Raw genomic sequence first — 57671 nt, 5'->3', positions numbered from 1 at the left:
GAAACGCGGAAGGAGTTGCAGTTGACTTGAAGGAACGATATACGCAGGACATGATTCGCCATATGGGCAGTGCATCCGAAGCGATGTCAAGCATATTAAGGGCGAAGAAGGAAGCGGCAGTACGACTGTCCCGGTACATCTGCTCGGATTCGGCAGGCGCGGACCATAGCACTCACAGCCGCTTAGGGGAGAAAGACAAAGTGAAGCAGCTTAACGGCAGTGTGGTTTCCTATTTAAACAGCATAGCTGGACTTACGGACACAATGGCTGAGCAGCTGGAAATCGTTATGCAGCAGCTTTCAGAGCAGGAGGATGAGGAATGAGTGCAAACATCCCCCATTTATTGAAGCTTATGGAGTCTAATGTTAATATCCATTCTCATATTGCAGAAATTCTGCATGCCAAAGCGTCTGAGGCGGAGCAATCCAAAAATTGGCTCTGCGCAAGACCGGACCACGAATTGGAGTATGAGGGAAGTCTAGAGGTTCACGAGCAGATCGTAGAAATGATTGATGGGATCACGAAGACGCAGTCGGGACTAAACCGCAGTCTTAAAGCACTGCTTGGCTCTGGTGAGCGAAGTCAATTGGATTTCAGCGATTTGTTCCAGGGTATGGGAACGGATGACTGAACAAGGCACATGGCTGGAACGGCGAAACCAGGCTCAGTCTGAGCTGCTGTCTTCGCTAGTAGATGGTCAACAGGCGCTAAACCGTATGCTGCACTGTGCGGCTGAGGTTTACAGCAGAAGATCTGATATACTCCATTCTGAACAGCTGCTGCGGGAGCTTCAGCTTATGTGCAGACTTCAGCAGCAGTGGATTGAACAGCTGACCCACACACGCCTTCGACATATTCGGAAGGCCTCCCCGGGGAGGCCGTGGTTACGGCAAGGCGTCTTAAACGCGGCCCCTCATCAAAGCGACCTGTGAAAGGCGGTTTTACCGTCTTGCAGGTTGCTTTTTTGTTTGTCTACCTATTTTTCTGCGCTTGTTCTTCTGTCTATTCCAAGCAAAGGCGAGACGCATAGACTATGAGTGTCCAAGTTAAGTCGGTTTTCCCCTTTGCTTAGGGCAATCAGTTGGAACTTACCCTCGGACTTATGGACACATCGGCAATAGCTGTAGGAGGTGTAATGTTTGAAAGTCGGATTAATTGGCTGCGGATTTATCGGCCACAAGCATGTGAACAGCTTGCTGCAAGCCAAGGGGATGGAAATAGCGGCCATATGTGATATGTCTGAGATGTCATTATCGCGAATGAAAGAGAAGCTGCAAGAACAGCAGGGAGCGAACGAAACGCTTCGAACGTACACAGACTACTCTGAACTGCTGGATGATGAAGATATCGACATCATAACCATCGCCGTCAACAGCGGATTGCATGGAAGAATCGCCAAAGAAGCACTCATCCACGGCAAGCATGTCATCGTCGAAAAGCCAATGGCGCTGTCGCTTCAGGAGGCGAGAGAAATGAATCGCCTGTCTGAAGCTTTCGGCGGAAAACTTGCGGTATGCCATCAAAAGCGTTTTTTTTCGCATTTGATCGAACTGAAGAGAATCGTCAGTAGGGGCGGCTTTGGGGAGCTGTTGTTCGGCAGCGTACAGCTGTCCTACAATCGGAACGACGCTTATTACGAGCAGGCGAAATGGCGGGGCACGTGGGAAATGGACGGCGGAGTGCTCTTAAATCAAGCGATTCATAATTTGGATCTTATGCTGTGGCTACTCGGAGAGCCGGTGGAGGCATACGGTGTCATTCAACGCCGCATGCGCAAGATCGAAGCGGAGGATAGCGCATCGGGTATCGTTCGATTGGCCAGCGGTGCCATCATGCAAATCCAGGCTACGGTATGCAGCCATCCCGATGCATCGCAGGAGAAAATCGAGCTGATCGGAAGCCAAGGGTCCGTCCAGCTTAGCGGAAAATGGATGGAAAATGTAGATCGTTGGAAGCTGCAGGAACATCTGCCGATTACCTATCAAGAAGTGGATCCTTATGTACAGCTGTACAGCGATATAAAGAAGTCTATCTCTCAAGCTGAGCAGCCATTTGTCAGCGGAGCCGAAGGGATTCGCGCACTGGAAGTCATTATGGCTCTGTATCAATCTTCGATTTCGGGCCGTCCGGTCAAATTTCCGATTCAAGACTTTTCTACATTGGAGATGAGAAGCAATGAGCCGTATTGATGTCTCCCAGGATAAGCAGTTGTCGGTGTTTTCGGGTAAAACAGTGCTGGTTACAGGCGGAGCGGGCTTTCTTGGCTCCAACGTGGCCAAGCGGCTGTTGCCTTTTGCCAAAAAAATATATGTGTATGACGATTTGTTTACAGGGAAACTCACCTCCGTTCCGACGGACGACAAAGTTGAATTTATTCAAGGAAGTGTCACAGACGGACATCTTTTAGGAGATTTGATAGAACAATCGGCCTATGTATTTCATTTTGCCGCGCGAAATATCATATTGTCCACAGAACAGCCGTTCACCGATTTTCAGGTCAATGCACAAGGAACGCTGCAGGTGTTGCTGCAGGCAATGCGAAGCAAAGGCAGGCTGGAGCGGATCATTTACGCATCAACCTCCTCTCTCTACGGCAATCCCCCTGTGCTTCCAGCTGCAGAAAATTACTACGATGTATCTACCCCATACGCCGCAAGCAAGATGTGTGGGGAGCTGCTATGCATGAGCTACGCCAAAGCGTTTCAATTGCCGGTCACGGCACTTCGATTTTCCAACGTTTTCGGTCCGGGTCAGGTCAGCACCAATCCTTATTGCGGTGTCGTTTCAAAGTTTATGGATCGCTATATTCAAGGTGAGCCTCTGACTATTTATGGAGACGGAACGCAAACCCGAGATTTTACTTATGTCGAGGATGCGATGGATGCAGTGATGGCGGCTGCCGTCAGTGAACAGACTCTAGGTCAGGTCATGAATGTAGGCACGGGCATAGAAACGCAGGTCAATGAATTGGCGGACATGATTAAGGAGGTCATTGGCGCACCCGAGCATCCTGTGACGTATGAGAAAGGGCGTGCCATCGATACCATATACCGCCGCAGTGTCGATATTTCCAAGTTGACTGCGCTGACGGGATGGCTTCCCAAGTACCCTTTGAAACAAGGGATTAAGCTAACCTGGGAATGGTTTCATGCGGACCATGGAAATGAGGTTTCGGCGATATGATGACGAATGCGGTTATTCATCCAAGCGCAAGCTTGGGGTATCAGTGTGAAATTGGACATTTCGCAGTCATTCATGAGGGTGTCGTGATCGGAGATCGTGTAGTGATTGGTGATCATGCCGTTATTTTGCCTGGAACCGTCATCGGCAGCGATGTGCAAATTGGCGCACAATCCGTCATCGGCAAAGTGCCGCAGACCAATCGAAGAATCAAACGAAAGCCGACGCCGCTTCCACCGCTTACCATTGGAAGCCATGTAACGATTGGCGCTTGTGTCGTGCTTTACAGGGGTATCGAGATCGGAGACGGTACTTTTTTGGGAGATCATGTTTCAATTCGTGAAAAGGTACAGATCGGTGCTGACTCCGTCATTGGAAGGGCCGCAGTAATTGAATTGAATACGGTGATCGGCAGCAGAGTTGTCGTTCAAACCGGTGTTTATGTGACAGGAGATTCGACGATTGAGGATGATGTGTTCATTGGGCCTCGTGTCTCGATGTCCAATGACAAGTATATGGGAACTCGGCCGTTTACGTATGCCGGACCGATCATTCGCCAAGGGGCGGCCATCGGAAACAATGCGACGCTGCTGCCCGGCATCGAGATTGGGGCAAAGGCCATTGTCGGGGGCGGTGCGGTCGTGACAAAGAATGTACCAGCAGGCACCGTTGTGGTGGGAAATCCTGCTGCACCGATTCCAACCAAGTAAAAGAGGTGCCCTATGAGAATATTATGCATGCTAAATCTTGACATATTTCGTCTTAGTATGGGCTGGGCGCTGGAAGCCTTAGGACACGACGTTTACCATATGAATATCATTGATGAGCAGCGATTAGAACAGGCCATCCGGCTTCATCGGCCGGACTTCTTCTTTGATATGGGCTGGGATGGACAGCATCTGAACTGGGACAATTTGAACATGATGCGCGAGACATTGAAAAGGCATGGAGTATACCACGTCTATTTCGCGGAAGAGGACTCCCTGCATTATGACAACTGGTCTCAAAAATATGTACAGACGACAAAACCCGATTTTGTCCTGACGCGAGGCTGGGAATGCGTAGAGAGGTACAAAGAGCAGGGCTACCGTTCGGCTTATTTAGATGTGGGATGCAATCCTGATTTTCATCGTCCCGTAGAGGCACAGCCGGATTTAATGTGCGATGTATCGGTCGTATGCAACGGGCAGTTTATATGGGATATATACCGGCGCAAAAGTATCCATGATCTTGTTGTACCGTTATTCGATGGACCGTTCCATGTCCAGATTTGGGGCAGGGATTGGGAGAATGCGGCTGAATATTACGGCAAAACGCCAAATCCAGGAGTTCATCGCGGAAAATTGGAATTTCACCGAACTCCGCAGGCTTACAGCTCCGCAAAAATCAATATCAGCGTACAGTCGATGGACGATCAGCTCAGCAATCGCACACTGGATATATTGAGTACCGGCGGATTTTTACTGACGTCAAATACGTCGGCGGTACGAACGAAGCTGCTGCCTGGCGTATGCTGTGCGGTCAGTGATTCGCCGGAGGAGACACTGGAGCAGATCCAATATTATTTGACCCATGAGGACGATCGCAGTCGTATTGCTGCTGCCGGCATGCAGCTCGCAAGAGAGCATTTGTCTTATCAAGCTACTTTGCCATTTGTTTTGGAGCAAGTGCAGCAAGCGATTAATGAAAGAGGTGGAGTGAACCCATGAACCATATTCCGATGGTCGATTTGAAGCCATCCTGGGATGAACAGATGGATGAAATAACCGATGCAGTAAAGCGCGTTCTGGATCAAGGAAACTTTATTCTCGGAAGTGAAGTCTCGCAGTTAGAGCGGGAAATCGCAGATTTTCATCGTGTACGCCATGGAGTTGGTGTAGCCAATGGAACCGATGCCCTCATTCTGCTGCTGCATGCAGCAGGCATTGGTGCCGGCGACGAAGTGATCACAACACCGTTTACTTTTTTTGCCACAGCCGAGTCGATTATGCAGCTCGGAGCGGTGCCGGTCTTTGCCGATATTGACCCTGTCTCCCTTAATTTGGATCCTGCGAATATTGAAGAGAAGATCACGCCGAAAACAAAGGCCATCCTGCCGGTTCACATTTTTGGCCAAATGGCTGCGATGGATGCCATCCACAAGATCGCAAATAAGCACAGCTTAATTGTTATTGAGGACGCATGTCAGGCGATTGGCGCTGCTTGGAATGGTAAGGCCCCAGGAACATATTCGGTTGGGGCGGCGTTTTCTTTCTTCCCAACGAAAAATTTAGGAACATGCGGTGACGGCGGCATGATCATCACCCAGTCGAAGGAGCTGACAGAACGTCTTCGCAGGCTGCGGCTGCACGGAAGCTCGGCCAAATATATTCATGATGAGGCGGGCTGGAACAGCCGTCTGGATGAAATTCATGCGGCGATACTGCGCGTCAAGCTGCGAAAACTGAGCGCTTGGAATGCAGAGCGCCGTAAAATTGCGGAGATATATCACCAAGAGTTGAAGGGACTGCCTCTGCAGCTGCCTATCGAGCAGCCGAGTGCACATCATGTGTATCATTTGTACACCGTACTCAGTGATGAAAGAGATGCGCTGATGAATGATTTGAAGCAGCAAGGCATTGGCTGCGGAGTCTACTACCCTGTTCCGCTGCATCTTCAGCAGGCGCTGAAAGGATACGGATATCATAAAGGTCAGCTGCCTGTGGCGGAAAATGCTTCGGAATGCTGTCTTTCTCTGCCGCTCTATCCAGGAATGACTGAGGATGCTCAGCAGTTCGTTATTGATAAGGTTAAACATTATTTTAAGAGGTGAGAAAGCTTGGGACATTTTGAGCAATTTATGTCAGCCATTGAGCAAAGGTCAGCTGTGTTAGGTGTTATTGGCTTAGGGTACGTTGGACTGCCGCTGGCTGTTGCGAAAGCCCAAGCGGGGTATCAGGTGATCGGCTTTGACGTCGATGAGCAAAAGGTAGACTCGATTATTGAAGGCAAATCATATATTTCCGATATTGATGATCAGGAGCTTTCGGAACAGGTCCATTCCGGCAAGCTGACGGCAACGACGGATTTCAGACGGCTAAGCGGCGTGGATGCCGTCAGTATATGTGTCCCGACACCGATTGATAAATATAAACAGCCGGATCTATCTTATTTAATTGCGGCGGTAGAAAGCATTTCACAGTATATGAAGAAGCCTATATTGATTATTCTCAGCAGTACGACGTTTCCCGGCACGACGACCGAGATCGCAAAGCCGATTTTGGAAAAAGCGGGTGCAAAGATAGGCGAAGATGTCTTCTTAGCCTATTCTCCGGAACGTATTGATCCGGGCAACCGCAGCTTTCAGATTAAAGGCATTCCGCGGATCGTCGGAGGAACAAGCGAGCATTGCACGAAGTTAGCCGCCAGATTGTATGAGCATGTGCTGAAGGAAAAGCTATTTCAGGTCGACCGCACGGAAATCGCGGAGATGGCAAAAATCGTTGAAAATACGTTCCGTCTAGTAAACATTGGTCTGATGAACGAGTTAGCTGTTTTGTGTCATCGGATGGGACTTGACATTTGGAAGGTTATTGAAGCAGCCAGCACGAAGCCTTACGGCTTCCTCCCTTTTTACCCGGGTCCGGGCATTGGCGGACACTGCATTCCCGTCGATCCGCATTATTTAACTTGGAAGGCAAAGGAATACCATTATACTTCACAGTTGATCGAAAGAGCAGCCGAAATTAATGAAAGCATGCCCGAATATGTCGTTTTTCGAATGACGATGATGCTGAATGAGCTGCAGAAACCGATGAAGGGTGCTAAGGTACTGCTCGTTGGTGCGGCTTACAAGAAGAATGTCCCCGACCTTCGCGAATCTCCTGTACTCGAAATTATGAGCTTGCTGGATCGCTATGGCGTCGATTGGGAGTACTATGATCCGCATGTGCCAACGATGAGTGCCGTCGGCAGGAAGAAGAGCAGCATTAGCTTAACACCGGAATCGGTAAGGGACTTCGATTTGGTTGTCATTACGACAGACCATGACCAGACGGATTATTCACTGCTTGCAGCGGAAGCGAAGGTCATTTTTGATACGAGAAACAAAATGGAAGGATTTAGCTGCAAGGGACGCTATTATAAATTGTAGGAGGTGTCCTGGGTGAGAATCATTCAAGGGCCTCTGGAAATTGCAGGCCAAATGGGGCTTCAATCCAGAGGCCTCCAAGCTTTAGGTCACAATGTTGATTCATATAACATCGAGCATAATTACCTCGGTTATTCGAAAGGCATCATGAATGTGTCGCAGAGCCAACTGAGAGCACAGCTGGCTGCTTCACAGCACAAATACGACGTCTTTCATTTTCATTACGGTAAGAGCATGAATAAAGGAATGGACTTCCGGTTCGCGAGAGACCGCAACCGTGTTCGGATCATGCAGTTTTGGGGCAATGATGTTAGAACGAGGCAGGAAGCTGCCATTTATAATCCTTATTCCAGGCTGATTGACACGTATCTGGATGAGCATCTGGTCGTATCTCAATTAGAGCAGTCCTCCCGTTATATGCAGGCATGTATCGTTCAAGACTTTGAAGTAGCGGAATATGTGCGAAGCTATTTTGACCGGATTTACGTTCTTCCCATTGCCTGTGACGTCTTGACTACCCCCGTACAGCTTCCGGATCCGAATGCAGTTCCCCGTATCATACATGCCCCCACACATGCTTATTTCAAAGGCACCGGCTATATCGAAGAAGTATTAAACCGATTGGCTGGAGAAGGTTTTGCCTTTCATTATGAACGTATTCAGAGGGTATCGAATGAGGAAGCGCTGCAGCGCTACCAGACGGCCGATATCGTCATCGATCAAGTATACAATGGCAGCTATGGATTGTTATCAGTGGAGGCTATGGCGCTCGGAAAGCCCGTTGTTGCCTACATCAGGGAAGATCTGAAGCATCGCTATCCGGCGGAGATGCCGATCGTGTCCGCGAGTCCCGCACAGCTGTATATGAAATTAAAATGGCTGCTTCAGCATCCTGCGTCTTGGCCGGAAATTGGCTCGTCCGGCCGCAGATATGCGGAATCGTACCATGATTACCGACTAAATGGGAGACATCTCGAATGGATTTATCGGAGAGAAAGAGCGATATTGGACGGTGTTATACAGGAAGAGCCTTCTCTCATTTATTTAAAGGGAAGAGAGCGCATCCGCTATTCGATAAACAGCTCCCGATATATTTCAATAGATGGTCAGCTGCTAGAAAGATTAGAAGAACCGGTAAATTCCGAGGCGCGTTGGTCCGAGCGAACGGTTATTCTCAAGCCGAACCGATATTATAAATCGAACGGGAATCGAAAACCGGCGGCATATTTTTCTTTTAATCTGGCAGCGATCCCTCAGGATGCGGTTATTCATAAGGCAGTCCTTAGGCTTCCCGTCGCAACCAAGTATAAGCAGGTGAAAGTGCACAGGGTGGCGCAGGGATGGGACACAAAGTCCATCCGAAGGAAAAAGCCGAGACGAAAGCCAAAGTCGATTGCTTCGTTTCAAAGGCCTAAGAAGCAGAAGAAAAGCCAGCGGAGCGTCTTCCAATGGGAATGCACCGAATTGGCGAAACGATGGAAGGATAGGCAGCTGACAAACCATGGGTTGGTGGTTCATAAGAAAGTATGGAGAGCGCCAGATCTAATTGTGACAGCAGTCATGTCGGAATAAGTGAAAAATACAAATATCAATGCTTTATGCGAAAGGGCATAAAGCATTTTTTGTTTTCGGTGTTTTCCCTTTAATTACCGAACTTTTTCCTCTACATACAAGGGCATATTATGGAGGCGAAAGTCGCGCCGAATAACAAAGAATAACGGGAGTGAAATGCGTTGAATTTAAAAGCGAACCAAAAATCAATCCTTGTCGTACTCTTGTGCTCTTTCTTAATGTTGAATGTCGCTGTCGGGAAAGCCGATGCGTTTGGAAGAGGAACGAGAGGTGCTGACGTATATGCTGTCCAAGGGATGTTGAAAACGTTAGGTTATTATGCCGGAAGTATTGACGGAATTTATGGCCCGGCAACGGAAAAAGGAGTGCGATATTTCCAGTACAAATACGGCCTGCCGGTGACCGGTGCTGTTGATGCCAAGACACTGGAAAATATTTTGTGGGCGTACGCCAATGCGAAAATTCCGAAGGCGCAGCCGACACCAACGCCAGTTCCGAAAGCTCCGGAACAGCCTAAAGCGCCTGAGCAGCCGAAGACACCTTCCGTCCCTGGTCTTACTGCGGCCGAGCAGGAAATGCTGGCTCTCGTAAATCAAGAACGTCAAAAGGCGGGGCTGCAGCCTCTGCAGGTTGATCTAAAGCTGACCGAAGCGGCAAGGCTCAAAAGTAAAGACATGATCGCGAAAAACTACTTCTCTCATCAATCACCGACATACGGATCTCCATTCGATATGATGAAACAGTTTGGGATTACGTATCGGACGGCCGGAGAAAATATTGCATGTAATCAAACCGCAGCGCAAGCGCACCAAGCATTGATGAAATCACCAGGACATCGCGAAAACATATTAAAAGCCGAGTATACCCACATTGGAATCGGTATTGTAAGCGGAGGACCATGCGGAATTATGGTGACACAGATGTTTATTGGAAAGTAATGCTTGTTGAAATAACATGAATTCGTTTGGTTACCAGTTGATTACTAGTTTGAAATTCCAGCTCCTACGCAATCTAAGCTTTGTAGATCATGATAGAAGCAAAACGGAGGGAAATTATGTTTAAGCGTAAAATATACCACTTGACAATAGCAGGGATGGTCGTACTGTCACTCGCTGCCTGTACCAATAACAATGGGAATCATGGCAACAATAACGGCAACACGAATGGCGCAATGGAACAAAATCGTGGAGGAAACACCAGGGTTCAACAGCTTGATCGTAACGACTTGGGGATGAACCGGGATCTGACGGGCAACCGCGGTGTAGGTACGAAACGAATTGGGAATGATCAGGTTCGAATGCAGCCAAATAACGGCTCCAGATCCGCCAATAATAATGGAACTCATATCAATGAGAAGAACGGAGCTGGAACGGGAATATTCGGACCGGCAGGAAACGGCGGCAATGTCACTCGCAGAAACGCTGAAAACAATGGCGGTATGACTCAAAGAAATGCCGGAGATGTCAATGACGGCATGACGAGAAGAAATATGGGCAATAACAATGGGGCCATGCATGAAAATACTCGCATGGAAAGAGCCGACGATGTCGCCAAAAGAATATCAGCAATGAAGGAAATAGACAGCGCGAATGTTCTGCTCACTGACAATAATGCTTATGTTGCAGTAGAACTTAGTGATCGTACCGGCAAACGAAAGCATTATTCCGAGATGAACCGGATGGATGTAAATCAAGATGAAATGACAGGTGCTCTGAAACGTCAAATTGCGAGACAAGTACAGCAATTAGAGCCGGATGTGGAAAATGTGTATGTATCTGCAAATCCGGATTTCGTAGACCGCGTTAACGGGTTTTTAGAGCAGATGGATAATGGAAATCCGGTTAGAGGGTTTATTAATGAATTCAATGAGATGATGAATCGGATCTTCCCGTGGAATGCTGCAGAAGATGATCGTGACAACGGAGCAGGCAACAATGGGAACATGGGCGGCATGAGAAACAGAATAAACGATTAATCAAATAAAATCCCCTGGTTTGAACAAGCCTCAAGGCCGAGTTCACAGGGGATTTTTCTCATTCTTTTCGCACCTGTGCAGCGGCGGTGCCCATTTTCGTAGGATAAAGAACCTTTCATTCTGGTCGTTCATACACTAATTTTGACTGTATCCCTACACCTTGTATAAAGAAAAGGCCCGAACAAGGAGGGGTGACCAATTTGCAAGGTAACGACCATAGAAGCAAGATGATTTTAACCAATCGAGAACGAGAGGTCTTTGAACTACTGGTACAGGACAAAACGACCAAAGAGATTGCAGGACAGCTGTTTATCAGTGAAAAGACCGTGCGAAATCATATTTCCAATGTGATGCAGAAACTGAATGTAAAAGGTCGTTCACAAGCAGTAGTAGAGCTGATTCGGCTTGGGGAGCTGTCCATCTAAAACTCTTCTCAACTATAACCTTCTTTTTTGCCCTAAATCGGGTGCATAAAAGAAGGTTTTTAGTTTTTTACGAATAGATATCTTGGTCACCCCAACGTATTTGACAGGATGATCATTGTCAGCAATCCAACGATAAAAGAGAACGTGGCTGAGCGGGCATGACCGTCACCGTGGCTTTCGGGAATTAATTCTTTATAGACAACGAACAGCATGGCCCCTGCGGCAAAAGCCAAACCGTACGGTACGATGCCGGCAATCGATTGTGAAAAATAAAAGCCGATAAGAAATGAAAGAAGCTCGATCAAGCCGGTAATGGCACTAAAGATAAATGCATACCAGCGTGAAACACTCCTTGAAATTAAAAAGAATGCAATGAGTGCCCCTTCAGGGATGTTTTGAAGACCGATTGCGAAGGAAACCAAGCTGCCAAGCTGATCGTCCTCACTGGCAAAACTGACTCCCACGGATAGGCCCTCCGGCAAGTTATGCAGAGCCATGGCCGTAACGAACAGCAGGGTGCTTCGTTCAATACGCTGCATCGGCCTGCCCGATGTATGTTCCAAGTCCATATGAGGAATGAAGTGCTCCAAAATCATTAACAGCAGAGTTCCCGTAATTACACCAATGGATAGAACCGCTAAATTAGACATTTCCAAGGCTGAAGGGATGAGACTGTTCGTAGAGGCTGCGACCATAATACCTGCGGTATATGCAAGCAGGATGTCCTTGATGCGATGGGACACGTTGTTGAAAAATAGTGCAGGTACTGCTCCGAGGGCGGTGCAGCCTCCAGTTGCAAGCATCCCGATCCAAATTTGATCCATAACATCCTCCAAATGTTAAATATAAAGCCAACTGTATTATGCTGCTATGTGCAGTGTATAACGTTTGTTTCCTATTTGGCAATGCCTTTTTTAACATATATGTCACGGCATAGTTGTCTGATTTCAATTCAATCCTTATCACATGAAATGTGCCGGAATCGGAAAAGCTATACTTGAGCATTTTGAATTGTAGGAGGTTATAAGGTGAGCAGATTGAGGGAAATCGTCGATAATCATCACCAGTTAGATGATTTAAGTGCAATTATACGACATTACGGGCTAAGTGCAGAATTCGTTGCTACTGCACTTCTGGAGCAATGCCAGCAGCAGCTTGGCGGTTCCGGTTCCGACGGCAAAGGTAATGGCGATAAGGATCAATCCAAGCAGCAGGATGATCAAAGTCAAGATCAAAATCAGGATCAGGAGCTTTCGGAAGAGGATAAGCAAGCAATGGAGGAATTTATAGAAGATCTTCAGCAGTTCATCGCTACGTTGTAAAAATCGTGCTGTCCGAAAGGGCAGCTTTTTTATGTTATAGTTTAAAGTCTCGTGGATGACCTCTAAGTGAAGTGATAAACTTGTAGGATAGAGGAATTTGAGCTGGAAAAGGGAAACCATGTCGAAGGCGGTTTCGAAATGAATAAGGAGGCACACCATCCATGAGACAAATCATAGAAAAACACGAAGAGATTTGGCAAATAAGAACTCCTTTGCCTTTTCCGCTTCGGTGGGTGAATAGTTATGTACTGACGGAACCGGATCAGAGGGTAACATTGATCGACCCCGGATTGAATCATGAAGAGGGCAGACAGCATTGGGGGAGCGTACTGCATCAGCTGAACATCAAATGGTCGGATATTGGAAGAGTCGTGCTTACCCACCATCATCCGGACCATTATGGAATCAGCGGCTATATTCAACAGCAGAGCGGAGCAGAGGTATGGATGTCGCAAACGGCACACGAGCAGGCCCAGTTGATGTGGTCCCAGCAGGAGACGATGAGTCGCGACATGGTGGAGATGTTTCGCAAGCAAGGTATGGACGATGAAACATGCAGCAAGATGGCTGCTCATTTGGAAAGCTTTAAGCCTTTGGTTTCGCCTGCACCGCGAGTGATTCATTTTCCTAGCGATCAGGAATTTATTTTAGGCGGTGAGTCTTATGATATGATCGAGACCGGAGGTCACGCAGCCGGACATATATCCTTTTATCAGCCGCAGCGGAAGCGGATATTCTGCGGGGATCATGTGCTTCCGAGGATTACGTCCAATGTCAGTTATTTGCCCGGAGGTGATCCCAATCCGCTGGATCGCTTTTTAGATGGCTTGAAACGGATGCAGCAGTATGAAGTGGAGAAGGCTTTCCCAGGTCACAGAGACCCTTTCATGAATTTTAAAGAAAGGACTGTGGAAATGCTCATGCATCACGAGGAGCGTCTTCAAGCGATGACGGCTCTTCTTAAGGATCGCCCTCGTACTGCTTTTGAAATATGCAGCTCCATGTTCGGAACTAGACTATCCGTTCATCAGCTTCGATTTGCGATGGCAGAAGTCATTGCACATCTGATCTATTTGCGGGATCGTCAGCGAATTGAAAGCACGGAAACGCAGCAAGGAATTGTGTACAGCGTCATAGGTTAACTTGCTCCGTTGTTTCCAGTGGGTGAAAAAAGCCGACATTGGATATCCTAAACGACAGATTGAAGCTACCAGCAGAAAGGATAGGTTGCATTGAAACCATACAGTTTGGACAGTCAAAAGGTACGGGAAGCCACGCTGAGGCTGCTGCAGGATCGAGGTGTGCAGATTCGCGAAATTGCAGAGTTAGTCATGTTTTTGCAAAAAGATTATTTTCATGATTTAACACTGGAAGAATGCGAAAGCAATGTCGCCGACGTATTGGAGAAGAGGGAGGTCCAGAACGCGGTTCTAACGGGAATTCAATTGGATCTGTTAGCCGAAAAAAATCAGCTGATCCCGGAGCTCCAGGAGATGATTGCCCATGATGAGGGCTTGTATGGCGTAGATGAAGTGCTTGCCTTATCGATTGTTAATGTCTACGGAAGCATAGGCTTCACGAACTTTGGATATATCGATAAGATGAAGCCGGGGGTGCTGGAGCGCCTGAATGATAAGAAGGATGAGCCTATACATACCTTCCTCGATGACATCGTCGGGGCGATCGCGGCAGCAGCCAGCAGCCGAATTGCGCACCGCAAGCAGGCTAAAGCAGAAAAGACGGAGGAGTTGGACAAAAAGTAGTTATAAACGAGGCCGAGGCTCGTATACATAGTACTACAAAACGATAGGGAGGAAATATTGATGAAGGCATTAAAATGGAAGTCCGCATTCATCCTTTTTCTGCTCAGTGTAGTGCTATTGGCCGGGTGTTCCTTCGGCTCTGACAATGAGGAACGATCCATAGACCCGCCTCCCGCGGAGCAAGAGGATCAGATTGGGGAATCAACGAGTGAGGATGCAGCCGTAATCGAAAATACGCAGCCGGTTACGCTGTACTTTAAGGATGAGCAGGGTTATGTGGCACCGGTAACAATGGATGTTCCTCAAACGGAGGGGATTGCCAAGCAGGCATTAAACTACATGGTTGAAGGCGGTCCAGGGGAAGGGCAGCTTCCCGAAGGCTTTACTGCCTTAATTCCAGCAGGAACCGAAGTGTTGGGCATGGATATTAGAGACGGGCTGGCCATCGTCGATTTTTCGGAATATTTTACGAATTATAATCCACACGATGAGCGAAAAATGCTTGAGGCGATCACTTGGGCATTGACGGGCTTTTCTACAGTGGATCAAGTTCAAATTCGTGTAGAAGGCGCGAAGCTTGCGGAAATGCCGATGAATGCCACTCCGCTGGATGAGCCGTTGTCTCGGGACATGGGTATTAATGTGGAGCGCGGCGAAGGCGTGAATCTAGTGAAAGCGAGCGCGGTTACACTCTACTTCCAAAATAAAACGGAAGACGATTATACATATTTGGTACCTGTAACTCGTATGATCGATTACACCGATAATACTGCAGAAGCTTCATTAAATCAGTTGATTCAGGGACCTTCCGCAGATTCGTCTTTGGCATCTGTGATTATGCCGGAGGTTCAAGTGCTGGGTGTGAAGCAGCAAGACCAGCTCGTAACGGTTAACTTTGATTCCGCTATCTTGGGAGCAGAGAGCGCGATTAGTACGGAGACGCTGCAATCCATCATCTTGTCCGTTACGGAGAGCACAGGAGCGGAGCAGGTCCAGATTATGGTGGACGGCAAAGTCGGAGTACAGAGTACGGACGCTGTAAATTACTCTGCACCGGTGAACAAGCCTGCACATGTAAACAAGCTGGAAATGTAATTCTAGCTGAAGACATAGACTCAGAATATAGCTTGAGATTTAAAATAACCTCTTAAAAAGGGGTTATTTCATTTTTTCCTTAAATTAGGATCTGACTTGTCATTGTTGACAAAAGCATGATCCCGCCATAAAATACTTCACATGCGAATTAATTTTGGAAGTGATTTTTTGGAATGAGGTGGGTGACAGCAAAATTGAGTACCAATGAACAGATCGAGAGGCTGATGGGGACGTTTCGGGAAGTAAACAAAAGCTACATGAAGATTTTGAGGAAAGACACGGAAGCTTTGGGAACGACCGTGATGCAGACACGCGTGATGCGGATCATCAAACGAAATCCGAATATCGGGGTGCTTGAGCTAGCGGAAAGGCTGCATCTAGGAAACAGTACCATTAGCAGCATGGTCGATCGCCTTGTCAAGTCTGGATTGGTGGAGCGGGAGCGTTTGTCATCAGACCGTCGTTCAAAGACTTTGCGGCTCACGGAGAAGGGTGAACAGGTTCAGAACAAAGCAGATCAATTATTCTTGGATCATTTGTCCAGTTTATTGGAGAATATACCGGAAGAGGAAATGGAGCATTTGATACGTACCTTGAATAAAATTAGCAAAATATTAGGAGAGAGGGATACAAACGATGGCGAAGACAGAGATACAGCCCCAAGAGCAACCGATTAACAAAGTGTTAATCATGTCTACCTTAATTATCGGTGCATTCGTAACATTGCTCAGCCAAACGTTAATTAACATTGCGCTGCCACAAATGATGGAAAGTCTCGATGTAAGTGCCAATACAGCACAGTGGTTAACTACAGGATTTATGCTGGTCAACGGTGTACTTATTCCGATCAGTGCCTTTCTGATTGACAAGTTCAGTACGAGGCAGCTGGTGAATACGTCCACCATTTTGTTTGCTATAGGGACATTATTTTGTATGCTTGCCCCGAATTTCACCGTTCTGCTTATTGGAAGGTTGATTCAGGCTTGCGGCGCGGGAATTTTGATGCCGCTGATGACCGTCGTGACATTGACGATTTTCCCTATTGAAAAACGCGGCCAAGCGATGGGCGTGATGGGACTCGCCATGGTATTTGCACCGGCAGTAGGTCCTACGTTGTCTGGATGGATTGTAGAGAATTATTCTTGGAGAGTGCTCTTCTATATTATCCTTCCTTTTGCTTTGTTGGCGGTCGTGATGGGTTTACTGTTTATGAAAAATGTTACTCAGCGATCTGCTCATCGCCTGGATCTGACCAGCATTATCCTTTCTACGCTTGGATTTGGAGGACTGCTGTACGGATTTAGTGATGCTGGAAACGATGGCTGGGGCAGCAGCACGGTTATTATCAGTCTTACCGTTGGGGTTATCGGGCTTCTCTTGTTTTTATTCCGCGAGCTTCGCTCCGAGAAACCGCTGCTTGAATTTAGAGTGTTCAAATACGGGATGTTTTCCTTAACGACGGTGATTAATGTCATCATTACGATGGCGATGTATGCCGGCATGATTCTGCTTCCGCTCTATGTGCAGACGCTGCGAGGCTTTTCGGCGGTGGAATCCGGGCTTCTGCTGCTTCCGGGGGCGATTATTATGGGAATTATGTCGCCGATTACTGGAATCATTTTTGACCGGGTCGGTGCAAGATGGCTCGCTGTCGTTGGTTTGATCATTACGATCATTACGACTTGGGAATTTAGCCGTTTAACGGACTCCACAAGCTACACGCATCTCATTTTAATGTATACGGCTAGGATGTTCGGGATGTCCATGCTGATGATGCCGATCATGACGGCGGGATTGAATCAGCTGCCGCAGCGTCTCAATGCTCATGGGACGGCCATGGTCAATACACTTCGGACGATTTCAGGTGCACTGGGAACCGCTCTCTTAGTAACAATCGCAACGAATTTGCAGAAGAGCCGAATGACAGAAATTGTGACCTCTCAAGGCATCGCGCAAGATGATAAAGCGCTCATGACGGGAGCTTACACGGACTCTTTTATTTATGGAATTAATGCAGCCTTTCAAGTGGCGACTTGGATTACGGTTGCAGCCCTGGTATTAGCTTTCTTTATTAAACGGACGACACCACAGAAGGAAGAAACACCAAAGCAGAACTCGGAAAAAAATACGATACAAGAAGCAGCTGAAAATTAACGCCAAAAAAGAAGCGGGGAAAGCCCTGCTTCTTTTTTGGCATAAAGGTGCTATTCAACGGCTTGTTTGCTGTGCACTGCAGGTGTTGGAAGGGGTTCGGCATGGACGCTGGATCTCGGACGATGCCTGAACTGATAGATGATTGCAATCGTCCAAAGTGTAAGAAGAACCGCATACATATATGGAATCCATGAGCTTGGGATGAATTCTGATGCTTGGATGATCGTATTCGCATTCGTAAGAATAATAAAGCCTCCAACTAAAACGCCCAGCAAATAAGAGGGAATGATTTTTACAAGCCAAGCTGCCAGCGGCGCGGCTAAAATACCGCCGCCCATGAAGGCAAAGACCCAAACCCAATGGAATTGCCCCCAGCCTAAGAAAAGGATGAAGCCTAGTGTAGCCGAAACAGCAATGACGAATTCACTTGTATCGACGGTGCCGATGACTCTTCTCGGGGTCATGCCCTTCTTAGCTAAGAGCATGGGAGTTGTGATCGGCCCCCAGCCTCCGCCGCCTACCGCATCAAAAAACCCTCCAATGAAGCCTAACGGTGTAAGAAATCGGCTTGATACGCCTGCGGGTTGTTTGCTGGACAATTTTCGCTCACGGAACATAAATCGATACACGATATATACGCCCAGCAGCAGCAGAAAGATCGAGATGAACGGTCTAATGACTTCGCCCGGCAGATGGCTTAAGAAGGCGGCTCCGATGAAGGCGCTGACCGCACCCGGGATCGTCAGTCTGAGCAGAATGGAACGGTCTACATTTTTAAAATATAAGTGGGATACTCCTGATGCGGCTGTCGTTGCGATTTCCGCTATATGAATCGAAGCCGACGCGACCGCTGGAGCGACGCCGAACATCAGCAGCAAAGACGATGATGTAGCACCATAGGCCATTCCCAGCGATCCGTCGATCAATTGAGCAAAAAAACCGATGATTGAAAAAATGATCAGCTTCCTCAAAATAATTCGCTCCTCCACCAAACGATGATATAATATAGATTGTTCGTCATATTTGTCTTTGCTTTCTCATGGCTAAAATATGTTTGCCTATCTAGGTTTGACACTAATTTATAATGAAAAAATGTTTGATTATTCAGTTTTATTTATAGATCAGCAATTGAAATAGGCATCCCGCGGGTAGCGAGATGCCTTAATAGATCGTTCGTATGTTTAAATCTTAGGAAACAATTCCGTCTTTCGGAACCGGTGCCGGCTTGCTGCACGTGGACTGCATAACATAGGATTTGTGTTCCTTCGCTGAAACGAGACAGCCTTCCATGGCTTCAAGGACATGAAAAGCCATTTCACCTGAAGCCCGATGTTCTCTCTCGTTCAATATTGCGTAGGCTAAGTCCTTCACACCGATCCCCCGGCAGTTGTCCGTATAAGCATGAGATACCGGAATGTCGGTCCATTCCTTATCTCCGGTTTTCTTTAATCGAATCGTCCCGCTGAAATTATTCGGATCTGGAACTTGAAGGGTACCCTTCGTACCGTATATCTCTATATTCGGAAGACTGTGTCCTGCCATAACATCAAAGCTCATGACCATCGTAGCAGTTGCGCCCTGGTGGAAATCCAAGGTGCTCGAAACATGGGTCGGGGTTTCCACCTGAATGATCTCGCCCTTCTTCGGTTCGCTTAAGATCGTTCTTTGCGGGAAGGTGATTTTGGCCGAAGCGCTGATCGATTGGATCGGACCCAGCAGCTGTACAAGTGCCGTCAAGTAATACGGGCCCATATCGAACAAAGGTCCTCCGCCGGTCTGGTAATAAAACTCAGGGTTCGGATGCCAGTGCTCGTGCCCACGCCCCATCATAAATGCGGCGGCCGCCACGGGCTGTCCGATGGCGTCATTGTCGATCAGCTGCAGACAGGTCTGGATTCCTCCGCCCATGAAGGTTTCCGGTGCACAGGCGACGCGGAGACCTTTTTCCTTCGCAGTGCGAATGACTTCCGACGCTTCTTCGGTAGCTATCCCAAGCGGCTTCTCCAAGTATACATGCTTTCCATGCTGAAGCGCTTGCAGCGAAACGGCTGCATGAGCCTGCGGGATCGTTAAATTGACGACGATATCAATGTCCGGGTCCGCGAGCAGCTCTGGGACAGAACATGCAGCAGGTATGCTAAATTTCTCCGCTTGTGATATTGCACGCTCTTGCTCCATATCTGCGCAGGCTTTGACGAAAATATGTTCTTCCTGCAATAAGTTCTTTAAGTATATGCTGCTGATATTCCCGCAGCCAATGAAACCAACGGTCACTTTCTTCATGAGGCGGCTCACCTTCTAACATAAAAAATAGAGTTCGTTCTATTTGCTTACTTACTGCGGGCAGCCCAAGTCATGCCGTAACGCATGAGCTGTATGACTTCCGGCATCCTTACAATTTTAGCCACATGTCCTAGAGAGCAGTAATATACTTTGCCTTGGCCCCACATTTTGCTCCATACCACAGGCATATCCACTGTTCCGTTCGCAGTATAAGGACCTTCCGCGACAGGAAAACGTGTGGTGGCATGCACTTGGACAGCGGGATCGACATGCATATAATACTGCTCCGATTTCACTTGGAAATCCTTCATGCCTTTCGTTAATGGGTGCTCAGGGTCTAATATATTTACCGTATATTCCACCCCGTCATTGCCGGGGTGAGCGACCCACTGCCCGCCGACCATGAATTGATAATCCGTTTCCATCCGGAACGAGTCGCCCATCCCGCCATGCAAGCCAGCCAGACCGGTTCCCTCAGCAATGGTATCCAGCAGGTTGCGGAGGTGCGGCCCTTCAATTTTTCCCTGCGTCCAATTCGGTACGATTAAATCAAAACTGTGTAACCGTTCCCCATCGGCCAAGCACTCCAGTGTATCGGATATTTCAACATCGAAATCTTCCTCGCGCAGAATACCGGCCAGGATGTCTGCTACCTGCTCCGGTTCATGTCCCTGCCAGCCGCCTTGGAAGATTAGCGCTTTACGCTTTGACATAGTTCAGCACACCTTTCGAGAGTTGGGTATGATGCCGCCTAAATGATCGCAATGTATATCGGTCAGGCTAGCAGCACATTATAGTTCATTAACGGAAACCCAGCGTCTTTCCGCAATCGATAAATCAACCGCCTCCAGCACCTGCTGGCACTTCACACCGTCTGCGAAATTTGGGACGGGCTGACGGTCTTCCTCAAGCGCATGCATCAGCTCCAGCACTTCATGGATGAATGTATGCTCATATCCGATGGTATGGCCTGCCGGCCACCAAGCATCCATATAGGCATGGGCTGGGTCGGTCGCAACGACGCGCCGGAAGCCTTGAACGTCTTCGGCATCATCCGTGAAATATACCTGCAGCTCGTTCATCCGCTCAAAGTCGAATTTCACACTGCCTTTACTGCCATTGATTTCGAATGAATTCGTACAGCGGTGACCCGCGGCAAACCGGGTTGCCTCGAAGCTGCCAAGCGCCCCGCATGCAAAGCGGCTCATAAACAATGTGGCATCATCGACCGTAACCGGTCCTTTAGCCGAGCTGTCTGAACTCTTCGCGCTAAGTCCTGTCATCGCAGAAGGTATCGGTCTCTCCTTGACGAATGTCTCGTTCATTCCGATCACTTCTGTCATATCTCCGATGAGGAAATGAGCCAAATCGATAATATGGGCGCCTAAGTCCCCATGGGAACCGGAACCGGCCACTTCCTTTTGAAGCCTCCATACGAGAGGGAAAGAAGGGTCCAGGATCCAATCCTGCAGAAACCATGCGCGGAAATGATAGATTTTTCCGAGTCGTCCTTCATCGACCAGCTTTTTGGCCAGCTGAACGGCAGGGGCGAAGCGGTAATTGAAGCCGACCATATGCTTCACGCCATGCTTCTCTGCCGCATCGAGCATTTCACGCGCATCGGCCAGGCTTAAAGCAAGCGGTTTTTCGCAGAACAGATGCTTTTTGCTGGCTGCAGCAGCCAGCGCGATCTCTTTGTGGGCGTCACTGGGTGCATTAATATCGATGAGATCAATATCGTCCCTATCCAGCAGCTGCCTCCAGTCCGTAGCATAATTATCCCAGCCAAATTGACGTTGAGCCTGTCGCACGCCTTCTTCGTTTCTTCCGCAAATCACGTTCATTTTCGGAACAGGCGCGTCGGGGAAAAACATATTTAAATCCTTATAAGCGTGGCTGTGTGCCTTGCCCATAAATTTATAACCAATCATCCCGATGCCGATTTCTTTCATTCGAGGTACCTCCCTTTAATGAAATATGAAATGGTAAGATCGCAAGAGAGCAGCTATTCCAAAAATACCGCCCATTCCAGTTTTATTCTAATTTTTCGTAGTCGATGCTCGAATGATGAGCTTCGTGTCCAGTTTCAGTTGAATGATTTCAGGCTGTTCCTTGCATCCAAATTGGCGAAGCAAATATTTAGCAGCTTCTCTGCCCATAAGGTGGAACGGCACATGAACCGTCGTGAGAGGCGGATCAGAGACAGACGAAGCATCCGAATTGTCGTAGCCTGCAACTAACAGGTCGTGTCCCGGCCGGATGCCCGCTTGTTTAAGCGTTTGCATGACACCGATCGCCATTCGATCGTTGGCTGCATAGACGGCATCCAGCTTCGGAAGCAGCTTCAGAATCAATTCTGCTTGCTGCGCTCCGCTTTTCCTGCTGTAATTGCCGTAAAATAGGTACTGATCGTTCCATTCGATGCCATGCTCCTCCAAAGCTTGCCGATAGCCTAATAACCGGTCACGGCTGTTCGAATAAGCCAATGGACCATTCAAAAAAGCGATCCGGCGGCATCCTTGCTGTATCAAATAAGCGGTCATTTCACGGCTGCCGGACACATGCTCTCCGTCTACGTAGGACAGCTTCTCCTCGTCGTACCGCTGATTAACGAGACAGAAGGGAACATGATGGTCTGCAAGCTGGAGCAGTGCGTTCCGTTCTTCCTGACTGTCGGAGCTGCCCAAAATAATGAGTCCATCGACCTTTCCGGTTTTGAACCATCGAGAATAATCCTTTGGACCGTCGGCATCACGAAACAACAGAAGCAAGTCGTATTCAGATTCGTGCAGCATCTCTCCAATGCCGCTTAATATTTCAGAGAAGTAAAAGGTGGAAAATAAATTCACTTTCGGTACGAAAGGCAATACAACGCCGATGTTACCACTCTGCTTCTTGGCGAAGCGCCTTGCTACATCGTTGGGATAATAGTCCAGCTGCTTGGCCGCATCAAGCACTTTTTGTCTGGTGCTTTCCTTAATGGGGCCGATCCCATTCATAACCCGTGATACGGTCGCCTCCGAAACCCCTGCCAGCTGGGCGACCTGCTTTCGATTGCTGATATTCTGACCTCCTTTAGCGGGAAAATGTACACGCGTACATTATGCCAAACCATTCCACTGGGCGTCAATATGAATTTTGCAGCATTTTGGAAAAGATGAGCCTTCTCCGGGGTATACTACGGTTGATGAAGGATTGGGAACAGGCTCCTAAATGGAGATGATAATGATTTTCTGATGGATGTTTGTTAAAATAAGGTAGACTTATGTACTTTGCGCTGATACAGCGGACGTTAGGAGGAAGCATTTTTGCGTGCAGACGGCAGAAAACCGGACGATTTAAGAAATATAGTGATCACTCCCCATGTGAATAAATATGCGGAGGGCTCTGTGTTGATCGAGGCAGGCGAAACGAAGGTGATTTGTACTGCTTCGGTGGAGGAAAGAGTGCCTCCTTTTATGAAAGGACAAGGTAAAGGCTGGATTACGGCGGAGTATTCGATGCTTCCTAGAGCGACACAGGTTCGAAATCAAAGGGAAGCCGCGCGGGGAAAGCTGGGCGGAAGAACGATGGAGATTCAGCGCCTCATTGGGAGAGCGCTTCGGTCTGTCGTTAATTTAGAAGCGCTGGGCGAGCGGACCATTACACTTGACTGCGATGTTATTCAAGCGGACGGCGGAACACGCACGACCTCGATCACGGGCGCTTTCGTTGCGATGACGATGGCCGTAGATAAACTAGCTCAACAGCATAATCTAAGCAAGTTTCCGATTACCGATTATTTAGCATCGGTCAGTGTTGGTGTGGTGCAGGGTGAACCTGTTCTCGATCTTAACTATGCCGAGGATTCGAATGCTAAAGTGGATATGAATGTAGTGATGACAGGCGAAGGGGCCTTCGTTGAGGTGCAGGGGACGGGTGAAGAAGCGCCGTTTACGAAGCAGGAGATGGAAGCACTGCTGCAGCTGGCGGAGTCCGGAATTCAAGAGTTAATTGGGAAGCAAAAGGCTATTCTCGGATCCGCTGCGGAGAAAATAGGGAAATAAGTGCAAAATGGATCGATGAAGGTAAGGCGGAAAGGCGGTTTATAGATGGAGAGGAAAGAAAGACCAATCATTGTTGTCGCTTCGAGAAATAAAGGAAAAATCACGGAATTCGCAGCGATGTTTGATCGTATTGGTTATGAAGTGAAGGGATTGCATGACTATCCGGAGGTCCCTGATGTGATTGAGGACGGGGACACGTTTAGGGACAACGCTTATAAGAAGGCATCAGAGGTAGCAGAAGCGTTGAACGTTCCAGTATTGGCGGATGATTCGGGGGTATGTATCGATGCTTTGGACGGAGCACCGGGAGTCTACTCCGCAAGATATGCTGGGGAGCCGTCATCGGATGAGAACAACAATGCGAAAATGCTGAAAGAGCTGCAAGCGCGAGGAAGCCGGGTGGAAGGAACCTCCTTCCTCAGCAGGGCTGAATATGTGTGTGTGCTGGCTTATGTGGATCCTATTCGTGAATTAAAGCTGGATACAGAAGGAAGATGTGAAGGATGGATCACACCTGAACCGAAAGGGGAAGGCGGATTTGGCTACGATCCTTACTTTTACTTAGAGTCCTTCGGAAAAACAATGGCCGAACTGACAATGGAACAGAAAAACGAGATCAGTCATCGCGCGATTGCTCTGCGGGACATGGTAAAGCTGATACGGAAGGCGTATGATTAGTCGTCCAATGAATAAGAAATAGTATCGGGGACAGCGGACTAGCTGTCCCCTTTCTTTCGGAACCACTAAATAAAATGGGTGCCAAGAATGAAAAAAGACCTAACTTCAGCGTTGCCAAACGCAAAAGCTAGGTGATGGGAAAGATAGGATTGCGAAAATGATTCCATTATTCACCCTTCAACTTAGGTGACTACTTTTACGTTGTACTCCTTCATCCAGTAGTTGACCTGCGCCAAGTAGGCGAACATTTGCGGACCGGTCATCAATTGTCCGAACCACGGAATATTGAATTGGTCGTCTTTAGAACGAGCCCATTTCTTAAGCTGCTCTACATTAATATAAGGGAAAATCGGTGACGAAGAGTCTTCCAAAATTTCACTCATCCACTGTTTGACCTGGGCCGCATATTGCGGATTGTGCGTTTTTGGATAGGGACTTTTTTTGCGTTTCAGCACTTCATCCGGCAGAATGCCCTGCAGTGCTTTACGCAAAATGCCTTTCTCCCGATCTCCTGATGTTTTAATTTCCCAGGGAATGTTAAATACATAATCAATAAGACGGTGATCACAGAACGGCACCCGTACTTCAAGCCCTACTCTCATGCTCATGCGGTCTTTACGGTCTAAAAGTGTTGGCATAAAGCGGGTTATATTGAGATAGGACATCTCCCGCATACGCTGCTGCTGCTCATCTTCCCCTTCCAACCGAGGCACTTCGCTAAGCGCCTCCTCGTATCTGCCTGCAACGTACTGTTCCGGCTTGATCCAATCGGCCGTTTCTGATGACAGCACGGAAACTCTTTCTTTCAGCTTGAGCGACCAAGGAAACGTATGAGCGCTCAGCGCATCATCGCGATGAAACCAAGGATATCCTCCGAATACCTCGTCTGCAGCCTCACCGGAGATGGCTACGGTCGCACCTTTCTTTATTTCTCGGCAGAACAGCAGCAGTGACGCATCGACATCCGCCATGCCTGGAAGGTCTCTGGCCAACACGACTTCTTCCAAAGCGGTCACGAGCTCCGGTGTGTCAAATTGAATGTAATGGTGCTGCGTCCCTAAGAATTGATTCATCTTCTCGATCCAAGGTTTATCGGAATTGGGTGTGAACGCGCTCGATTTGAAATGCTTGTCATTGTCGACGTAATCGACCGAATACGTATGCAGCTTTTCTTTGCCATGCTGGTCATAGAATCTTGATGCAATTGAGGTTAGCGCGCTGGAATCCAGTCCGCCCGAAAGAAGCGTGCATACCGGAACATCGGAAACGAGTTGGCGATGCACGGTATCCTCCAGTAAGCCTTGCACAATCGCGGCAGTCTTCTCTAAATCATCTCCATGCTCGCGGCTTTCCAGCTGCCAATACGTATGGATTCGGTGGCTGGAAGGTGTAAATTCCATAAAGCAGCCGGGCCTAAGCTCATGAAGCCCTTTAAACACCCCGTGCCCGGGTGTTCTTGCCGGTCCGACCGCGAAGATTTCCGCTAAGCCCTCCCGATCAATTTCTGCCGGAAAAGACGGATGCGCCAAAATCGCTTTCGGTTCGGAGGCAAATAGCAGCGTCTCATTTTGAATCGTATAGAAAAGCGGTTTTACGCCAACTCTATCGCGGGCGAGGAAGCATTTATTCTCACGTTCGTCCCATACGGCAAAAGCAAAAATGCCGTTAAATTTGTCCAAGCACGCAGAACCCCATTCCATATAAGCTACGAGCAGAACTTCCGTATCGCAGTGCGTCGTGAATGAATAGCCTCTGCAGCGCAGCTCTTGTCTTAATTCCGGTGCGTTGTACAGTTCCCCGTTGTAGGCAACCGTATATTTCCAATTTCCGATCGATCGGGTCATCGGCTGAGCACCTTTTTCTGGATCGATGACGCTGAGCCTCCGGTGTCCAAGCGCAGCATGCTCAGATAAAAAAATGCCTTCGGCATCAGGGCCGCGGGGCGCTAAGGTTTGGGTCATTTGTTCCACGATTTTAGGGTAGTGCCGCAAGTCTTTGTTCCAGTCCACCCATCCGGTAAAACCGCACATGTGTCTTCATTCCTCTCTCTTGTAGACTGAGTATAGGCCATCGTGAGTGGCAGTGCTGTTAATGATTCGTATGCAGGCATAAGTCATATTATGTCTGTCCATCGCGAATCCTGTTTTATGACCATTGGCTGCGGCACTATTTTTCATTGACACACAAAAAAGCCTCTCAGAGGAGAGGCGGCTTTCCGGGGAGATGATGCAGCCGGAATATTTATCGAGTGGTAGAACGATTTCGATACTTCGCTGCAAGGTAGTCCAGTCCCCAGCCGACTCCAAACCAAGAGGCAATTGTCAAAAAGTAAAAGAAATAGGCATTGATCTGCTCCAAATCCACGAAGACCGGAAGAATCCATGCCGGAATACTGAATAAATATAATACGATATGGTCATGGTCCAGCCCCATGGCATGGTACAGACACAACGCAATAGAAAAAATGGTGAGCAGCACCGTAAATTTTCGAGACATTGATATCACTCCCTGTTGGCTTTCATGCTCTTCGTATTATGAACTCGCAGCGATCAGCCTATGCGAATTGCCTGTGAGGTTTACGGAAATAATGGAGAAAAGTAAAATGGAGGGAGCGCAAGGCCAATGGAAGTGAAACAAGTAGTATTTCAACAGATGGCGGAGTGCCGTGGAGAGATTTGTGCTATGCTGGATGTACAGTTCGATGGCGAAAGCGCAGCGTTTAAGGTAGGTGTAGAGCGTATGCTGAATGGAGGGTACCAAATTCGCAGCGTGCTTCGCAATGATTCGGAATATGCGATCGATTGGTATGACAATGATATGCATCAAGCAGTTCAGGATGTGACGAATCAATTTATATCCTCGAAGAAAGGGTTGGGCATGACGGCTGCCGATCAAGGAGTCAATCAAGGAATTCAGCAGGTGAACGGAAGAAATTACACTTCAGAACAGCTGCTCGACCAGATATTATCGTTCCCAGGCATACGAGAACAGCTGGATGAGCAATCTTTTAATCTATGAGATCCATTGAGGAGAGGAGATCAAATCATTTTGAATGTACCATGGAAAGGTTGGATATGTTGTCTTAGCCTGTGCTTTATTGTTTTCAGCACCGGATGTGCTTCTCATACCGATTCAGGAAATCCCGCTTCGCCGCCATCCCAACAGCAGGTTCCTAACCCTGCCGAGAATGATTCGGAAGATGCGGTTCAAACACCGGCGGAGCCATCGGAGCCGGATATTTCCAAAGAGATTGAGCGGATGTCGCTGGATGAGAAGCTGGGACAAATGGTGCTCATTGGAAAAGAAGGTACAAGCATAAATGACACGGATATCGAAATGATGGATCAATATAAGGTAGGCGGATTTATTTTTTATCAAGATAATATCGAAACATTGACGCAAACCGTGAGCTTGATGGATCAATTGAAAGCGCATCATTCTGATAACGATCCTCCTTTGCTTCTCAGTGTGGATCAAGAAGGTGGAATGGTAAGCCGAATGCCTTCCGAACTGAAGGCCTTGCCGGGCAATGGCGAGGTTGGACCATTGAACAATCCGGAGCTTTCTTTTGAGATGGGCCGTATGCTGGCAAAGCAGCTTCAGCTTGCAGGGATGAATATGAATTTTGCCCCCGTGATGGATGTGAACAGCAATCTGAACAATCCAATTATTGGTGAACGGTCCTTCAGCTCAGATCCGATGGTAGTTTCCAAATTGGGAATTGAAACGATGAAGGGAATGCAGCAGGAGGGAACGATTTCTGTCATCAAGCACTTTCCTGGGCATGGAGATACGTCTGTGGATTCTCACCTTGAGCTGCCCCGATTGGATAAAACGAAGGAGCAGCTGGAACAAACCGAGCTGGTTCCTTTTCAGGAAGCAGTGAAGGCCAACGCGGATGTGATTATGATGGCTCACATATTGGTGCCGGCATTGGATCAGCAGCGGCCCTCTTCGCTATCCAGCAAGATCGTTCGTGGACTGCTGCGTGATGAACTGGAATACGATCATGTAGTGATGACGGATGATTTGACAATGAAAGGAATTACGAATCATTACAGCATTGAAGATGCGGCTGTGCTGGCTGTCCAGGCCGATGTAGATCTGCTGCTGATCGCGCATGATGCCGACTTGGCGAAGCAGGTGCTGCGCAGGCTGAAGAGCGAGGTGGAGCAAGGGACGATTCCGATGGATGAAATTAATGATAGTGTATATCGGATATTAGATTTAAAATCTAAATATTTGCTGATCGATGAAGAGGATGAGCAGCTCGATCTCCAGCAGGTGAATCAAGAAATAAATTCATTATTAGAAGAGTACGGACTATAGAGAATACAAAGGGCTAACCTCCGCGGAATGTTGAAGCGGGGGTTTTTTGTGTTTACAGCGTTGAAATATTCTTAGTGAAGGACCGTGTGTAAAATTTTAGGTAATTTCATAATATCTTTAAAAACAATTTACAATCCGCTGATGATTCTTTTGTTCGATTTCAATACGCTGAAGTAAAAGCTGCGTGCAAATCGAAAGGGAGGTGCTCTATGGTCTTGCTAGTCATGATAAAAGGAATGGATAGAGTTGTTACGCTGGACAAGCTGCGTATTTAATTTTGTCGGTATTTTGATTGGCATGGTTGGCATCTGAAGAATTCATTTTTTTCTTTTTATAAAAAGGAGGTTCACGTGGAGAATGAAGATATTTAAAATATGGCTGCATTCGCTTATTGCACTCCTTATTGTTATTTCCGCGGTGATTCCATCCCCTAATGCTTTGTTAGCTCAGAAGGATACCACATCATTGATAACCGTATTGGACTCTCGGGAGATGGAGCTGTCGCCAGGGGCGCACTATACTTGGCTTAACTTGGAATTGGAGCGGGGATTAGAAAAAGTACATGCCCTGGAAATCGATTTGAAGGGGTCGCCTCTAGAGCTTCAACCCGGCATGACGAACGGGAAAGTTTATGGCATGACGGGCGTTTCTAAAATGGCCGGGAATGCGGATCAAGCAGGAAACCGCGTCATCGCCGCCGTCAACGCTGACTTCTATGACATGAGTACAGGTATTCCGCTCGGATTATTCATTGGCGACGGGATAATATTGAATACGCCGTCGGGGACAAGAAACGCATTCGGTGTAAAAGCAGACGGTACTGCGGTTTTCGGCCAGCCGAAAATGAAAAACACCCTCCTCGTGAACGGACAATCGGTGCCGATCAGCGCGATGAACCGGACGCGAGGCGATAATGATCTTATTTTGTATTCGCCGGATTTTTATACGTCCACGAAAAGCAATACGCTTGGGGATGAGATTGTTCTGGACGTGACGGATGGAGAAGTGCGAAGCGGCGGTACTCTTAAAATGAAGGTCGTGGAAGTTCGGAGAGGGCAGGGAGATACGCCGCTGATGGAGGGACAAGTCGTCTTATCCGCATCGGGAACTGCTAAAAGCCATCTTCAAACTGTGGACGTAGGAGATGAGTTGGAAGCTCAGTTCTCCTTGGAAGGAGAATGGCATGATGTTCAAATGGCTGTCGGTGCTAGCCAATGGCTCGTAAAAGACGGCCAAGTGGCGGTACACAGTGACACATCCGTTCACCCGCGAACCGCTGTCGGTGTCAAAGAGGATGGCAAGCTCGTACTGCTGACCGTTGACGGCAGGGCGCCGGGATTTAGTGAAGGGATGACGTTGGAGGAGCTTGGACATTTGCTCCAAGGGATGGGCGTGACGGATGCGCTCAATTTGGACGGCGGCGGATCGACGACGTTCATCGCACGCTTGCCAGGTGATTCAAACAGAACGTTGTTAAACAGGCCGTCTGACGGCGGCGAACGTTCTACGGCAAACGGGATTTTGGTCGTAAACAAGGCTCCAGAGGGGGCTGCTCAGAAGCTGGTTATTGAACCGGGCTTCGAGCGTGTTTTGGCCGGGTCGTCTATTCCGCTCCAGGTCGCTGCAGTGGATGCGAACGGGCACCCCGCGCAGGTTCAGGATGAAATCACATGGAGTGTTCAGCCAGAGCTCGCTGCAATCGAAGCGAACGGCACGTTCATTGCTGGGGATACGGCTGGGGTCACGGAGGTGAAGGCTGCAGCCGGAGGCTTGACAGGAACGGCCCAGATCGAAGTGGTCGATACGTTGACCGAGCTGAAATTTCCGGATGTGATCCGCTCTGTTGAAACAGGATCCACTGTGCAATTTTCTGTAACGGCTCTTCGAAACGGTCAGGTTATTCAAGCAAATCATGAGCAGCTGGAGTGGCGCGTTGAAGGGCCAATCGGAACGATTGAAAAAGACGGTACGTTTAAGGCAACCGATCAGACGCAGCAGGAAGGAAAAGTGATTGTCAGCTATAAAGGCGTGGAGACTGAAGTCACGGTCAAAGTCGGATTGCCGCCGGTCGTAATAGAAGACTTTGAACAGGATTTAAATCGCTATCATGAAAGCTCTGGTGCGAGATATGTGAAATCCAGCGTCAGCATCACGACCGACGAAGAATATGTGAGATTCGGAAATCAAGCGATGAAGCTCGAATATGACTTTACTGGTCAAGTCGGCACATCAGGGGCTTACTTGACAGCAAACGGTACGAGTAACCGGCTGGAGCTGCCGGGATATCCTGAAAAGCTGAGCATGTGGGTGTACGGAGATGGGAAGGGCTACTGGCTTCGTGCGCAGCTCCGCGACGGCAACAATGCTGCGGTTCCGGTAGATTTCACATCTCAGACCGAAGGTGTGAATTGGGTCGGCTGGAAGTACGTTGAAGGTACGATTCCGCAGGGCAGGCCGCTTCCGCTTACGGTTGAAATGCCCGTACGGTATATGGCGGTGAGCAATGACAATAAAGGGGCAGGCGCCATCTACGTCGATCAAATCCGGGCCTTGTACGGGCCCGTCGATGAGGATATTGTGCCGCCGCTCATCTCCGGCATGGAGCCGCTTGACGGAAGCACGGTGAACGATTCTACACCAGCTATCCTTGCCTACGCGGTGGACGACCTGTTCGATCCGAATCATCATGGGGGTACAACGCTGATCGATCCGGATTCGATTCGGATGTATATCAACGGTGAACCTGTAGACAGCTATGCTTTGTATCCACCGGAAGGCCGTATTTCATACACGCCAAACGAGCCTCTGCCGGAAGGCGTTAATACTGTGCTGCTTCAGGTGAAGGACTCTTCTGGGAACCGTGCCGAGCAGCAGTGGAGCTTCTTTGTAGACAGCGGTGGTCCGAAGTGGGCATATCAAACGGAGGAACGCATCTTTGCTGGTCATACGCACACGTTGGATATCCAGGCTGTGAAGCCGTCCTTGATTCAATCCGGACATATCGCCTTTGACTTTGATGTAGAGAAAGTGGATGTGCTGCAGGTAGCTGCAGGCGAGAAGCTGGACAACTCTCATTTGCAGGCAGAGGTAGATGAAATCGAAGGGACGGTACGATTGTCGTTTGATGGGCTGAATACCTTATCGCTGACCGAAGAGGATGTGCTCGCTGAGGTGCAATATCGCGTGAAATCGGATGCAGAGGGACAGAACGTCATCGGCTTTGTCTCGTCAGATATGTACATTGCGGGTAAAGGTCAAAGCCGCTTTGTCGGTTATCCTGTTTCATCCGTGATCGACTATCATCTTCAGCTGGAGTGGGATGAAGAGGGCGTTGCCCAAGGCTTTACGACGACATTAGCCGTGACGGACCGCAGCGGGACACCGGTACCGGGGGCAGAGGTCAAAATTGTGGGCGGATCCGTAATTGGCGTGACTGATTCGTTGGGAATATTGAAAACGGATCTTCTGACAAAAGAATTGACGGAACATCGTATTCAAGCTGTGAAGCAGGATCAGTTCAGTCCTGTTCTCACGTTCAAGGTATCCGAGCTTGCTGGGACTCCGGAGCCATACAACATCAGCGTAACGATGGGACAAGACCCATCCGTCTCCCGCATGTTTACTTGGCATACGGATCCGAATACACTTGGAACGGTAGTTGAATATGCGAAGCAGCAGGACTTTACTGGATTTGACGCTGCAAACGTTCATACGAGCAAGGGAGAAAGCTCTTTATTCAATACGCTTGATATCGGTACGGTTCGCGTCCATAAAGCGGAGGTGCACGGTCTTGAGCCGGGGACAACGTATGTCTACCGCGTAGGAGATGGTTCGGGCCATTACAGCGGGCAGGGCAGCTTTACGACAGCGAAGGGAACGGATGATCCGTTCAAGTTTATTTTCATTGGCGATTCACAGGCGGGGAACGAGGCAGGCTTCCAGCTTTGGGGCGATACGATCAAGAAGGCAGTCAGCGATCATCCCGATGCAGCGTTTGTCGTTCACGCTGGAGATATCGTGGATAGCGGATATAAGGAAACGGAATGGAACATGTGGTTTGCTGCGGCCCAGGAACAGCTGCTTCATACGACACTCGTTGCCGCTGTAGGCAACCACGAAGTGATGGGCACAAAGCAAAACGGCGATTTCCTCGCGCACTTTCATCAGCCGCAGAACGGAATCGACAGCTTGAAAGGCACTCATTTTTCATTCGATTATCAAGATGTGCATTTCGTCGTGCTTAATAGTGAGTATGATTACGAGGAACAGGCAGAATGGCTGAAGCAGGATTTAGCGGCAACGAACAAATCGTGGACGATTGTTCTGTTTCACCGCGGGCCGTATGGAAGCCAGTACGACACGGAAGTGGTGCGGGAGCTGTGGGTTCCGGTATTGGACCAGTACGGTGTCGATCTCGTATTGAATGGACATGATCATATTTATTTAAGAACTTATCCGATGAAAGGGAACAGTCCTACTACTCCAGAAGAAGGCACAACCTATGTGGTAGGAGGATCATCAGGACCGAAGTTTTACGGATTGACAGAAAGGCCTTGGCAGCAGGTGACATTCGCGGAAGAAACACAAATTTATTCTGCGATTGAAATCGTTGATGAACAGTTGAAGTTCACGGCCAAGACGGTCAAGGACGACCGTATCGTAGATGAATTTGTATTGAATCAGAGGGAAAAAGCCGAGCTAAGCCATATTGAGCTGAGCGGCTTAAACGAGGAAATGTCCGTTGGCAGCGTGGCGCAGTCGGTTGTAGAAGCCGTATATACGGACGGAACTCGGCATGCCGTAACGGAAGGGATCACGTTCAGCAGCAGTGACGAGTCGGTAGTTGCGGTCAATTCCTCCGGTACGGTTCAGGCCATAGGCAGTGGGACAGCATTCATTACGGCAGAATATAAAGGATTGTATGCTGCTTATGAAATAAGTGTCGTTGCTGTCGGGCCAGGCGGACCGGATATCCAGCTGGAAACAATTATGCTGAACGGACTGCATGCAGAGATGCATATTGGCAATACGGCGTCGTCGATCGTGGAAGCTGTTTATTCCGATGGAAGCCGGTACGTATTAACCGAAGGGGTCGTGTTCCGCAGCAGCGACGAATCGATAGCGGCGATAGATTCTGCTGGAACCGTCCACGCATTGAACGTAGGGACGGCTGTCATTTATGCGCATTATGCCGGAATACAGGCGGAATATGTAATTAGCGTCGTAGATGATGTCGGCGGACCAAATATCTTGTTGGAACAAATCGAAATAAGCGGTCTTCATAAGGAAATGAGAATCGGCGACACAGCGCAGACCGTCGTGGAAGCCGTATATGCGGACGGAAGCCGAATGAGGCTAACTGAGGGCGTGACGTTTATCAGCACCAATGAACGGGTGGCCTTAGTGGATGAAGCGGGGCAAGTGAGGGCGGTCGGATCTGGCAGCACAGTTATCCAAGCAGTCTATGCTTCGTTCTCAGATTCGATTTCGATTAACGTTCGTGCGGGGCAAGTCTACATTCCATGGTATCCAGCCGAGGAATATAGGCCTGAACCTGCGCCGGAACCTGGTTATTGGACGATCACGGAAGATGAAATTCGTCAGCTGCTGCAAGGGGATTCCGCGGTCTTGACGATGGATGAGGATTTCAGAGAATTGAAGCTGCCGGTGTCGGCATCGGATGTATTGGGCTCGGCATCCTTGGTCGTTCAAGCACCGAATATGAGATTGACGGTTCCAACTGAATTGCTGGGGCAGCTGCGTGACCTTGCTTCGAATATAGGTGAAGAGAGCTTCATGACATTGTCTGCGCAGCCGTTAAGTAAGCATGATGCTTCATTGCAGCTGGCTAGGATGGAAGAAAGCACTGGTGCTGCAGTGACAGCTCGAAGTCCAATCTATGAATTCCAATGGACACTGACCGATGATGATGGAGAAATTTATTCATTAACTGAATTCAGGCAGCCCCTCGTTATAGAGCTTGCCGTTCAGAAGGGAATGGAGAGCAGGCTTGCAGGTATTTATCATTTGGACGAGGACGGTTCATTTGAGTTTATTGGCGGTGAGGAAAGCGAACTTGGATTTACCGCGTCGCTGCATCACTTCAGCAAATACGCCGTGCTGGAGTACCATAAATCGTTCAGCGATGTGAAAGAAGGATTTTGGGCAGAGCAAGCGATTCGAGAGCTCGCCGCTAAGCATCTTATTCAGGGCGCAAGCGGCCATGCCTTTGCTCCTGAACGACCTGTGACTAGAGCGGAATTTGCAGCGCTGCTTGTGCGCTTGCTGAATATCGACTCGGATACGGAAGCAGCCTTTGCTGACGTTCCAGAAGACGCTTGGTATGCAGCTGAGGTCGCGGCTGCAGCGGAAGCGGGGATTGTAAACGGAATAGGCGATGACCTGTTCGCTCCAAATGGCGAAATCAGCCGGGAAGAAATGACGCTCATGATTGTACGGGCATATGAATACAAGATAAGCCGATCCTCAAGCGAAGCTGAATATGTGTCGCCGTTTATCGATTTGAATTCCGCCGCGGAATGGGCACGCTCAGCGATTGAAAAGGCTTATGGCTTGGGCCTGGTTAGTGGAGTAAGCAAGGATCGATTTGTGCCTAAAGGCAGGGCAACGCGGGCCGAAAGTGTACAGTTGATTCACAATCTCTATGAACTAATGCGTGGTAAACACTAGCTCCTAATGCCCCAAAATATACGCAGGCCGTTCGCATATAGAACGGACCTGCTTTTTTTCTTTTTTATTCGATTCAAACGGGTTATGATACGATTAATATTTTGACAGCTAGGACGAAGCGAACACATTCCCTGTTAATATGAGGATTTAAGGAGGAAGCCAAATGAAATCGATTGAAGTTGCTCATTATGATGCGTTCAGCCTTATACCGAACAAAGGAAATCCAGCAGGCGTCGTGTTCCATGCGGATGAATTATCGGAAGAGGAGATGCTTCATGTTGCGGCGCAAGTAGGCTTTAATGAAACAGCCTTTATTGTGAAATCGAATGTGGCGGATATTCGCCTTCGTTATTTCACGCCGGGACACGAAATGAATTTATGTGGTCATGCCACGATGGCTTCGATCTATGGGATGTATGATAAAGGCATGCTGGACGGGCGTTCAGCATTGACGATCGAGACGAAGGCAGGTATTTTGCCGATCCACATTTCTCGGGGGGCAGACGAGGAAATTTTAATGACGATGAAGCAAGCGGCTCCTCAGTTTGTACCATTTGAAGGGTCGTCCGCGGACTTGGCATTGTCGATGGGATTGGCTTCAGAGGATTTAGATGACAATTTACCGATTGTATATGGAAGTACCGGCACTTGGACGCTGCTTGTCCCAATTCGAAAGCTGGAGGTATTTCAGCGGATGAAACCAAATCAGAGTCAATTTCCGATGTTGCTCAAGGAAATGCCCCGGGCTTCGGTGCATCCATTTTGTTTAGAAACGTATGATCCTAAAGCACATATGCACGCTCGCCATTTCTCGTCGCCTTATTCCGGAACGGTAGAAGATCCGGTTACGGGTACCGCTTCCGGCGTCATGGGCGCTTATTATTCGAAGTATATCCGCCAAGCTACAGACGCTGAATTAAATCTCATCGTGGAACAGGGAATGGAGATCGGACGGGACGGCAGGGTGCATGTGAAGGTTATTCAAGTGGAGGAGCAGGCCGAGGTGTATATGACCGGCACGGCCGTTTATGTGGATCAATTCGAAGTCCAAATTTAAGGGGGGGGGTTACAATGTCAAATAAACCGCATCTTATGCTGGATGTCGGAGGCGTGCTTCTTTCTAATCTATCGCCTTTGTTTTGGAAGGAGCTTCCATTGGCCGAAGAGGCAGTATCCGAGCCATTAGTGAAGCAGTTCAAAACGGACATTCGCACGCCCCTCTGGACGGGACAGATGGAAGAGCCGCACTTCTGGTCTTGGCTGATGCAGCATTTTCCAGGGACGGATCCGGCTGTCTTACGCAGTCTTTTGTTCAAGCATTTAACCCCGTTACCGGGCCTATACAAGCTAGAGGAATGGAGTCGGAGAGCGGACATTCATCTGCTCAGCAACCACCGGGCGGAATGGATTGTGCCCATACTTAAGAAGGAAGGGGTCACCAGATTCCTAAACAGTGTGACGATATCAAGCGAAGTTCGCTGCTGCAAGCCGGGTCGTGAAATTTATGAAATGGCCGCGGTTCATTTGAACGGGGACGGGAGAATCGTCTTTGTAGATGATCAGGAAAAGAACTTCCCCCAGGCTAAGCGGATTGGATGGAAAACCATTTTAGCAGACCCGCAAGGCCGCTGGATGGAGGAAATCGATCGTCTGTTATAGAGTTTTAAGTGAAAATGCATCGATTCATACAGTCTGCAAAAAAATACAATAAACTCTTCTGCAGCAACTCGACCTTTCGCTTGTCCGCTCTATGGATTATAGATTTATGGTGCCGGGAAGCCCTTTTACGGCAAGCTTTTACGAAATATCAAAGAAAATGATTGTATACGTAATCATCCGGCGAGGCATACAATAGTGGCTGAATTCCAAACCAACTTTCCAAGGAGGATGAGGAGTATCCGCATGAAGAAATGGAGCAAGATGGTTGTCGTCGGATGGTTTACGGTATTTAGCTTTGCTGCAGGATTTATCGTTCCACAGACAGGTGCGGCTGCAGAGTCGGCTGCAGAGATGATTGTGGTAGACGAAGACTTTAATGCTTTGGAAACAGGGAAGTCTCCGTCTAGTTTGATCGTTTCCGAAGCAGGGGGAACGGTGACGGTAGAGAATATGCCGGATGCCTCGAACAAAAGCGTTTATTTAAATGACACCAGTGATGAGACGAACGTGATCGTAAGCTCATCCTTTGAACCGCTTAGTGGAGAAGTTTCCGTCCGTATGAAGTTCATGCAGCCGGAATACGCAAGCTCCGCTAAAGTAATGAGAATCAAAGGCGGCGGGGATGCAGCTGTCATTTTGGAAACGAAAGACGGCCATATTACGTACCGTCATGCTGATGATACATATGAGCCTCTTGCAGAAGTCAATGAAAACACGTGGTACGGCATTGAATTGATCGCCGATTTGAGCTCGCATAGCGCGGATGTATATGTGGATGGTGACTTGAAAATTGAAAGCGCTCCCTTTTATGAAAAGGCAGATCAAATTGATTTCTTCGAATCCTTTACCGCGAACGGCGGGACGAAAGGCCATTACATCGATGATTTGGAGATTACTGGAACTGTAGCAGCTTCCGAACCAGTAAAAGAGGAAGAACCGCAGAAGTCTGAAGAAGAGCAGAAGGAGCCATCAAGTTCAGGGAGCGGATCTGGCGCAGCCGTTATTTATGAGGCCGAAGAAGCCGGCGGAGAAGGCTTCATTATCGATAACAAGCATCCCGGGTACACCGGAGGAGGCTTTATCGATTACAATCCAAATGCGCCAGGCGGGTACGTTGAATGGAAAGTGAATGTGCCTGCGGAAGGACAGTACGTGCTTGGATTCCGTTATTCCCATGGCAAAGATGACAATCGTCCCGGCGAAGTGAAGGTGAACGGGGAAGTCATTGAAGAAGAACTGGCTTTCGGGTCGACGGGAGATTTCCTTAATTACGAATATTCCGTGACGCAAGCCGTACTAAGTGAAGGGGAAAATACGGTGCGGTTAACCGCGGTAGGGCCTGAAGGCGGAGCGAATATAGATCACCTGATTGTGTATCCAGCCGTCGATATCGTCAGTGAAGCGGAGGACGCGGTCATTTCCGGAGCCATCGTCGATAACAAGCATCCGGGGTACACGGGCACAGGCTTCGTAGATTACAGCCCAAATGCGCCGGGCGGCTACATTGAATGGACAGTTAACGTCCCGTATGATGGAGAGTATACATTACAATTTACTTATGCCCACGGCGGGGATGATAACCGTCCTGCAGAAATTCAAGTGAATGGAAGCGTCGCTGTTGAATCGCTTGATTTCGGCCCTACCGGAGAGTGGACGACTTGGCTGCATTCGTCTGCCAAAGTGACGTTGAATGAGGGCGACAATGTTATTCGTGCCACAGGAGTTGGCACGAACGGCGGACCGAACATCGATCATCTACGGGTTCATAATTCGCTTCAATCCGAGACTGGCGGCGATGTTTATGTAGAAACGGAAGTCGTGGAGCTGGAGGAGCTTGTCAGCGGATTAACGCTCAAAAAGCTTCAGCAGCTGCAAATCATGGCCCCAGAGGCGCAAGATCCATCCGCTGTAATTAGCCGAATTGAATTTATGGCGAAGCTGAATCAGATCTATGCCATCGCCGACGAAGAGACGTATAAAGGCTTAGAGAGCAATAGCAGCGTATGGGAAGTCCCAGCTTCCGAATGGCATGCTTATGTGCTGGCTGGTGCGCAGGAAGCGGGTTATGTCAGCGGTTATCCTGACGGCACCATCAAGCCGGATCAGCCGTTGACGAAAGCGGAAATGGCGTCCATGATTGTCGCGCTGCTTGAAATGGAGCTTAAGCCGGAAGCGGCAAATGGAAATTCTCATGTGCCGGCATGGAGCCGGGGAGCGATCGGGGCGCTCGTATCCGAAGGGATTATTGAGCTCGGATCGGGAGAAGGCGCGGGAGCGAATCAGGCGGTGACCTATGAAGCAGCAGAGCAAGTGCTCGCTAAGATTATCGCCATGCGTGAGCCAAGCATCGAACATGTATCTGTGGTGCGCGTAGATGCACTGTCGAGCGAGCTGATCATGGTGACGCTGAACAGCAAATTCGAAAATTTCGATGTAAAGGATATCAAGCTGGGTGCGCAGACGGCAGGGTGGAAAGGCATGGCAACGGGACTCAGTGAGTACCTGCGTGTCGATAAGGCGGCTGCTGCGGAGGATCGTTTCGGCAATACACTTCTGTTCCTTCATACGTTGGATCCGCTAGGAGAGAATGCGTCGTATGTTGCTGAGGAAGCTCCAGTGAGCTTCAATGGAGATTTGACAGCTGCGGTAGAGCAAGCGAATAACCTCGTCAGCTGGCAGATGGATCATGGCGGCTGGACGAAGAGCATGGAAGAAGAATACAAGCGTCCATGGGACGGTACGGAGAAGAGGTCGAAGCAGTTCGGACCGGACGGTGAGACCGAGCTGGGCACGATTGACAACAACGCAACGATCAATGAAATTCGTTTTATCTCCGAAGTGTACAGGGAAACAGAAGATGAGAAATACAAGGAAAGCGTGCAAAAAGGTCTCGATTTCTTACTAACGATGCAGTATCCAACCGGAGGCTTCCCTCAAGTGTATCCGGAGAGAGGGAAAGAAGGCGCGCTGGAGCGTTATTCCAACTACGTCACGTTTAACGACAACGCGATGATCAACGTATTGGAGCTGTTCGATGATATCATTCATGAGAGGTATCCTTTCGATAAAGGGCTTGTGGATGATGCGTATAAGCAGAAGCTGGAGCAGTCCATCGAGCTGGGGATTGATTATATTTTGAAAGCGCAGATCGAGGTGGATGGACAGCTGACGGCATGGTGCGCGCAGCACGATCCGTACACTTATGAGCCGCAGCATGCACGGATCTATGAGCATCCTTCGATTTCCGGTTCTGAATCTGTCGGCATTGTGAAGTTCCTGATGACACGCGAGCAGACGCCGGAAATTCAGCGTGCGATATTGGGCGCACTGAAGTGGTTTGATGAAAGCAAGCTGGAAGGCATCCGGTATGTAAGCGGAGACCCGGACGGTGTGTATTTCGTTGAAGATCCGAATGCGGTAACGTGGTACAGATTTTACGAAATCGGTACGAATAAGCCGATCTTCTCCGGTCGGGACGGTGTCATTAAGCATACGATCCAAGAGATTGAGCAGGAAAGAAGAGACGGCTATTCCTGGGGAGGCAATTATGCCGAGCAGCTTTTGAAGGTGGCAAAATCAACCGGTTATTACCCGGGAAAAGTATATGTTGAAGTGGCAGGCACAGCTTCCATGGACATGTATGGCAGAACGCTTGCGGAAGGAGAAGTGACGGTCATCCAAGACTATTCAAAGCGGTTAAGCGAGGTCTCTAGCAGGATCGTTGTAGCACAGGACGGCTCCGGTGATTATACATCGGTACAAGCGGCAGTCGACGCGGTTCCTGCGAATAATCAGGAAATGGTAGAGATCTTTGTCCAGAACGGAACGTATAAGGAAGTTGTTACGATTCCTGCCGATAAGCCTTTCATTCATTTGATTGGCGAGAGCAGCACAGATACCGTGATTACCTATGACAATTACGCAGGAAGAGAACGGCCGGAAGGCGGGACGTACGGTACGAGCGGAAGCGCGACGGTGTTCATCTATGCGAATGATATTAGCGTTGAGCAGCTGACGATTGAAAACTCATTTGACGAGTCGCTGGAAGTAGAAGGCAAGCAGGCCGTTGCAGCCTACACGAAAGGCGAAAGACAGCTTTATAAAAATGTAAGATTCATTGGCAATCAAGATACGTTGTACACAAATTCAGGTACACAGTATTTCTACCAGTGCTATATTGAAGGGGATGTCGACTTTATTTTCGGCGGAGCCAGTGCGGTATTCGAGGAAACGCAAATTCACTCCTATGACCGCGGTTCCGAAACGAATAACGGTTACATCACTGCAGCCAGCACGATGATTACCGAGCCATATGGCTACCTATTCTTGAACAGCAGGTTGACGAGTGATGCTGCGCCTGGAACGGTGTACCTAGGCAGACCTTGGCACCCAAGCGGCAATCCGGATGCGATCGGCAGTGTCGTGTTCATGAATACGTACATGGGCGACCATATTCATCCGCAAGGCTGGACAGATATGTCTGGATTCTCTTACAAAGATGCGCGTTTCTTTGAATATAACAATACCGGCCCCGGAGTCGCTGTAAACGAAGACAGAAGACAGCTGACGGATGAAGAAGCAGCGAAGTGGACGGTTGAGAACGTGCTGAAGGGATGGAATCCGAAAGAGAGCTTGTAAAATTAAAGCGGCTGTCGCTCCCTTGAAGGGACGACAGCCGCAATTTTTTATAAATTCCCTAGTTTCCCGCACTTTCATAACGCCTCAGACCGATGCGCAGAATGAGCAGCGAGAGCAGAACGAAGATCACCGCAACCATCGGACCGAGCATTCCCCACCAGCTCCAAGGTTCCTTGCCAAAGATGGCAGCTGCCGGGAAAAAGCTGACGAAAGCAAAAGGAACGGCCATCGAGACGAATAACTGCAAGCCCATAGAAAAAATGGTGATCGGATATTTCGCGAATTCTCCTAAATTATGAATCATGATCGGAAAGGCGTTCCCACTGCTGCGAATCCAGAATGCCGAGCAGTTGGCCGCTAAATTGATCGCTATTCGAATAACCATAGCAGAGATGAATAAGGCAATGGCCATCAAGATCGTCTGCAAGCTCCATGAGATGTCGATGTGCGCCAGCGATATGCCGATAATGGTTCCACCAATGACGATGTTCCCTAGACCGTTCATGCCGATTCCGTTGCAGAAGATTTGCAGCACGAGCGGTACCGGCCGTACGAGATATCGATCCAATTCCCCCATATTCACCAGCCGCAGCATCCGCCAGGTTCCTTCAAAGAATAAGGATCCGACACCCTCCGAGACATAAATCATCGCGTACATAAAGGCGACCTCCCACAGACCCCAGCCTTGAATGTCTGGAATTCGTGAAAAAACCACCCAAAGAAACAGAAAACCGGTAATTTGCGTCAGCGCAGCAGCACCGACCATAATATAAAAATCGGCGGAATATTCCATCATCGCTTTCAGCTGCTGGCTGTATAAGCGGCAGTATAAATAAAACAGCCGACGAGGTGTGTTTTTAATCCGCATGCTACCCTCCATGAATCGTGATTTGACGAACGGCGCGACTCCACATCCAGTGTCCTAGCAGCCACAGCAGGACGATCCAAACCCATTGAATTGCGATAAGTCCTATCGCTTCAGCTGTCCCTCTCATGCCAAGGCCGATGGTCACAGGCGTATTGACAATACCTTGAAACGGCAAAGCCATCGCCGTATGCTGCAGCCAGGCAGGGAAGAACGCCAGAGGCACGAGAGCGCCTGAAAGGAGATTCGTGATGGCTGTCCGTGCCCAATGAATGCCGAATCCGCTCGTCGTCCAGAAGCAGAGCAGAGCCGATAAATAGACGATCCCATACTTTACTAAGATCGATGAGAGCATACTGAGCGCGAACAACAGCAGAGTCAAGGCGTCATGCGGTAGAGATATGCCAAAGGCGAATATAGCCCCTAGACCGATCAGTATGCTGCTGAGCAATCCTTCCAGCACGCAGGCACCTAATGTTTCAGCGAGGCGAGCTTTTTGAAACTGAATCGGCCGCAGCAGGTCCATCATCACGCTGCCGTCGATGATTTTGCTGGTGATATTGGATTCCGAGTAATACGATAGCATGGAATTGACAAAGAAAGTGATGATCAGATACGCCTGCATTTGCTCCCAAGTAAACCCGGCAAGCTGGTCTTGCTCGGTATAAATGGCCTGCCACAAACAATACATCGCGATTAAACTGATGAAATTAGCGACGAAATTGAGTATAAAGGAGAGACGGTAGGCGAGTGTATTTTGCATGGCGCAAAGCGCTAGCGTGATATATTTTTTGAAGGCCGGTGTGATCAATCAGGCAATCCCCTTTCCTGATTCCGATAGTGCAGCGGAATCGAGCTGTCCTTCATAAACGCGGCGGATGATTTCCTCGATACTCGGTTCATCGATGCGAAAATCAACAACCTCGGCACGATTCATCAGCCGTTTGACGATGTCGCTGGCCGTGCAGTGAAACCGATCAAAGCGGATGGACAGCATCACATTCGCATCTGCCGCGCTTTCATCCGGACGGCTGACATAGATGTCTGGTAAATCTCGAAACAGTTCCTCCGCGTCGGGAATCGGTGAGCTCAGCTGCGTATGGATGGTACGCTCACGGGCGAAGGCATCCTTCACCTCTTGCAGCTTGCCGTCGTAAATGATTCGTCCATGGTCAATGATAATGAGGCGTTCGCACAGATCCTCAATGTCCCCGAGATCATGCGTAGTCAGCAGCATCGTGGTTCCTTTCGTCCGGTTCATTTCTTTTATAAAATCGCGAATTCTATGCTTTACCGCTACATCGAGGCCGATCGTAGGCTCATCGAGGTATACGATTTTCGGATTATGCAGCAGCGCTGCCGCTAAATCGGCCTGCATACGCTGTCCTAAAGACAGCTTACGTGCGGATAAATGAAGGAATTGATCCATGCCGAGCAGCTCGGTAAACATATCGAGATTCTGTTTGAAGGTGTAATCAGGCACCTGATAAATATCCTTCAGCAAATTGAGAGATTCTCTAACGGGAATATCCCACCACAGCTGGGTACGCTGACCGAACACTGCACCGATTCGCTGCGCGTTCTCCATCCGCTGTTTGTATGGCACCAGTCCGTCAACTCGAATTTCACCGCCGGAAGGAACAAGAACTCCGCTGAGCATTTTAATGGTTGTGGACTTTCCTGCTCCGTTCGGACCGACATAGGCTACCGTCTCACCCTCCTCAATCGTTAAATCGATGCCTTCCACTGCGTGCTTGTCTCTGTATTTCTGCACGAACAAGTGCTTGATCGCTCCAGCCAATCCAGGGTCTTTCACCGCTTGACGGAACACTTTTTGCAATCCTTTCGTTTCAATTAAGCTCAAATGCCCCCAACTCCTTGTCTTATTCAATTTCATACTAATATATAGCAACGGATGTCAGCTTCCTACCCAAATAATTGGTACAATTTACAAATAAAAAACAAATATTTCTAGGTGGTTGCTTTTTTTAAGGAAAAGGATATAATAGTACAAAATTTAACAAGAACTCTATGATTGGGAGAGTAATAATTGGCGTCTAGTTACAGCGAGCCGGAGGTGGTGCGAACCGGTACAGAGCCAATGATGAAGCGGACCCAGGAGATGGACTGCTGAAAGAGGAAGGAATAGGTCCCGGCGAAAACCGTTATCCCATCGGAGTGGCTAGACATAGGTTTAGCAACAAGAGTGGTACCACGGGGCACAGCAGCTCTCGTCTCTATATAGAGACGGGGGCTGCTTTTTTTATATTAAGGAGGTTGAGTAATGATCAAAGATTGGATCGCTTCGAAAATGGAAGATGCAGTGCAGCATATTTACGGTGAAATGGGGCAGGAGCCTTCCGAGCCTTCCTTGGTTCAAGTTCAGATTGAACAGCCTGTCCGTCTCGAGCAAGGTGACTATTCCAGCAATATCGCGATGCAGCTGGCTAAGGTGTTCAAAAAGCCGCCGATGTATATTGCAGAGCGAATCAAAACAGCGCTTGACCATCAAGCTGATTTGATGCGGTTGATCCAGCGCTCCGAGGTGGCAGCGCCAGGTTTTATCAATATGTTTGTCGACTGGGGACGCTGGTCACAGATTCAGTTCGAACTGCCGGCAGCTCCCGCTCAAAAGGTGATCATCGAGCATACATCGATCAACCCTAATAAATCGGCGCATATCGGACATTTAAGAAACGCTTGTATTGGTGACACATTGGTTCGAATGCTGCGAAGAATCGGTTGTCAGGTGGAGGTCCATAATTACATCGATGATTTAGGAAACCAATTGGCGGACACGCTTGTAGGTTTGCTGCATGTTCCACAAACCGCCAAGCATCATCGTTTTGGGGACTACTGCTGGGAGCTCTATGCCAAAATAAATAAGATGTACGCGGAGAACCCAGAGCTGAGTGAAAAGCGGATAGAGGTTTTGCATGCCTTGGAGGAAGGTGATAACAATACGGCCTGGCTTGGGATGCTTACAGCGGAACGGATTGTACGGGAACATATAGACGAACTAAAGCAATTTGGTATTGAACACGACCTGTTGGTTTGGGAAAGCGATATCGTGAGAGAAGGTATTTGGGAGGCGGCTTTTCAACGGTTGATGCAGACGCCACTTTTTCATAAAGAGGAAGCGGGTCCGCTTGCAGGCTGCTGGGTGTTGAAACAAGTGGATGACAGCAAAATGAAGACAGCCGAATCGGATCATCGCTACGACAAGGTGCTCGTTCGTTCGAATGGCATATTAACCTATACAGCTAAAGATATCGCATATCATCTATGGAAATTTGGATTACTAGGACGTGATTTTAAATATAAGGCAGTCGATGGCGGTTTATGGACGACCGCGCCAGCAGGGGGGGGAGAAGAATTTCGGCGAGGCGGATATGGTGGTCAACGTCATCGATATTCGCCAGGAGTATCCTCAGGCGATGGTCAAGCTTGCGCTTCAGACGCTGGGGTACGCGAAGCAAGCGGAGCAGCTGAAGCATGCCAGCTACGGGGTCGTTTCGTTAAGTCCGGCCTCCGCGGAACAGCTGGGAATCGATATTTCCGAAGGCAAATCATCTTATGCCATGTCTGGAAGACAGGGGATTGGTATAAAGATTCATGATTTGATCGAACGAATGGAGAGCGTCATCGAGCAGGCACGATCCGAGCATGCTGGCATGTCCAGCAAGGAGTTAGCAACCGCAGCAATCCGCTATTACTTGCTGCGGTTTCATCTGCATACGGAAGTTGTTTTCGATTTGCAGCAGGCTACCGAAATTACGGGTAATACCGGCGTGTATGTGATGTATGCACATGCCCGCGCGGTCAGTATACTGAATAAGGCTAGGGAGTTAGGCATACAGCCTTCCACGATTCCCAATATGCCGGAGCTGAAAATGGAGGAAGTTGCATTGCTTAGACATCTCAGCGCATGGCAGGAAACGCTGTACAGCGCGAGCAGGCAGCTGGCGCCGCACATCCTATGCGGTTATGCATATGAATTGGCAGGACTGTTTAACAACTTTTACGCGAACTGTCCGATACTGAAGGCAGATGATCAACATAGAACTTTTCGAGTATGGCTGACCTCTAAATTCCAAGCTATCTTAGGTGATGCACTGCACGTTCTAGGACTTCCCGCTCCGGAACGTATGTAGTATTGCCCAGCATTATTCGAAATGGGTATAATTGGAGGGGAGCGGCTATCGTCGCCGTTACTTTTTCATGAAGAAGGCGAGGTATTATATCATGACCGTATTAGACACTTTTGTGGCTGGATGGATGCCCCATCGCAAAGCTTTGCTCGAACTGCTGGATTGTATCGGAGAGGATCAACTGAATTATAAACCTTGGGAAAAAGCCATGACTTTCTCGGAGCTTGCTCTTCATATTACAGGATCGACCCTATTCTTCATTGGGATCGTCAAAGGGGAAGAAAGAGATCCGAATGTGGAAGCGCCAAAGGCTCGGAGTTTGGCAGAACTAAAGCAGCTCGCCCAGGAGCAGACGGAGCTGACGAAGTCTCAGCTAGAGTCGATTACGGCTGAGCAGCTCGATCAAATCGTAGAGTTTGCTGGGATGAAATTGCCGGGCAGCGCCCTTCTGCAGTTAGCCAAAGATCATGAGGTTCATCATAAAGGCCAGCTGTTTACCTACGCTCGTACCGCAGGTGTTGAAAACGTCCCGTTCTTTTTCAAGCGTTCATAACCAGTTCACACATGGAGAAGAGCTTCCTGAAGATTTTCCTTCAGAAAGCTCTTTGATTTAGTTAACAATTAGTTTCGGGTGGGTGATGAGATTGAAACCATTGTTTCAATTCCTCTATAGAATGGGTGCGGAATACCGGATCACTGCAGTCTGAGACAAGAATGACGGGAAGCTTATCGATATTGAGCTCTTCCTTATAATCGACGGCTAATCCTTCAGTATATGGAATCCAGGCTATGCCCCCTGCAAAGGCTTCAGGCACATGTTTATCAAAATCTATCTCATCATAGGGCGGCAGCTTGCCCTCCTCATACAAAACAACGGTATGAAGATCATCTCCGCTGGCTAAGATGCGTTCCAACTTCTCTTCTCTAGTCATGGTGAGCTGTAAGATTCGATCAGCAGTGATTGCTCCCTCATGAATTTCAACGGATGCATCTGATGCGGGAAAGACTGCTAATGACTGACCCTTTTTCAGTTCATCAGGCTTCATGATTCCCTCTTCACTCTGGAAGATGGTCAGATCGTCGTAATGAATCGTCTGTGAATGCATGATATCTACTGCTTCCGACTTTCCACGATTAACCCATTCCGAAATGTCAAGTACTAAATTGCGCTGCTCCTTATCGATATGGAGCAAAGAGCCGATCATAGTATCTTCATTCAACGGTGATATGTTGTTCCCAACTGGCAGCTCATTGACTTGTTTAATTCCAGAGAGGCTTGCTTCATTATTGCTTCCGCATCCGGTCATGAATATGACGATCAAGGATAGGCTGATTGTGATTTGTGAGAGGCTTGATTTCGAATTCATAGAAAGGCTCCTTTGCTTGTATTTGCTTTTTCCTTTAGACGGAATTCTAAAGAACAATGTTTCAATGCAAATTGTGTCAACTCAGGCGATGCTGTTATACAGGATATGTATAGAAATTGTTCAGTCGGCCCCTTTACTATAGGAATAGAGGTGAAGTGAATCATGAGAACCATTCGCAGGTATGGGATACCCATCTTACTTTTTTGTCTTGGCCTAGGACTCTTGTGTTATCCCAAATTGTCGGAAATGTATTATACGGACAAACAGCAGGACTTAATCGAAGAGTGGCAGAAAAGCTTTGCTAATATTGCGGCGGCACAAGACGATGTAAGGGATGCAGATGTTGAACATATTCTTCCTACTCCGCTTTCTATCGCAATGAAGGAGCATAACGGTTCTGAATTAGCAACTGCTGTGCAGCTTCCAGACGGAGTAGAATCGATGCTGATAATCGATAAAATAGATCTGCAATTACCGGTTTTGCGAGGAGCGACTGCACAGAATCTGAACACGTCTTTGGCCAGCATTGAAGCCACCGGAATCCCTGGCGAAATAGGTAATTATGCGGTTGCTGGGCATCGAAATCGTACGTATGGACGAAATTTTAATCGATTGGATGAGCTGGAGATAGGAGATGCCATACAAGTCAATACTGGCGTGGAGCAGTTCGAATATATCGTAATGGAGAAGTTTTTAGTGGAGCCTGATGAAGTATGGGTACTGGAGCCGAACGGGACGGATAAGGAAATAACCCTGATCACCTGTGATCCGATCGAAAATGCAACCCATCGTCTCATCGTTAAAGGGATTATGCAATCAGACAACTTGGAATCATAGTGAAACAGTCTTCCTGTTGAGGAGGGCTTTTTTTTGTCCAGAAATTGTATAGTTCGACAAATTATACTCAGCATTGACTGGAAAGTCGACTGATTACTCGATCCTCTATAAGGAAAGAGGTGATTGACGATGCGCTAGTTTAAGGAGGATTGAATGTAAATGGGACAATAGAGATGGAGGACGAGAGGAACCATGTGGAAAAAGGCAAGTAATACGGTTTTAACATTGATGCTGCTGTTCCATGCTTTCTTCGGATTGGGCGGTGCCGTATTCGCTGCGGATCAAGGCAGCAGTGAAATAACGGAGAATATCCTGACGGATCTGAAAGTCACAATGACGGATAGTCAGAATTCGGTATCTGTCTCAGTCTATGAGGATTCGAACGATGTCGATTTGGACATTCGTTGGGAACAGGGGGCAACGGTCAAATTAGAGTATGATTGGGCTCTGCCGAATGATCGAGAATATGGAAACGGCTCTACTTTCACGTTTCAATTACCGGAAGCATTCTACCTCGCGTTAGATCAGAAGTTTAACTTGCAGTATGAGGGAAACATCATTGGGAGATTTTACGCGGATCGAATGACGAATCAAGCGGTAATGACATTTACGAACATTGAGAGCTATGATGAAGTAAGAGGCAGCCTGTGGTTCGAGACGACATTCAATAAGCAGAAGTTGAGCGATGAAACGACACAAACGATCAAGTTTGATGTGAAGGGTCAAGAGTACTTGACTCTGACGCTGCACTTTAAGCCGGAGAACGGTACACAGATTGACAAGCAGGGTCAGGCTATAGACAACGAGGGTAATCCGCAAACCTTTAACGCCAAAAGAATTGCATGGACCGTCGATGTCAATACGGTGCTCGATTCCGTATATGGTGTGCAGGTGACAGATACACTGCCGTCAGGAGTGCAATTAGATGCGGATACCGTCAAGGTATACAATCTCGATGTGAAGCTGAATGGAAGTACGACAGTGGGCAGTGAGGTATCGCTGGCTCCGAGTGCCGTGAATATCTCTGGTAACCAATTTACCGTTCAATTAGGGGATATTTCCTCCGCATACCGCATTGAATATGTAACGGATATTACGGATGATTCGGGAGATCCAGAATTGACATTTGAGAACGAAGCTGTGTTTTCCGGTACTAACCAACCGAGCGTAAGTGATACAGCAACCGTGACGGTGAAGCAGGGGCAATGGCTGGATAAAACTTCAAGTGCTTATGATGTTAGTACACAAACGATCACGTGGCAGATTCGCTACAATTATAATGGACAGACGATCTCACCGAGCGATGTGCTGATGGATTGGTTTGACGATACGCAAGAACTTGTATTAGGGTCTGTAAAAGTATATCCGATGACGATCGACCCGAACGGTGGGGAAACGAAAGGTTCGCCATTGTCTGCTTCTTCGGAATATGAATTAGAATTGACCTCAGATCCAACTATTGCTAAAAACGGATTTAAGTTTAACTTCACGAATACGGTTACTTCGCCGTTCTTAATTGAGTATCAGACTCGAGCGGCGGATGTGGTAACCGCACCTGTAACCATTTATAACGAAGTTACTGCTGGCAGCAAAAGTGTGAGTACGGGCAGATATATTTGGCCGCATGTCCTTGAGAAAACAGGGGATAACAATTCCACTAATTACAGTAATCGCCAGATCGAATGGACGATTAAATTGTTCGGCGGCATCAACAAATTTGACAGCGGCGTCGTGCTGAACGATTATTTGGGTGATAATCTACTGTTTTTGCCGGAAACGTTGGTCGTAGAATCTGCGAGCGGCGCGCCTTCAGTATATGAAGTGGTGTATACGGATCTTAATTACGGTTCTGATTTTTCGATACACTTCGCTGGATCGATTCATGAAACAGTTACGATTAAATATAAAACCTCGTATAAGGATTTGGGTAGCGGAATCGCAGAGTTTCGCAACGATGCAAGTTTGGATTGGATCGGAGTAAACGTCCAAGAAGATTATAAATCTGTTACTCGATCTTTTGCTCCAAACGATGCAGCAAAGGGAAATGGGTTCAAAAAAGGGGCCTATGACGCTACTTCGAAAACCATCAAATGGGAGCTTGGATTAAACTATAACAGCCAAGAAATTACGGCGCCTGTTGTAGTCGATCCGCTTCAGGCTGGACAGAAATATGAAGATGGATCGGTTCGCGTTTATGAGATGAACATCGCTGAAGATGGAAGCTACAGCTACGACGAAGAACATCCAATCGACGCCAATTTATATAATGTTGATCTGGATCCAGAAACGAATACGTTAACCGTTTCCTTTAAACAAGTGATCGACTCACCGTATGTTATGACTTTCGAAACTACGTATGATGGATCTCTCATCGATCAAAATCAGGTTTCGAATTCCGCTGTATTGAAAGACAACGATACGCCAGTAACGAAACCATTGTTGGCAACAGTGTCGATTAAGCATGGCGGGGAGTATATCTTGAAGGAAGGAACTCAAGACGGAGCTCACATCAATTGGACGGTCTATATTAACCGCGCTCAGTCGTATGTGAACCATGCAACCATCATGGATACACCGAGTTCTAATCAGCTGTTGATTCAAGATTCATTCAAGCTGTATGATACGGATGTTGCAGTGAATGGAACCGTCACGAAAGGCGAGGAATTAGTTGAAGGTGTAGATGGCGACTATAGGTTGTCCATTCAAACTGATTCGGTGAACGGTACGCAATCCTTTGAACTTAAATTTAATAATCCGATCGATTCCCCGTATATATTAGAGTATCGTTCATTAATCGATGCGGAGGACGGGGAGTCCGTCACGAATGAAGTGAGCTTCGCAGGCGAAAATATCGATACGGTTACGAAGGAAACGGAAACCGAAGTGACGGTCGAATTTTCGCAAGGCGGCGGTACGGGCAGTGGTATTAATCGGACATTGACCGTACTGAAGGTCGATCAGGATGAGCCAAGTCAGGTGCTGGAAGGTGCCGAATTTACGCTTGAACGCAAGAAAGGTTCGGACTGGGTGCACCGTGAGACTAAAGTTACGGATGAATACGGAGTCATAACGTTTGAAAAGCTGATTTCGGGTGAATACCGCTTAACGGAGGTTCAAGCACCTCATGGCTATGAACTGAGTACGGTTCCTACCCCAATCACCGTATTAACGACGGATAGCAATAAAGAGGTTACAATCACCAATGTAAAAACACTAGATCCAACAGATCCAGCGGATCCACCGACAGATCCAGCAGATCCACCGACAGATCCAGCAGATCCGCCGACAGATCCAGCAGATCCACCGACGGATCCAGCAGATCCGCCAACGGCTCCGGAAGTACCGACATATCCGGTATATCCGCCGCCGGTAGTCCCAGCGGATCCGAGCGATCCTTTAGATCCGACCGAACCGGAGCAACCGAGTGAACCGGTCGATCCGACCGAACCGGAAGACCCACCGACGGATCCAGCAGATCCAACTGAGCCTGAAGAGCCGATCAACCCGCCGACAGAGCCTGTGGAGGATGAAGGCACAGAGAATGATGCTGCTGAAACTCAGACGACTCCTGTCACGACTTCCAAGGAGACTGCATTGGAAGGACAAGTGAAGGTGCCTCAAGGAAGTACGCCGAGCATTTGCCAAAATCCTGAGCATGGTTCTGTGACGGTTCATTCCGATGGACGTTGGGTTTACACACCGGAAGAAGGCTACACGGGTACAGATCATTTTTGCATACAGGTAGTAGATGCAAAGGGAAATCAGGTTATGCATGCTTTTGATGTGAACGTCGTAGATGCACAGAAAGAAAGCGCTGGTCAAGGAGGAGAGATGCTTCCTAAAACCGGTGAGGGCAATTACCTGCCGTTGCAGCTAACTGGACTGCTGATGATATTATTTGCTATCGCGTTCGCTTTAAGGAAAAAAGGTGTAAGTAAATAGAATAAGTCTTCAAAAAAATGGCTCTAAACCCAGTTGGGTTTGGAGCTTTTTTTGTTCACACATACTCCCGAATGAGTTTGAATGAGTTCGAAGGAAGTCTTGCAAACGAATTTCTATGTACGAAAGGGCATGTACGAAAGGACACACAGGCTGGTGCAGATGTATTATAATGACACGAGAAGAGGTGAGCATCTATGGAAGATACAAAGAAGAATATGTCTTTTGATTCTAATTTATCCGATGAAACGGATGCGCTTTCCGCGACAAGAGCGCCCTTAACTTTGTATGTGATCATCATCACATTTGTTACGGTTCTGCTGCAGATGATGGAAGATGTGGATATATGGAAGGCCATTGCCTTTGTGGGTATGATGGTGCTGCATGTTTTGCTTTACAGAAATGCAAAGAGGATGGTTGCGTATTCGCGGCTTCTTTATCTTATTTTGCAGGGAAGCATCATTTTTAGCAGTGCTTTTCTGATGCCAATAGGGATGCCGGCTGTTTTGATTGGCCTCATCCCAGCATTAATCGGACATAGTATCGTCATCTACTTTCGAACGATTAGCGTAGTGGTTTTGTTTTTTATTTTGTTTTATTTCTTTTCGGTGGTGACGCTAGTCATTCATGGCATACAAGATATTTACCTGCTGATTTCACTGCTTTTTTTCATGAATATTGTTGTCATTGCCTATTCACTCATGTTTTACAAGCAGGTGAATGCGCGAATTCGCACACAGCAGTTTTTGAGAGATTTGGAGCTTGCCCATGAGAAGGTAGAGGAGCTTACCATCGCGAATGAGAGACAACGTATGGCAAGAGATTTGCACGATACACTGGCGCAAGGGCTTGCGGGGATTATTATGCAGCTTGAAGCGATAGACGCCTATTTAACTAGCGGCAATACCGAAAGGGCAAAAGCCATTGTGAGAAAATCGATGTCACAGGCTAGAACTACGTTAGCGGAAGCACGCAATGCCATTGATGATTTGCGCTCAGGCTCGGATAGGGCAACCGATTTTGCTTACGCCATTCAGACTGAAATACAGCGCTTCACTGCAGCGGCAGGTATTTCTGTAAATCTGGATCTGCATGGAACCATATCCATATCCGGAAGAACGACGGAGCATACTTTGTTTATTTTGCGTGAATCCTTGTCCAATGTAGCCAGACATGCACAAGCAACTGAAGTGAAGGTTGCATTGGAGGGGAACAATGAACGCTTCTACATGAAAATTCAGGATAACGGAAAAGGTTATAATACCGACTTCATCGGTCAATCTACAGGTCACTACGGTATTGCCGGGATGCGTGAGCGAGCACGTATTATCGGCGGACGTTTGAATGTGACCAGCACCAAAGAAGGGACACAGGTTGAATTGCGGATTGATGAGTTCCATGAAGGGGGAATAAGCGATGGCGTATAAAATTTTGATTGTCGATGATCACTGGGTTGTAAGAGAAGGGATGCGAATGATCCTGGAGACGGACGACCGCTATGAGGTGGCAGGCGAGGCTGCGGAAGGTGGGCAGGCGCTGTCCTTGATGGAGCAATTGCAGCCGGACGTGGTACTGCTCGATCTTCAAATGCCGGGTGGAATGGGCGGGCTGGAGACGATGGAGAAGATGAAAGAGCGAAATCTGAATATTCCCGTCATAATTCTGACAACGTACAATGAGGACGAGCTGATGATGAAAGGATTAAGTCTTGGAGCCAAAGGATATTTACTAAAAGATACGAGTCGAGATCATTTATTTCGAACGATTGATTCTGCTCTTCGAGGGGAGACGCTGCTTCAGCCTGAAATTACGGCTAGGGTCTTCAACGTTATGCTACAGGAATCCGCACCTTCCTCACGAACGGAGGAAAGTGTGATGACAGCGAAAGAACTGCTAATCCTCCAGGCAATCGCCAGAGGGGCTCGAAATAAAGAGATTGCTTTCGATATGGGGATTTCAGAGAGAACGGTGAAAGCCCATCTGACGAATATATATAATAAGCTGGGTGTCGATTCACGTTCGGAAGCGATCGCCGTATCTATTGAGCGCGGCATACTGAATTTATGAGAACAAGTATACTTCATCCTCAGTGCCCAATCGTACAATAGGGAACTTGCCCTAATGTACGATTTTTTTTGTTCCTGAATCCGGTACAATCAGTCTTGTGCAAATGAGGCAGGGGTGGAAGGAGTAAATCATGAAATGGCAAAAATATTGTATCGATTAGGCAGTTGGTCTGCAAGAAGCGGAAAAAGGGTGATTGGAGGCGCACTATGTTTACTGATCATTCTTGCGATCATTGCAATAAGCTTGAAGCCTTCTTTCAGCGACGACATGTCCATTCCGGGCACTCCATCGGAGAAAGCAGGTCAACTATTACAAGATGAGTTTCCGTCACCTGTGGAGCCTGGTGGTGAAGTACATCTTGTGTTTAAGGCTCCGGAAAATGAAACATTGGAAATGGAATCTGTGAATCAAGTGATTCGGAATATGCTCGCTGAGATCAAGGAAGATCCTTTGGTGGCTTCTACGGCTTCGCCGCTGGAGCTGGGCAACTTAAATGAGGACAAGACGATCGGGTATGCGGTTGTAACATATCAGGTTCCGGCGAGTGAAGTAACAGAGGACTCAAAGGACAACATACTGGATCGTATCGAAATCACCCGTAATGAAGGTATTCAGACCGAATTAGCAGGAGATGTTTCGTTCTCTGAGTTGGAAATTGGCGGCACATCGGAAGCGATCGGAATTATCGTTGCTTATATGATTTTAGCTCTGACGTTCACTTCCTTTTTAGCCGCCGGTATGCCGATCCTAACGGCCGTTATCGGATTAGGAATTGGAATCATGCTTATCATGATCGGCACGAACTACTTGGATATTGCTTCATTCGCCCTATCCTTGGCTTCAATGCTGGGACTGGCCGTGGGCATTGATTATGCGCTGTTTATTATGTCGAGGTTTAGGCAGCAAATGGCGAAAGGATATTCTGTCCAGGAATCTGCAGCCATAGCGACAGGGACAGCTGGGAACGCCGTGGTATTTGCAGGCTTGACGGTCGTCGTTGCGCTGCTGGGCTTCTCTGTAGCTAGAATCCCGTTTTTAACCATGATGGGAGTGTCCGCAGCCGTCTGCGTATTCACTGCGATGATCCTTGCGGTGACGGTCGTTCCTGCGCTGCTCGGTATGATGGGTCATAAAATCGGTCCTGCACGGAAGAATAGATTTCTTCAAAAATTAACGAGGTCAGGCACTCGTTCGGAAGGTTCCAACGGTTGGGGCAAATTCGTCACTAAGCGTCCACTATTTGTAGCTGTGCTTGGGATTTTACTGCTTGGTATAATCTGCATCCCGTTCTTCCATATGGAGTTGGGGCTTCCGGATAATGGGACAAAGTCCGAGGAAACAACGGAAAGAAGAGCCTATGATTTGCTTTCAGAAGCTTACGGGGCGGGATATCATGCGAACTTGGTTGTCGCCGCAAAGGTTCATGAGCCAGGGGCGGACGTTGCGAATCAACTGAATGAAATAACAGCTGAATTAAGCGAACTTCCTAATGTACAGTTTGTCAGCCCGGCGATCCCGAGTCCTTCAGGCAGCGTGTATATGTTTACACTGACGCCGACCACAGGTCCGAATGATTCCGAAACGAAGGATCTTGTGAATGCCATTAGGGAGAAGTCAGAAACACTAGAAAACGAAAACCGGATCGAATTCATGGTTACGGGCACGACGGCAGTCAATATTGACATCTCTCAAAAATTAAGCGGCGCTCTGCCTGTATTTGCACTGCTTATTGTCGGTTTTGCTTTTATACTGCTTGTCCTTGTTTTCAGGTCCATTCTTGTTCCGCTCAAAGCCGTATTAGGATTTCTTCTTTCATTAGGAGCGACGCTGGGATTCGTCGTGTTCGTCATACAGGATGGATATCTTAAGGATTTGTTTGGTTTTCCCGCAGAAGGGCCAGTGCTGAACTTCTTGCCGGTGATCACGATTGGCATCTTGTTCGGTCTAGCTATGGACTATGAGGTGTTCCTTGTCAGCAGAATGCGTGAGGAGTATACACACACAGGCAATGCGGAGAAGGCCATATTAGCAGGGGTGAAGGAAAGCGGAGGGGTGGTCACTGCGGCAGGACTCATCATGATCGCGGTATTTGCGGGCTTCATGCTTGCTCCGGACCCTATGATTAAGTCCATGGGCTTTGCGCTGACCTTCGGCGTATTGTTCGATGCATTCGTCGTTCGAATGGCGATTGTACCGGCGGTCATGAAGCTGATGGGAAAATCCGCCTGGTATTTGCCAAAATGGCTGGATAAATTGCTGCCTAACATTGACGTGGAGGGTGAAAGTATTATGAAGGCCAATCATCATCAGAAATCAAGGGACTGAACCGTAACGTTATTGAGGAATACTGAGTTTTTCTCTCGTTATAAACGAACATATAATATATGAGCATTTTGCATAATTCCGTTTTTGAGAAATACGCAACAGAATTCCAGGTCCAGTTGAACCCCTATTTCGACTTAGTTGACTTGAATGGCAAAAAATGGGCAGACCTGCAGAATTTCTGG

General features: G+C 48.2%; 47 protein-coding genes and 1 other annotated feature (1 of these 48 running past the window's edge). Of the genes, 35 read left to right on the top strand and 12 right to left on the bottom strand.

The features are described 5' to 3' along the window. The 13 genes from ACFPXP_RS20205 to ACFPXP_RS20145 all read left to right on the top strand — a co-directional run. Positions 1 to 323: the 3' portion of a hypothetical protein gene (locus ACFPXP_RS20205; RefSeq protein ID WP_379896218.1), read on the top strand. It extends 64 nt beyond the left edge of the window; the window shows 323 of its 387 coding nt (coding positions 65-387); the start codon falls outside the window, past its left edge; its stop codon occupies positions 321 to 323. Beyond that, a complete protein-coding gene (locus ACFPXP_RS20200; protein WP_379896216.1) occupies positions 320 to 631 on the top strand; it encodes a hypothetical protein in 312 nt (103 codons plus the stop codon). The genes ACFPXP_RS20205 and ACFPXP_RS20200 overlap by 4 nt, the downstream gene beginning before the upstream one ends. Beyond that, positions 624 to 932, top strand: coding sequence for a hypothetical protein (locus ACFPXP_RS20195; RefSeq protein ID WP_379896215.1), 309 nt, complete (start codon positions 624 to 626; stop codon positions 930 to 932). Before ACFPXP_RS20200 ends, ACFPXP_RS20195 begins: the two co-directional genes overlap by 8 nt. Positions 933 to 1139: 207 nt before the next feature. Continuing rightward, positions 1140 to 2189 (top strand): Gfo/Idh/MocA family protein, encoded by a 1050-nt coding sequence (locus tag ACFPXP_RS20190; RefSeq protein WP_379896214.1) that lies wholly within the window; start codon positions 1140 to 1142, stop codon positions 2187 to 2189. Further along, on the top strand, positions 2176 to 3183 hold the full coding sequence (locus ACFPXP_RS20185) for an NAD-dependent epimerase/dehydratase family protein (RefSeq protein WP_379896213.1): 1008 nt from the start codon (positions 2176 to 2178) through the stop codon (positions 3181 to 3183). Before ACFPXP_RS20190 ends, ACFPXP_RS20185 begins: the two co-directional genes overlap by 14 nt. After that, positions 3180 to 3890, top strand: coding sequence for an N-acetyltransferase (locus tag ACFPXP_RS20180; protein WP_379896212.1), 711 nt, complete (start codon positions 3180 to 3182; stop codon positions 3888 to 3890). The genes ACFPXP_RS20185 and ACFPXP_RS20180 overlap by 4 nt, the downstream gene beginning before the upstream one ends. 12 nt (positions 3891 to 3902) lie before the next feature. Further along, positions 3903 to 4889: a CgeB family protein gene (locus tag ACFPXP_RS20175; RefSeq protein ID WP_379896210.1), complete on the top strand. Its 987-nt coding sequence runs from the start codon at positions 3903 to 3905 to the stop codon at positions 4887 to 4889. Next, complete coding sequence (locus ACFPXP_RS20170) at positions 4886 to 5992, top strand: DegT/DnrJ/EryC1/StrS family aminotransferase (protein ID WP_379896209.1); 1107 nt, start codon at positions 4886 to 4888, stop codon at positions 5990 to 5992. Before ACFPXP_RS20175 ends, ACFPXP_RS20170 begins: the two co-directional genes overlap by 4 nt. Before the next feature lie 6 nt (positions 5993 to 5998). Next, a complete protein-coding gene (locus tag ACFPXP_RS20165) occupies positions 5999 to 7312 on the top strand; it encodes a nucleotide sugar dehydrogenase (protein ID WP_379896208.1) in 1314 nt (437 codons plus the stop codon). 12 nt (positions 7313 to 7324) lie between these two features. Beyond that, positions 7325 to 8881 (top strand): DNRLRE domain-containing protein, encoded by a 1557-nt coding sequence (locus ACFPXP_RS20160; RefSeq protein ID WP_379896207.1) that lies wholly within the window; start codon positions 7325 to 7327, stop codon positions 8879 to 8881. A 161-nt stretch (positions 8882 to 9042) separates the two neighbouring features. Beyond that, positions 9043 to 9819, top strand: coding sequence for a CAP domain-containing protein (locus ACFPXP_RS20155; RefSeq protein ID WP_379896206.1), 777 nt, complete (start codon positions 9043 to 9045; stop codon positions 9817 to 9819). A gap of 116 nt (positions 9820 to 9935) precedes the next feature. Then, positions 9936 to 10856: a YhcN/YlaJ family sporulation lipoprotein gene (locus ACFPXP_RS20150; RefSeq protein ID WP_379896205.1), complete on the top strand. Its 921-nt coding sequence runs from the start codon at positions 9936 to 9938 to the stop codon at positions 10854 to 10856. Between the two features lie 227 nt (positions 10857 to 11083). Beyond that, complete coding sequence (locus tag ACFPXP_RS20145; RefSeq protein WP_379896296.1) at positions 11084 to 11281, top strand: helix-turn-helix domain-containing protein; 198 nt, start codon at positions 11084 to 11086, stop codon at positions 11279 to 11281. A gap of 86 nt (positions 11282 to 11367) precedes the next feature. Here ACFPXP_RS20145 and ACFPXP_RS20140 read toward each other — a convergent pair whose 3' ends face one another. Further along, positions 11368 to 12105 (bottom strand): ZIP family metal transporter, encoded by a 738-nt coding sequence (locus ACFPXP_RS20140; RefSeq protein WP_379896203.1) that lies wholly within the window; start codon positions 12103 to 12105, stop codon positions 11368 to 11370. 204 nt (positions 12106 to 12309) lie between these two features. Here ACFPXP_RS20140 and ACFPXP_RS20135 point away from each other — a divergent pair, with 204 nt between their 5' ends. From ACFPXP_RS20135 to ACFPXP_RS20110, 6 genes are all read left to right on the top strand, one after another. Beyond that, entirely contained in the window at positions 12310 to 12603 is a 294-nt protein-coding gene (locus ACFPXP_RS20135) for a hypothetical protein (protein WP_379896201.1), read from the top strand. A 161-nt stretch (positions 12604 to 12764) separates the two neighbouring features. Continuing rightward, the gene (locus ACFPXP_RS20130) at positions 12765 to 13745 is read left to right on the top strand and encodes an MBL fold metallo-hydrolase (RefSeq protein WP_379896200.1); all 981 of its coding nucleotides are present in this window, start codon (positions 12765 to 12767) and stop codon (positions 13743 to 13745) included. A 90-nt stretch (positions 13746 to 13835) separates the two neighbouring features. Then, positions 13836 to 14366, top strand: coding sequence for a phosphatidylglycerophosphatase A family protein (locus ACFPXP_RS20125; protein WP_379896199.1), 531 nt, complete (start codon positions 13836 to 13838; stop codon positions 14364 to 14366). A gap of 60 nt (positions 14367 to 14426) precedes the next feature. Next, a complete protein-coding gene (locus tag ACFPXP_RS20120; RefSeq protein WP_379896198.1) occupies positions 14427 to 15461 on the top strand; it encodes a GerMN domain-containing protein in 1035 nt (344 codons plus the stop codon). Between the two features lie 194 nt (positions 15462 to 15655). Continuing rightward, entirely contained in the window at positions 15656 to 16138 is a 483-nt protein-coding gene (locus ACFPXP_RS20115; protein WP_379896197.1) for a MarR family winged helix-turn-helix transcriptional regulator, read from the top strand. Next, on the top strand, positions 16098 to 17615 hold the full coding sequence (locus tag ACFPXP_RS20110) for a DHA2 family efflux MFS transporter permease subunit (protein WP_379896196.1): 1518 nt from the start codon (positions 16098 to 16100) through the stop codon (positions 17613 to 17615). The genes ACFPXP_RS20115 and ACFPXP_RS20110 overlap by 41 nt, the downstream gene beginning before the upstream one ends. Positions 17616 to 17665: 50 nt before the next feature. Here the strand turns inward: ACFPXP_RS20110 and ACFPXP_RS20105 are convergent, their stop codons facing one another. The 5 genes from ACFPXP_RS20105 to ACFPXP_RS20085 form a co-directional block, all read right to left on the bottom strand. After that, positions 17666 to 18586: a sulfite exporter TauE/SafE family protein gene (locus tag ACFPXP_RS20105; protein ID WP_379896195.1), complete on the bottom strand. Its 921-nt coding sequence runs from the start codon at positions 18584 to 18586 to the stop codon at positions 17666 to 17668. Positions 18587 to 18803: 217 nt separating this feature from the next. After that, positions 18804 to 19898 (bottom strand): Gfo/Idh/MocA family protein, encoded by a 1095-nt coding sequence (locus ACFPXP_RS20100; protein WP_379896194.1) that lies wholly within the window; start codon positions 19896 to 19898, stop codon positions 18804 to 18806. Between the two features lie 47 nt (positions 19899 to 19945). Continuing rightward, positions 19946 to 20611, bottom strand: a complete 666-nt coding sequence (locus ACFPXP_RS20095; protein ID WP_379896193.1) for a ThuA domain-containing protein — start codon at positions 20609 to 20611, stop codon at positions 19946 to 19948. Positions 20612 to 20689: 78 nt separating this feature from the next. After that, a complete protein-coding gene (locus ACFPXP_RS20090; protein ID WP_379896192.1) occupies positions 20690 to 21850 on the bottom strand; it encodes a Gfo/Idh/MocA family protein in 1161 nt (386 codons plus the stop codon). 87 nt (positions 21851 to 21937) lie between these two features. Continuing rightward, positions 21938 to 22960 carry a LacI family DNA-binding transcriptional regulator gene (locus tag ACFPXP_RS20085; RefSeq protein WP_379896295.1) on the bottom strand — a complete coding sequence of 341 codons (1023 nt, stop codon included), beginning with the start codon at positions 22958 to 22960 and terminating at the stop codon, positions 21938 to 21940. 246 nt (positions 22961 to 23206) lie between these two features. Here ACFPXP_RS20085 and rph point away from each other — a divergent pair, with 246 nt between their 5' ends. Next, positions 23207 to 23944, top strand: coding sequence for a ribonuclease PH (gene rph, locus ACFPXP_RS20080; RefSeq protein ID WP_379896191.1), 738 nt, complete (start codon positions 23207 to 23209; stop codon positions 23942 to 23944). 45 nt (positions 23945 to 23989) lie between these two features. Then, positions 23990 to 24622: an XTP/dITP diphosphatase gene (locus ACFPXP_RS20075; RefSeq protein WP_379896190.1), complete on the top strand. Its 633-nt coding sequence runs from the start codon at positions 23990 to 23992 to the stop codon at positions 24620 to 24622. Between the two features lie 182 nt (positions 24623 to 24804). Here the strand turns inward: ACFPXP_RS20075 and asnB are convergent, their stop codons facing one another. Continuing rightward, positions 24805 to 26652 (bottom strand): asparagine synthase (glutamine-hydrolyzing), encoded by a 1848-nt coding sequence (gene asnB, locus ACFPXP_RS20070; protein WP_379896189.1) that lies wholly within the window; start codon positions 26650 to 26652, stop codon positions 24805 to 24807. A gap of 211 nt (positions 26653 to 26863) precedes the next feature. Further along, positions 26864 to 27118: a hypothetical protein gene (locus tag ACFPXP_RS20065; RefSeq protein ID WP_379896188.1), complete on the bottom strand. Its 255-nt coding sequence runs from the start codon at positions 27116 to 27118 to the stop codon at positions 26864 to 26866. 126 nt (positions 27119 to 27244) lie between these two features. On the opposite strand from ACFPXP_RS20065, the gene ACFPXP_RS20060 reads away from it, so the two are divergent. The 6 genes from ACFPXP_RS20060 (at position 27245) to pelA (ending at position 41938) form a co-directional block, all read left to right on the top strand. Next, complete coding sequence (locus ACFPXP_RS20060; protein ID WP_379896187.1) at positions 27245 to 27640, top strand: hypothetical protein; 396 nt, start codon at positions 27245 to 27247, stop codon at positions 27638 to 27640. 30 nt (positions 27641 to 27670) lie between these two features. Next, the gene (gene nagZ, locus ACFPXP_RS20055) at positions 27671 to 28951 is read left to right on the top strand and encodes a beta-N-acetylhexosaminidase (RefSeq protein WP_379896186.1); all 1281 of its coding nucleotides are present in this window, start codon (positions 27671 to 27673) and stop codon (positions 28949 to 28951) included. A gap of 357 nt (positions 28952 to 29308) precedes the next feature. After that, a complete protein-coding gene (locus tag ACFPXP_RS20050; protein WP_379896185.1) occupies positions 29309 to 35641 on the top strand; it encodes a phosphodiester glycosidase family protein in 6333 nt (2110 codons plus the stop codon). A gap of 163 nt (positions 35642 to 35804) precedes the next feature. Then, the gene (locus ACFPXP_RS20045) at positions 35805 to 36698 is read left to right on the top strand and encodes a PhzF family phenazine biosynthesis isomerase (protein ID WP_379896184.1); all 894 of its coding nucleotides are present in this window, start codon (positions 35805 to 35807) and stop codon (positions 36696 to 36698) included. A 14-nt stretch (positions 36699 to 36712) separates the two neighbouring features. Beyond that, positions 36713 to 37300, top strand: coding sequence for an HAD family hydrolase (locus ACFPXP_RS20040; RefSeq protein ID WP_379896182.1), 588 nt, complete (start codon positions 36713 to 36715; stop codon positions 37298 to 37300). Between the two features lie 243 nt (positions 37301 to 37543). After that, complete coding sequence (gene pelA / locus ACFPXP_RS20035; RefSeq protein ID WP_379896181.1) at positions 37544 to 41938, top strand: pectate lyase; 4395 nt, start codon at positions 37544 to 37546, stop codon at positions 41936 to 41938. A 58-nt stretch (positions 41939 to 41996) separates the two neighbouring features. On the opposite strand, the gene ACFPXP_RS20030 is transcribed toward pelA, so the two are convergent. Genes ACFPXP_RS20030 through ACFPXP_RS20020 form a run of 3 tightly spaced genes read right to left on the bottom strand, consistent with a single transcriptional unit; the run spans position 41997 to position 44667 of the window. Continuing rightward, positions 41997 to 42806 (bottom strand): ABC transporter permease, encoded by an 810-nt coding sequence (locus tag ACFPXP_RS20030; RefSeq protein WP_379896180.1) that lies wholly within the window; start codon positions 42804 to 42806, stop codon positions 41997 to 41999. 1 nt (position 42807) lies between these two features. Beyond that, positions 42808 to 43614, bottom strand: coding sequence for an ABC transporter permease (locus ACFPXP_RS20025; protein WP_379896179.1), 807 nt, complete (start codon positions 43612 to 43614; stop codon positions 42808 to 42810). Next, positions 43615 to 44667, bottom strand: a complete 1053-nt coding sequence (locus ACFPXP_RS20020; RefSeq protein ID WP_379896178.1) for an ABC transporter ATP-binding protein — start codon at positions 44665 to 44667, stop codon at positions 43615 to 43617. It abuts the gene before it with no gap. Between the two features lie 158 nt (positions 44668 to 44825). Continuing rightward, positions 44826 to 45045, top strand: a binding site (T-box leader). Positions 45046 to 45087: 42 nt separating this feature from the next. On the opposite strand from ACFPXP_RS20020, the gene argS reads away from it, so the two are divergent. The 3 genes from argS to ACFPXP_RS20005 all read left to right on the top strand — a co-directional run bounded on the left by argS (position 45088) and on the right by ACFPXP_RS20005 (position 47507). After that, positions 45088 to 46422 carry an arginine--tRNA ligase domain-containing protein gene (gene argS / locus ACFPXP_RS20015; protein ID WP_379896177.1) on the top strand — a complete coding sequence of 445 codons (1335 nt, stop codon included), beginning with the start codon at positions 45088 to 45090 and terminating at the stop codon, positions 46420 to 46422. Beyond that, the gene (locus ACFPXP_RS20010) at positions 46385 to 46957 is read left to right on the top strand and encodes a DALR anticodon-binding domain-containing protein (RefSeq protein ID WP_379896176.1); all 573 of its coding nucleotides are present in this window, start codon (positions 46385 to 46387) and stop codon (positions 46955 to 46957) included. Before argS ends, ACFPXP_RS20010 begins: the two co-directional genes overlap by 38 nt. A 91-nt stretch (positions 46958 to 47048) precedes the next feature. Beyond that, complete coding sequence (locus tag ACFPXP_RS20005) at positions 47049 to 47507, top strand: DinB family protein (RefSeq protein ID WP_379896175.1); 459 nt, start codon at positions 47049 to 47051, stop codon at positions 47505 to 47507. Between the two features lie 61 nt (positions 47508 to 47568). Here the strand turns inward: ACFPXP_RS20005 and ACFPXP_RS20000 are convergent, their stop codons facing one another. Continuing rightward, positions 47569 to 48321 carry a hypothetical protein gene (locus ACFPXP_RS20000; RefSeq protein ID WP_379896174.1) on the bottom strand — a complete coding sequence of 251 codons (753 nt, stop codon included), beginning with the start codon at positions 48319 to 48321 and terminating at the stop codon, positions 47569 to 47571. 162 nt (positions 48322 to 48483) lie between these two features. On the opposite strand from ACFPXP_RS20000, the gene ACFPXP_RS19995 reads away from it, so the two are divergent. The 5 genes from ACFPXP_RS19995 (at position 48484) to ACFPXP_RS19975 (ending at position 57489) form a co-directional block, all read left to right on the top strand. Then, positions 48484 to 49158: a class D sortase gene (locus ACFPXP_RS19995; RefSeq protein ID WP_379896173.1), complete on the top strand. Its 675-nt coding sequence runs from the start codon at positions 48484 to 48486 to the stop codon at positions 49156 to 49158. A 192-nt stretch (positions 49159 to 49350) separates the two neighbouring features. Next, positions 49351 to 53100, top strand: coding sequence for a collagen binding domain-containing protein (locus tag ACFPXP_RS19990; protein WP_379896172.1), 3750 nt, complete (start codon positions 49351 to 49353; stop codon positions 53098 to 53100). Positions 53101 to 53294: 194 nt separating this feature from the next. Next, complete coding sequence (locus ACFPXP_RS19985) at positions 53295 to 54524, top strand: sensor histidine kinase (RefSeq protein ID WP_379896170.1); 1230 nt, start codon at positions 53295 to 53297, stop codon at positions 54522 to 54524. Beyond that, positions 54514 to 55164 carry a response regulator gene (locus ACFPXP_RS19980; RefSeq protein ID WP_379896169.1) on the top strand — a complete coding sequence of 217 codons (651 nt, stop codon included), beginning with the start codon at positions 54514 to 54516 and terminating at the stop codon, positions 55162 to 55164. The genes ACFPXP_RS19985 and ACFPXP_RS19980 overlap by 11 nt, the downstream gene beginning before the upstream one ends. 135 nt (positions 55165 to 55299) lie before the next feature. After that, a complete protein-coding gene (locus ACFPXP_RS19975; RefSeq protein WP_379896167.1) occupies positions 55300 to 57489 on the top strand; it encodes an MMPL family transporter in 2190 nt (729 codons plus the stop codon). The last annotated feature ends 182 nt before the right edge of the window (positions 57490 to 57671 follow it).

Source organism: Marinicrinis lubricantis (assembly GCF_042658665.1).
Lineage (GTDB): Bacteria > Bacillota > Bacilli > Paenibacillales > KCTC-33676 > Marinicrinis > Marinicrinis lubricantis.
Note: the sequence above shows the minus strand (reverse complement) of the source record. Positions and strands in the feature narration are given on the sequence as shown.

Coding starts and splice junctions, on each gene's coding strand:
- ACFPXP_RS20200 (WP_379896216.1), top strand. CDS start 320: ATGAGTGCAAACATCCCCCATTTATTGAAGCTTATGGAGTCTAATGTT.
- ACFPXP_RS20195 (WP_379896215.1), top strand. CDS start 624: ATGACTGAACAAGGCACATGGCTGGAACGGCGAAACCAGGCTCAGTCT.
- ACFPXP_RS20185 (WP_379896213.1), top strand. CDS start 2,176: ATGAGCCGTATTGATGTCTCCCAGGATAAGCAGTTGTCGGTGTTTTCG.
- ACFPXP_RS20180 (WP_379896212.1), top strand. CDS start 3,180: ATGATGACGAATGCGGTTATTCATCCAAGCGCAAGCTTGGGGTATCAG.
- ACFPXP_RS20175 (WP_379896210.1), top strand. CDS start 3,903: ATGAGAATATTATGCATGCTAAATCTTGACATATTTCGTCTTAGTATG.
- ACFPXP_RS20170 (WP_379896209.1), top strand. CDS start 4,886: ATGAACCATATTCCGATGGTCGATTTGAAGCCATCCTGGGATGAACAG.
- ACFPXP_RS20150 (WP_379896205.1), top strand. CDS start 9,936: ATGTTTAAGCGTAAAATATACCACTTGACAATAGCAGGGATGGTCGTA.
- ACFPXP_RS20145 (WP_379896296.1), top strand. CDS start 11,084: ATGATTTTAACCAATCGAGAACGAGAGGTCTTTGAACTACTGGTACAG.
- ACFPXP_RS20140 (WP_379896203.1), bottom strand. CDS start 12,105: ATGGATCAAATTTGGATCGGGATGCTTGCAACTGGAGGCTGCACCGCC.
- ACFPXP_RS20130 (WP_379896200.1), top strand. CDS start 12,765: ATGAGACAAATCATAGAAAAACACGAAGAGATTTGGCAAATAAGAACT.
- ACFPXP_RS20120 (WP_379896198.1), top strand. CDS start 14,427: ATGAAGGCATTAAAATGGAAGTCCGCATTCATCCTTTTTCTGCTCAGT.
- ACFPXP_RS20110 (WP_379896196.1), top strand. CDS start 16,098: ATGGCGAAGACAGAGATACAGCCCCAAGAGCAACCGATTAACAAAGTG.
- ACFPXP_RS20100 (WP_379896194.1), bottom strand. CDS start 19,898: ATGAAGAAAGTGACCGTTGGTTTCATTGGCTGCGGGAATATCAGCAGC.
- ACFPXP_RS20095 (WP_379896193.1), bottom strand. CDS start 20,611: ATGTCAAAGCGTAAAGCGCTAATCTTCCAAGGCGGCTGGCAGGGACAT.
- ACFPXP_RS20090 (WP_379896192.1), bottom strand. CDS start 21,850: ATGAAAGAAATCGGCATCGGGATGATTGGTTATAAATTTATGGGCAAG.
- ACFPXP_RS20075 (WP_379896190.1), top strand. CDS start 23,990: ATGGAGAGGAAAGAAAGACCAATCATTGTTGTCGCTTCGAGAAATAAA.
- asnB (WP_379896189.1), bottom strand. CDS start 26,652: ATGTGCGGTTTTACCGGATGGGTGGACTGGAACAAAGACTTGCGGCAC.
- ACFPXP_RS20065 (WP_379896188.1), bottom strand. CDS start 27,118: ATGTCTCGAAAATTTACGGTGCTGCTCACCATTTTTTCTATTGCGTTG.
- ACFPXP_RS20060 (WP_379896187.1), top strand. CDS start 27,245: ATGGAAGTGAAACAAGTAGTATTTCAACAGATGGCGGAGTGCCGTGGA.
- ACFPXP_RS20050 (WP_379896185.1), top strand. CDS start 29,309: ATGAAGATATTTAAAATATGGCTGCATTCGCTTATTGCACTCCTTATT.
- ACFPXP_RS20045 (WP_379896184.1), top strand. CDS start 35,805: ATGAAATCGATTGAAGTTGCTCATTATGATGCGTTCAGCCTTATACCG.
- ACFPXP_RS20040 (WP_379896182.1), top strand. CDS start 36,713: ATGTCAAATAAACCGCATCTTATGCTGGATGTCGGAGGCGTGCTTCTT.
- pelA (WP_379896181.1), top strand. CDS start 37,544: ATGAAGAAATGGAGCAAGATGGTTGTCGTCGGATGGTTTACGGTATTT.
- ACFPXP_RS20030 (WP_379896180.1), bottom strand. CDS start 42,806: ATGCGGATTAAAAACACACCTCGTCGGCTGTTTTATTTATACTGCCGC.
- argS (WP_379896177.1), top strand. CDS start 45,088: ATGATCAAAGATTGGATCGCTTCGAAAATGGAAGATGCAGTGCAGCAT.
- ACFPXP_RS20010 (WP_379896176.1), top strand. CDS start 46,385: ATGTCTGGAAGACAGGGGATTGGTATAAAGATTCATGATTTGATCGAA.
- ACFPXP_RS20005 (WP_379896175.1), top strand. CDS start 47,049: ATGACCGTATTAGACACTTTTGTGGCTGGATGGATGCCCCATCGCAAA.
- ACFPXP_RS20000 (WP_379896174.1), bottom strand. CDS start 48,321: ATGAATTCGAAATCAAGCCTCTCACAAATCACAATCAGCCTATCCTTG.
- ACFPXP_RS19995 (WP_379896173.1), top strand. CDS start 48,484: ATGAGAACCATTCGCAGGTATGGGATACCCATCTTACTTTTTTGTCTT.
- ACFPXP_RS19990 (WP_379896172.1), top strand. CDS start 49,351: ATGTGGAAAAAGGCAAGTAATACGGTTTTAACATTGATGCTGCTGTTC.
- ACFPXP_RS19985 (WP_379896170.1), top strand. CDS start 53,295: ATGGAAGATACAAAGAAGAATATGTCTTTTGATTCTAATTTATCCGAT.
- ACFPXP_RS19980 (WP_379896169.1), top strand. CDS start 54,514: ATGGCGTATAAAATTTTGATTGTCGATGATCACTGGGTTGTAAGAGAA.
- ACFPXP_RS19975 (WP_379896167.1), top strand. CDS start 55,300: ATGGCAAAAATATTGTATCGATTAGGCAGTTGGTCTGCAAGAAGCGGA.